Genomic DNA, 55283 nt, shown 5'->3' on the forward strand with positions numbered 1-55283 from the left:
GATGGTTTTTCTGGCTTTGATGGGCGACCGCAAAAGGCTCTACACCGTCATATTGGGCATCACATATGCCTCGCTCGTAACACTCTTCGTGTGGGTGCTGTTCCCGACCGCCGGGCCCGCTGCCCTGCAAGTCCTGAGCCCCGAAGTGGCTCGGATCATACACCCGTCCGGCAATTCCGAACACGCACTTGAGATATACCGGATTGTCCGCGCCGGGGTTACAGATTTGACCGGTCCCGAATATGCCGGCCTGATCGGCTTTCCCTCGTTCCATACCATCATGCTGCTGTTTGGCCTTGCGGCAGTCTGGCCATACCGGCCCATAAACTACGTGTTCGGCGTCATCCAACTCGTAACCCTGCCGTCGATTCTGGTCATCGGCGGGCATCACGTTGCCGACGTATTCGGCGGCGTTGTTGTGGCCGCTCTTGCATGGTGGGCCGCGAGCCGCAGCTACACCGCTCCAAGCCCTTCATGGGTGCGCGCCAGTGCTGACCTGACCGCTGCAATCACCACAAAACAATAATTCGCGCGCCACAAATACGCCCTTTGCATATCTGCCATTTGTTTGACGCATGTTGCGGACAGCATCTGCCATGCGCAAAATGCTTTTTGCGCAAATCAGCAGGGCCAGCGCGAATGCGACAGAAAGGCACTGGTCTTTTTAAATCGATTAGATTAAACAGCCGTTTTTAGAGCGGCCCGACGCGAGACGCATATGACAAGCCACATCATCAAGGTCGATCCATTCGATTTCATCATATTTGGCGGCACGGGCGACCTGTCCGAGCGCAAGCTTCTTCCCGCGCTATATTTCCGGCAATGCGACCAACAGTTTTCCGAGCCCACCCGCATCATCGGTGCATCGCGCTCTCATATGAGCGACGACGAGTTCAAGCAATTTGCGGAAAAGGCCATCCGCGAGCATGTGAAGCCGGAAGACATCAACGAGGATGAATTGCGGAAGTTCATCGCCCGCATTTCATATGTCGCGGTCGATGCCAAGAGTGGCGACGGGTTTGACCGACTCAAGCAGGCGATTGGCGACAGTCAGAGCATCCGCGCGTTTTATCTCGCCGTAGCCCCTGCACTGTTCGGTGAAATTTCGCACAAGCTGAAGCAACACGATCTTGTGACCGCCAACAGCCGCATCGTTGTCGAAAAACCCATCGGGCGAGATCTGATATCGGCCAAAGAACTCAACGACCTGATCGGCGCGGATTTCGGCGAGCACCAGATTTTCCGCATCGATCACTACCTCGGCAAAGAAACGGTGCAGAACCTTATGGCGCTGCGCTTTGCAAATGCGCTCTACGAACCGCTGTGGAACTCCGCGCACATCGACCATGTGCAGATCACCGTCGCCGAAACAGTCGGACTGGAAGATCGCGTCACCTATTACGATACGGCGGGCGCGTTGCGCGACATGGTGCAGAACCACATGCTCCAGCTTCTCTGCCTTGTCGCGATGGAGCCGCCGTCCTCGATGGACGCCAATGCCGTGCGCGATGAAAAGCTAAAAGTGCTGCGCTCGCTCAAGCGCATCAATGGTCAAGAAGCACCAAAGCAGACTGTTCGCGGCCAATACAAGGCGGGCGCTTCGTCGGGCGGCGCGGTGATGGGCTACACGGAAGAGCTCGGAAAGCCGAGCGACACCGAAACCTTCGTCGCCATCAAAGCCGAGATTGCGAATTGGCGTTGGGCGGGCGTGCCGTTCTATCTGCGCACCGGCAAGCGGCTGTCGACGCGCGTTTCGGAAATCTGCATTGAATTCAAGCAGATACCGCATTCAATCTTCGATGAATCGGCTGGCAATGTGTACAATAACCAGCTCATCATCCGCCTGCAGCCGGATGAAGGCGTAAAGCAATTCATCATGATGAAGGACCCCGGTCCGGGCGGTATGCGCCTGCGGCAGATTCCGCTCGACATGACCTTCGCACAAAACTTCACCGGTCGCGCGCCGGATGCTTACGAGCGCCTCATCATGGATGTCATTCGCGGGTCGCAGACCCTGTTCATGCGCCGTGACGAGGTTGAAGCCGCGTGGACATGGGCCGATCCCATCCTCAAGGCCTGGGCGGAAAACCGGCAGGAAGTGCAGGGCTACACCGCTGGCACGTGGGGGCCGTCCGCCTCCATCGCCCTCATCGAGCGCGACGGTCGCACCTGGCACGAGGGCGACTGATGGCATCGCCGAACCTGCACGAGTTTGAGACGCGTGGTGATCTCGCCCGCGCACTCGCGCAGGCAGTCAGCGAGCATCTTGCCGCTGCGATCAAGGCGAGCGGCGGCGCGGTGCTGGCCGTGTCTGGCGGGTCCACGCCGGGCCTGTTTTTTGAAACGCTGTCCAGCGCCGACATTGACTGGTCGAAGGTCACTGTCACGCTGGTTGACGAGCGCCTCGTGCCGGACACCTCGCCGCGCTCCAACGCAGCGCTGGTCAAGTCCAAGCTGCTGGTGAACCGCGCCAGCGCCGCGACCTTCCTGCCACTCTACAAATCCGGCGATCTTGCCTCCGATACCGCGTCCGCCCGGCACCGCTTCAAGGCGCTTGGTCGTTCCATCGATGTCGCCATTCTCGGCATGGGCAATGACGGCCACACCGCCTCATTTTTTCCCGACGCCGACGAGTTGGAAGCCCTGCTCGACCCCGCCGGCGCGCAAACCGTTTCGGGTGTTCATGCGGTGAGCGCCGGTGAGTCGCGCCTGACGCTTACCTTGCCGCCTTTGCTCGATGCCGGCTTCATCGCCCTGCACATCGAAGGCGCGGAGAAAATGACGACGCTTGAGCGCGCGCTTGCGCCCGGCGCGCATCTACCGATCCGCCGCGTTATGGATGCCGCGCGCCAGCCGGTCGAGATTTATTGGGCTCCATAGTGGTTGAAAATTAGGGTCGTTACCCAAAAAGGCAAACGCCATGACTGCCAGACGAGAAATCGAATCCATTACCCAGCGCATCCGCGAGCGCTCCAGGCTCACCCGCGAAATCTATCTGGATCGCGTTGCTGCTGCCGCCGGGCGCACCGCAAATCGCGGTGTGCTTTCCTGTGGAAATCTCGCGCACGGCTTTGCCGTCTGCACGCCGTCGGAAAAGGTCGCGCTTTCGGGCGACAAGGTTCCGAACCTCGGCATCATCACCTCGTATAACGACATGCTCTCGGCGCATCAGCCGTTCGAAACCTACCCCGCGCTCATCAAGGAAGCCGCGAGCGAGGCTGGCGGAATCGCGCAGGTCGCGGGCGGCGTTCCGGCCATGTGCGATGGCGTCACGCAGGGGCAGCCCGGCATGGAGCTTTCGCTGTTCTCCCGTGACGTCATTGCGATGGCCACCGCCATCGGCCTGTCGCACAACATGTTCGACGCCGCCGTCTATCTCGGCGTCTGCGACAAGATCGTGCCCGGCCTGGCGATTGCCGCGCTCACCTTCGGCCATCTGCCTGCGATTTTCATTCCCGCCGGGCCAATGACCTCCGGCCTGCCAAACGATGAAAAGGCCAAGGTCCGCCAGCTTTACGCTGAGGGCAAAGTTGGCCGCGCCGAACTGCTGGAAGCCGAGTCCAAAAGCTATCATGGCCCCGGCACCTGTACCTTTTACGGCACGGCAAATTCCAATCAGATGCTCATGGAAATCATGGGTTTGCACACGCCCGGCGCATCCTTCGTCAACCCGAACACGCCGCTGCGCGACGCGCTGACCCGCGAGGCCGCAAAGCGCGCGCTGGAGATCACGCATCTTGGCAATGCCTACACGCCCGTTGGCCGCATGATCGACGAGCGCTCCATCGTCAACGGCGTCGTTGGCCTGCATGCGACGGGCGGCTCGACCAACCACACCATGCACCTCATTGCCATTGCGGCAGCAGCGGGCATCCGGCTCACCTGGCAGGACATTTCCGACCTGTCCGAAGCCGTGCCGCTTCTAGCGCGCGTCTATCCGAACGGGCTTGCCGATGTGAACCATTTCAACGCGGCTGGCGGCATGGGCTTCCTCATCCGCGAATTGCTGGATTCCGGTCATCTGCACGAAGACGTGCAGACGGTCTGGGGCGAGGGCCTAAGCCCTTACACGGTCGAAGCTCGGCTCGCGCCGGATGGCAGCGTCACGCGTGTTCCTGCGCCGGAAATCAGCGGCGACGCCAAGGTTCTGTCCACTGCGAAGCAGCCCTTCCAAACCACTGGCGGGTTGAAGGTGCTCACCGGCAATCTCGGTCATGCCATCATCAAGACCTCCGCCGTCAAGCCGGAGCGCCGCTACATAGAGGCGCCCGCGCTCGTGCTGGACAGCCAGCAGGCGTTGAACGACGCGTTCAAGGCGGGCGAACTCGACCGCGATTTCGTGGCCGTTATCCGCTTTCAGGGTCCGAAGGCGAACGGCATGCCCGAGTTGCACAAGCTCACGACTGTGCTCGGCATCCTGCAGGATCGCGGATACTCCGTCGCGCTGGTCACCGATGGCCGCATGTCGGGCGCATCCGGCAAGGTTCCCGCCGCGATCCACGTCACGCCGGAAGCGCTGGATGGCGGCCCTATCAGCAGGGTTCGCACCGGCGACATCGTGCGGCTGGATGCGGAGGCTGGCGTACTCGACGTCCTGATTTCGATGGATGAGCTGCGCGCGCGCCCGACGCCTGTCGTCGACCTTTCGGCCAATGATTTTGGCATGGGCCGTGAATTGTTCCTCGGCATGCGCCAGATGGCTGGCCGCGCCGACGAAGGCGCAAGCGTGTTTGCGGGATGAGGGGCAGCGCGGACGTTGAATCATTCGTGCCAAATGCCTCTTCCATTTTAGCAAGTTACGGAATAAGGCTGCGATTGGAATCGGTCTTCGACCAATTCCGGGATGTAACAATCCCTCGTAAAGCGGTCAGTGTCGTGCGAAAACGACGCGTCCTCGGTTTCGCCGGGGAGGCCACGGCCATGTCCAGAGCTTCGGCTTAAAAGCCGTGGCAGCCGTCTTTGCGCGGTTTGTTACCTCCCCGGTCACCAGAGGGGCAATGGGGCAAATATCGCTCCTCGGTGACCACTCAACTCATGGGGAGTGGAAATGGAAACCTACAGTTTCTGGCAGGATTTTTTCGCGACATACCGTTCCTCGCCCGACGCCATCAAAGCCCTGTGGCTCATCGTGCCGCCGACATTCGCGGTCGCCCTTGCGCGGGTGGTGCTGAGCGCTTTTCACGACGCGCCAGAGTCAAATATTACCGTGGAATTTGAAAGCAGGGACCAACCCGTTCAAAGCCGGGAGAACGAAGAAGTTCTGATATTTGCGGGTGGGCGTTTGCTTGACCGTTTTGAGATTCCGCAAAAATCCGATTCGCGGATAACGCGCCCGCGAATGCTTTAGCGGAATGGCTCGGCGCAGAAATTCGGATCAGCGTTTGGCGAGAATGGTGATTTTCGAGAACCGGAGCGGAATGTACTTTTAGTACATGAGCACCGGAAGCGTAGAAAAGCGCCTTTCGCAGCCGACGCTCATTCGAATTTCCGGCAGATCTTGCCGGGATCGTTCTCACCGTTATGCAAATCGTACAGGGTGGCTTCGTCGCCCTTCGTCCACCAGATCAATTCCTGCCCGGCATATTTTGCGCCGCTTGCGGCCAGCACGGCAACCGTCACGACCACGCGATCACCCATCTTCAGCACGGCGAGCGAATTGTCTCCGGCGTTGATGTAGGTCGCAGCGATTTTCTGCCCGCCGCAGTCATAGTTCACCGTTTCACTCGTCGCGTCACCCGGCAAGTCCAGCGAAACACTTGCCGCCTCGGCGGCCGAAACCGCCATAACACCAGCCAACACTGCGATGCGCAAAATCATCATTGGACTTTGACCTCGGAGCGCTCGCCGGCCTTGATCGTAACCGGCTGTTCTTTCTTCGCGCCGTCGCCCTTTGGCGTCACGATCAGCAAATAATCGCCAGCCGGAACGGTGGATTGCATCGCCTCGCCATAGGCATAGGTCACGCCCTGCCGTTCGCCCTGCAAATTCGCCTTGCCTTCAAACAAGCGGATCTCGCTTGCGCCTGGCGCTTCAACCGCCAGAACGCCAGCGTTCAGCACAACGGTTTCTTCCCTGCGCTCGCCAACTTTCATCGATAACGGTTGCTCGACGGTCGCAGCGTCCATTTGCACAACGGCGACATAGTCTCCGGCAGGCAGATCGAAATCAGGATCGGTGCCGTAATCATACGCCACTTGTTCGCGCGTACCGTCGATCTTCTTCGTCGCCTTGAAAATGCGTGTGTAAAGATTGCCGGAGTCGACCTTTTCACCGCCCGCCGCATAGACGGACGAAATAACCGCCGTTCCCACGCCCACCACGATATCCTTGTCGATGACCTGCCCGGCGGCAACCTTGAACGTCTCGCTCACCTCGCCCGCGCCAAGCTTCACCGTTATCTTGGTGTCGCCCGCAGGAACGACGAATTTTCGTTCGCCATAATTCGCCGATGAATCCCCGCCCGGATATTCCGCGATGATCTGCGCATCGCCGTCCGGTTCCGCACCTTCGGAAGGCACAGCGCGAATGTTCAGCCTGCCCGCGTTCAGTACGAAATGCGGGGTCGCCATTTTGCCCGCCTCAACGGTCACTTTCTGCTCCGTGGAAGCCAGATCGACCTTGGCGGTCATGATGTAATCGCCCGGTTCCAGATTGCCCTTCCACGCGCCATATTCGGTGCTGACATAGTCGCCTGCCGTGCCGTCCGGTTTGGCGCGCGCAATGCTGTACGAAAGGTCGGTGGTTTTGAGTTCTTCGCCGCCCTCGTTCAACACGGCGCTCGGCACGATATTGAACTCGACTTTTGCCGGTTCAGGCGCGGGAGGCGGTGCCGGTTGCGGAGCCGGTTCGGGCGCGGGCTTCACCGCTTCCGCCACGGTCGATTTCAGCGCTTCCTCAAGTTGTCGCGCGTCGGACGCCTGCACATATTTGCCGCCGGTGTTTTCGGCCAGGCAAGCCACCTGCTTGCCCTCGTCGGCTGTCAGCCCGAAGCCCACGACATGCGCCGTGAAATCAACGCCTGCTTGCTCCAGCTCCTTGCCCAGCGCGCAGGGGTCTGCCTGACAGGTTTCCAAACCATCGGTAATGAGAATGACTGTCGCCTTCTCCTCGGTGTATTTCAGGTCTTCCGCAGCTTTTTTTACCGCGGCGGAAAGCGGCGTTTTGCCGAGAAATTTCATCTGGTCGGCAGCGGTAGTGATAGCCGCAGCGGTGCCTTTTGCGGGTGGCACGACCAGCTCAATATCTTCGCAGCTTCCCTTTTGCCGATGCCCGTAAGCCATCAGGCCAAGCTCAAGGTCGGCAGGCATGCTTTGCAAAACGGTGCGCAGCGCTTCGCGGGCAATTTCCAGCTTCGGCTTGCCGTCGATCTGCCCCCACATGGAGCCGGAGGCATCGAGCACGATGATAGCGCGGTCTTCGGCGCGCACGCCAATCACGCCCGCCATTATTGCGAAGAATACAAGAAACGCCCGCGCCAATAGCTGCATGATTTGCCCTCGTGGATTCGGTCGCGCGACGCTATCCAAACGAGCCGAATGTTACAATGGCGCGCCGTCGAATTTGCCGGGGTATCGAGATTCTGTCCCGCCATCCCTCAATAAGTCGTGCGGCGTTCTTCGCTCGGTGGTCTGCCGAAATGCTGGCGGTAGCTCTGTGCAAAATAGGAGTGCGAGGCGAACCCCGTCGCAACGGCAATATCCAGAATCGGCATGTTCGTCTGCCGCAGCAATTCGCGGGCGCGCTCCAGTCTCAGGCGCGTGTAATATTTGCCCGGCGTCATGTTCATGTGCCGCAAAAACAGCCGTTCCACCTGCCGCACAGACAGTCCTGCCGACTTCGCCAGTTGCACTGCCGACAGCGGCTCATCCAACGTATCGGCCATGCGCTCGACGATTTTTTTAAGCTTCTCGGATTTGCCCATCAGGTCGCGTTCGGGGCCGCGCCGTTGCCGGTCCGAAGCTGAGCGAATCCGCTCATAGTTGAACTGGTTCGCGACCTCGTTGGCGATGCCCGGTCCCAGATCATCGCGCACCACTGCCAACATCAAGTCGATCGAAGTCGTGCCGCCGGCGCAAGTATATCGCTTGCGGTCGATTTCAAACACGTTGCCGGAGCATTCGATCCCCGGAAATGCCTCCATGAACGACGCGCGATTTTCCCAGTGAATTGTGCAGCGATGGCCGTCCAGTTGCCCTGCTGCGGCCAGCAGATGTGAGCCGACCGAAAGCGCGCCGAGCGCCCCGCCGCGTCGTCCCCACTTCCGCAATCCGGCCAACACCTTGCTCTTGCCGGGAAACTCCAGCGAAAGCCCCGCTGCTACAAACAGAATGTCGGCATTGGGAACATCGGCGATGCTGTAATCCACCTTCACCGGCAAGCCATTCGACGCCATCACCGACTCGCCGTCGGCGGAAACCGTGATCCAGCTATAGAAATTGTGACCCAACTGGCGGTTTGCCGAGCGCAGAATGTCGATTGCGGCGGCCAGCGAGAACATCGGAAATTTTTCGACCATCAGGAAGGCGAATTGCCGATGGCGCACCTGAGCATCCGCTCCGCGTTGGGCCACCTCCGTCAAATTTGTCTGCACTTCCTCTTCCATCCGCCGCCCCGGTTGCTGGAAACCGCACTTGCTAGCCTAGAATCGAGGCCTTTCCAGTCCGGCGGCAAGATAAGCGGAAACGAGTGTATTCGCCATCAGCAAGGCGATTGTCATCGGCCCTACCCCGCCCGGCACCGGCGTGATCGCGCCCGCCACCTTTTCCGCCTCTGCAAAATCCACATCGCCGACCAGACGCGTTTTACCATCCGGGGTCGAAATCCGGTTGATGCCGACATCGATCACTGTAGCGCCGGGCTTCACCCAATCACCTTTCACCATCTCAGGTCGCCCAACCGCCGCGACCAGAATATCGGCCGTGCGGCAAACGGCAGGCAAATCCTTGGTGCGGCTATGCGCAACCGTCACCGTGCAATTGGCGCCCAGCAGCAGGCTCGCCATAGGCTTGCCCACAATGTTGGATCGCCCCACCACAACTGCCGTCAGCCCCGACAAATCCTTGCCGCGCACGCGTTCGATCAGAATCATGGAACCGGCCGGCGTACAGGGTACGAACGCCGTTTCCGTCTCGCCCGTAACCAGCTTGCCGACATTGACGAAATGGAACCCGTCAACGTCCTTCTCCGGCGCGATGGTCTGGATCACCCGACCCGAATCGATATGGCCGGGTAGCGGCAATTGCACCAGAATGCCGTGGATTGATTTGTCCGCGTTAAGGTTCGCGATCAGCGCCAGAAGGTCGGCCTCGCTGGTGTCTGCCGGCAGCGTGTGCTGCACCGACTTGAACCCGCATTCCTTGGCCTTTTTCGACTTGGACGCAACGTAGACCTGGCTCGCCGGGTCTACGCCGACGATAATCACCGCCAGTCCGGGTTGAATGTTCTTGTCCGCGATAAGCTTGGTCGCTCGTTCCTTGACCTGCGCGACCACGTCCTCTGCGATCTGCCTGCCGTCGATTCGTTGAGCCATGCTTGCCTCCGGAACTTGGTGTGTCCGGCGATAATCAACAAACGTCAGCCGCGCAATCCGCGCTTGCGTCGCCTTTTGCCGCAAAAGCGAAAACCAACCAGATTTCAGAAATAATTGCGGTCGCGCCGGATTGCCATTGCCCGAACAAGTTCCCGGCATTCCCGAACCGCCTCAAGACATTCCAGAAGCGCGCCGCGCATCTCGTCCATGCTCTCTTGCATGTCGTATGCCGCTTTCGCCGTCCCACCCGCCAGTGTTCGGCGCGCAATATCCGCTTCCACTGCCATGCGCGCAATTTGCGCCTTGCTCTCCAGCTCTACAGGCCGGTTCGAACCGGGTTGTGCAAAATCCAGCAGCGAACCATGTTTCGCGGTCAAGCTGTCCTGCACAGGCTCATACTCATCGGCATCCGCCAAAATGGCCGACTCATAGTGCAGCTTCGCGCGCGCCCTCGCCTCCTCCAGCGCATGCGCCAGCGAGGGGATAGCCCGCGTCGCCTTTTCTGCTTCGTCCTCGCCTTCCATCATTCCCGCCGACTGCTCTCGAATGTTCCATTAAGGCTAAGACCTGCCTCAGAATAAAGCGTTAAACATCAGTTTTACGGCATATTCTGAAAGTTATACGGGCGTATTTTACCTGAAACTTCATATTTTGCGGGAAAAACACCCCATCGTTTGCGCCAAAAGTGCCGTTGAAACCGCTTTCGTACGACGTATATTTACACATCATGCGAGGAATCGACCCATGAACGCCCCGGCTATGTCGCGCCGAGAACGCCAAAAAGCGGATACCCGCGCCGAACTATTATCGGCTGCTCATGAACTCATTGCCGAGGAAGGTTATGAGGGGCTGACCATCCGAAAACTGGCCGAAAAGGTCGGTTACGCGCCCATGTCCGTCTATTCCTATTTTGCAGATAAAGACGAAATTTTGCTCGCCGTCGCGGAGGATGCTTTCGCTACCCTGGCGCGCCGCGTAGCCAGCCGTCAAACTGATAACCCATTGGAATCTATACGTCGCGGGCTAAATGAGTATGCCGCTTTCGCCATCGAAAACCCCAATGAATACATCACCGTTTTCATGACGCCGAAGGCGCATCAGCATGAAGACGAAACGTTCGACACGCTGAAAAAGAACAACCCGTGCCTGAACCTGCTTTTATCGCAGATCGATGCGGCAGTTTCGCGCGGGCAGATGAAGGGCGATGTTTTCGCCATCGGCACAATGCTCTGGGCCACCATTCATGGCGCGGTGTCGCTCTTGATCACGTTCCCGAAATTTCCCTTCGGCGAACCTGCCGTTTTTGCTGATAGAATGATCGATGCCGGTATGCGCTCCGTGATCGATTGCGAGATCGCACCGCTGGGCGATCCCGGCGAATGCGGGACGAATTTTAAGCTCCAGTCGTCATTCCAAAAAAAATTGTACACGTACATTTTCTAGTTGAAGTGCGGCCAAAATCGATATATGTACATTTTTGTGTACATGTACGGTTTTTGAGATTCATCAAAGGAAACAAAGAGATGAAAACCGCATCCATCGCATTGGCTGCAATTCTGGCACTGTCGAACACCGCTTTCGCTGCTGGAGAAACCAAGCACACGGTCAAGATTGACAAGCCTGTAGCGCAGGAACAATTGGTCGACACCACCACGACCGGCTCGATCAAGAGCGACGCCCAAACCAATTCGGACAGGCCGCGCCTCGGTTTCGACGCCAACCCGTTTTCGTTCGGCAGCTTCCATTGAGCTGCCTCCGCCCTTTCCGTTTGGCCTGACTACCTTTAAAGCAGTGCCAAACGGAGAGTGGATATGACCTTGAAACTGGTGCTTGTCGGCTGCGGAAATATGGGCTTCGCCATGCTTTCGGGCTGGCTGAAATCCGGCAAGCTGAAGTCCTCCGAAGTGTTTGTCGTTGAGCCCAATGATGCGTTGCGCGACCGCGCTGCTGGCTTGAACGTCGCGACTGGAAGCAGTTCGCAAGACCTGCCCGCCGGTGCAACTCCGCAGATAATCGTTATTGCGGTCAAGCCGCAGGTTATACGCCAAGTCCTTGAGAATTATAAGCAATTCGGATCAGGTACGGCGACGTTTGTTTCGATTGCCGCCGGCACGCCGATCAAGACTTTCGAGGCCGTCCTGGGTACCGGTACGCCCGTGCTTCGCTGCATGCCGAATACGCCGGCCGCCATCGGCAAGGGCATGATGGTTGTTTACGCCAATCCGGCTGTCACCTCTGCCGCGCGCGAAACGATCAGCGATCTGCTTTCTGCCAGCGGCGAAGTTGCGGGCATCGACAGCGAGGATTTGATGGACGCCGTGACCGCCGTTTCCGGTTCCGGCCCGGCCTATATTTTCCACTTCATCGAGTGCCTGACCAAAGCCGCCGAAAAGGTCGGCCTGCCTGTTGAAACAGCCAGATTGCTTGCCATGCAGACCGTTTACGGCGCGGCCTGTCTTGCAGCCGAAACGCGAGAAGATCCGGGCGAGCTGCGCCGTCAGGTGACGAGCCCCAACGGCACGACCGCCGCCGCGCTCGACGTGCTGATGGGCGGAGAAAAGCTGGCGAATTTGCTGGCTGACGCTGTCGAAGCCGCGCGTAAACGTTCCGTCGAACTCGGAAGCTGATCCGCTATTTGCCGTGCAGCATTTCGTCCTGTTTACGCCGAAGGGCATAGAGCCGCGTCGTCGTATCGGGCGTTGCGTTTTCCGTGGTCAGCAATTCGCCTTTCGCCACGGGCTTCAGCACCTTGCCGCCTTCCAGCAGGCCGACTGGAATCGCCTTGTTTTGCCGCGCTTCCTTAACCGTCATGGTCCATGAACGGTAACAGGTCTCGCCGATAGCATCTAGGCTTTCACCGGGCTTCAGGTCACGCTTTGCCACAGCGCAAACTTCCGCGACGGGGCGCGGCAGCGGCACCATGTCCGGCTTGCCGTAAAGCACAATTCGCGCTGCCGTCAGCGGAACTTCCAGCGACGTGAGATGGTAGGGCCTGTGAAACGCATAATATGGGCCGTGACCGACATGCAGGTCGTCCATGCGCTCGATGATGCGAGGATGGGTGGCCTCCACTACGACGAAAACACCCGGCGCAACGCCCTTTCCGATCGTGTAATCGACCACGCCTTTGCGTGACAGAACGCCACCGTCCTCCTGCGGAATCAACATCTTAGCCAGTTGATCACGACCGGCGCTTGGCCCATGCATTCCTGCAATGTCCGGCACCAGCCCGGTGGCGTTGGCGATTGCCGCCATCTCGACCATCGTCTTGGAGCCGTCAACGAATTCGACCAGCATGCGCGGGTTCATATTCCTGCGCTCGGCCTCTTCACGATAGTCGTCCGGCACCGCGTCGTGATTAAGCGGGTTGTTCTTCCCCTTGCCTGCCGCCACGATTGTGTAGCCAAGCGCAGTGGCGAATTCGATTAGTTCCATGCAGCTTGAGGGCTCATCGCCTGCGCCGATGGAATAGAGCACGCCGAGCCTGTCCGCCTGCTGCTTCAGATATGGTCCGATGGTGACATCTGCTTCGACGTTCATCATCACGACGTGCTTGCCGTGTTCCATCGCCATCAGGTCGAAATCTGCCGCAACGCCGGGCTTTCCGGTAGCGTCAATAATGACGTCGAGCAGCGGATTCGTAACGAGCAACTCATTGCTGGTGATCGCAAGTTTTCCGGCTTCGATGGCTTGTGTGACAGCGGAAGCGGTCTGCGCTTCGACAGCGCGGTTCTCGTCTCCATAGGCAATGCGAACGGCATTGCGCGCCGTGTGCGGCCTGCGGGTGGACATGGCCGCAAGCTCAACGCCCTTCATCAACATGCATTGGGTAACGAGATCGGTGCCCATTTCACCGGAGCCGATAACACCGATGCGAACCGGCCTGCCCTCATCCGCACGGCGGGCCAAATCGCGAGCAAGACCAGTTAAGGCGATGGGCTGCATGGTTTTCCTTCGCTGTCGGCTGCGGCGCGGTGTTCGCAGAAACCGGAGATGCCGACACCGAAATGGTGCTGCGAGGTGAAAACAAAATCCACCCCAAAGACAACAACTTCAACTTGTTACGGAACGCTTTGCGGACTGCAAAACGACTTGAGTATCCGTTTAGTGCAAGTTTTCGCGCGTTTCAACCAATGTCTATGCAGCTTGCCGTTCATTGCGGGCAACTGCGTTCAGAGGCTTTGCCGGATTACCAACAACAACTGCGCCGGGCTCTACATCTTTCGTGACAACAGCGCCGGCACCGATAACGGCACCCTTTCCGATTGTCAGATATTTTTCCGGCTTGCCGGGGAGAAAGGTGGCGTCGGAACCGACATAAACATCGTCTTCGACTTTTATGCGACCATTCAGCGAAACGCGCGGCGCAAAGGTGACGAAATCGCCAACGATGCAATCATGCGCCACATAAGAATAAATATTGCAATGGAACGCCTTGCCGATCTTTGCATCCGAAGTGACGGTGGACAGGTGCGCGAAAATCGCGGCGCTGCCAAGCTCCACATTTTCACCTATGCGGCTGGTCGGCGCGAATACATTGAAAAACTCGAGCCCGTCTGCCTCGCATTGCTCATGCTTGCGCCTGCGCAGGGCGGGCGGCGCGAAAGCAATGTTGACTTTAAGGCCGGGGATGGTTTTCGCCTCACCATACGAAACCACCCTGTTGCCCTGAACCAGCTTGCCCTGCGCGGATGGATCATCATCGATGAAGATCAATTCGATTTCCTCATCGGTCATTCGCGAATTTATCGAGACGATCAGGTCTGAAGCGATTTCGCGAGCAAAACCGCCAGCGCTATAAAGTGCAAACGTCCTTGTCTTCATCGCGTCCCAGTTCGTCTTGAATAAGCACCGGGCGCTAATATTTCAGATAATTCTAAAATAATCAATCACAGCAAAGCAGCCCTGTTTTTCAGGCGCCGGCTTAAGATCATGTCGGGAAAAGCTGGTGCTGCCAGAGAGGATTGAACTCTCGACCTCTCCCTTACCAAGGGAGTGCTCTACCACTGAGCTACGGCAGCATCGGGCGGCTTTTCCTTGATTTCACATCGTTCGTCAACACGGGAAAAGCCATTCCGCCACATTTTCCTGCACAGCATTATGCACACCTGATCAAAGCCGCACATTCAACAACCCTTGTGGAACGCACAGCCAGGCCGCAAATATGCCATTGTCTGTTGATCTTGACTGACCTTGGGACGAATTGACCTTTGACCGCTGAAAAGAAAAACAACGCGACCAGCGAAGAGCGCCGCAAGGCGAGGCAGGCTGCGGAACTGCGCGCAAACCTTCTCAAGCGGAAGGCACAGGCCAGACAGCGAAAGGCCGACAAGAGTGCGGAAAGCACCGAGAAAAAGACGTGAAAGCTTGATGGCTCGTCTGGAGAGGGCCGTTTCTTGAACCATAGAGCGCAATGAGATAGACGGGCGCTTCGCTATTTACCGGTCGGAACCGGATAGAAAGATTTTTCATGGATCGAATCAAAATCGTCGGAGGGAACGAGCTGCGAGGCCGTATTCCGATCTCCGGCGCGAAGAACGCCGCCCTTCCCCTGATCATCGCATCGCTGCTTACCGACGACACGCTGACGCTGGAGAATGTGCCGCATCTGGCCGATGTCGAGCAGCTTATCCGCATTCTGGGGAATCACGGCGTCGATCATTCAGTGAACGGACGCCGCGAAAAGCAGGGCGAGCTTTACGCCCGCACGATCAATTTTTCGGCGCGAAACATCGTGGACACAACGGCTCCCTATGAGCTTGTATCCAAAATGCGCGCCAGCTTCTGGGTGGTTGGCCCTCTGCTGGCCCGCATGGGCGAAGCACGCGTTTCGCTGCCCGGCGGGTGCGCAATCGGCACGCGCCCGGTGGATCTGTTCATTGACGGATTGCAGGCGCTTGGCGCGGCAATCGATGTTGAGAGCGGCTATGTTATAGCCACCGCGCGCAACCGGCTGCGCGGCAATCGCTATGTGTTCCCGAAGGTTTCAGTCGGCGCGACCCACGTGCTGATGATGGCGGCGACGCTGGCGCGCGGTGAAACCGTGCTGGAAAACGCCGCGCGTGAGCCGGAAGTCGTGAACCTTGCCGATTGCCTGAACGCGATGGGCGCCAAAGTTTCCGGCGCGGGAACTTCGACCATCACGATCGAGGGTGTCGAGTCGCTTTCCGGCGCGCGCCATCGCGTGATTCCAGACCGCATCGAAACCGGCACCTACGCGATGGCGGTGGCCATGACCGGCGGCGACGTGTTGCTTGAAGGTGCGCGGCCCGAATTGCTGCAATCAGCGCTCGATGTGCTTGCCAAGACCGGTGCGGAAATCACGCCTACGAATGAAGGCATACGCGTGAAGCGCAATGGCGCAGGCATCACGCCAGTCGACGTTGTGACTGAACCGTTCCCCGGCTTCCCGACTGATCTTCAGGCGCAGTTCATGGCGCTGATGACGATGGCAAAGGGCAAGTCGCACATTACCGAGACGATCTTCGAAAACCGCTTCATGCACGTTCAGGAACTGGCGCGCCTGGGCGCGCATATTTCGTTGTCCGGTCAAACGGCGGTGATCGATGGCGTTTCAAGGCTGCGTGGCGCACCTGTGATGGCGACTGACCTGCGCGCTTCCGTGTCGCTGGTTATCGCAGGACTTGCCGCAGAGGGCGAAACCATCGTCAACCGCGTCTACCACCTCGACCGTGGCTTTGAACGGCTTGAAGAAAAGCTCTCCAACTGCGGAGCGCAGATCGAGCGGCTCTCCAGCTGAGGAACGCTCAGTGGAGCAGTCGCGCCAGCGCTGCCTTTGATTTGTTTTGGAAGTTCTTGAAGCGGAACCGATTCATGCGCACGATCAATGTCGGCTCTTCCTCGAATTCGAAGATGCAGAACACATCGCCGCTTTCAGGTTCAACAAGGACTTCCAATTCCGTCAGGTCCACGGAGTATTCGCTGATGTTATGTTTGCTCATGTGCCCAAACCCCGCATAGGTATAACATCATATACACTCTTTGTTAACCTAAATCACTTGGAATTTTTTGATTCTCGAAATTTATGATCGGCAAATTGCCGCGCCTTGCGCGCGGATGCGTGCGGGGCATCCCAATGAGCGGCATGGATGTCGTGCAAATAGGGTTGTGCTATGCGGCGAGCCGGTTGCGCCAGTTCGCGCAAGCGCATAACAAAGCCCTGATCTGCGCAGCCGGGAACCGCTGAATGACACCACTGAAACTCATCGCTCTTGATGCCGACGATCTGGATATCGTTTCTGCCCATGTGCAGGACGCGGTTTTGAAGGTCGGCGAAATCCAGTTCGATGCGGCGCATAAACGCCTCATCCTGCCGATGAACCGTTTTGCGTGGGAAGCTGCAAAAGGCGTTGTGCGGCAGCACAATGAGCGCCGCAACGCAGTGCTGCAATTCGACCGCGTGCTGGGTGTGCAATCGGCCGGTATTGAGCGTGACAAGCCGAAGGAGATTCTGTCGCTGCTGGCCATGGGCTTTGCCGCCGACGATGAACCTGCCGGAACGATTGAACTGTTGTTTGCCGGCGGTGGCGCAATCCGGGTGCAGGTTGAGTGCGTCGAAGCTCGGCTTGCAGATTTAGGAGGCGCCTGGGAAGCTTCTTCGCGCCCGGCGCATAAGGTTTGAGATGCCTGTTCGATTAAACCAGACGGATAGCGGCTTTGAGAGCGCATTCGCCGCCTTTCTTGAGACGAAGCGCGAGGCTTCGCCGGAAGTCGATAAGGTCGTGCGCGATATTATCGCCGATGTGCGGGCGCGCGGCGACGCGGCGCTGATCGAACTGACGCAGAAGTTCGACCGCGCCGATCTTGGCGCGATGGGCATTGCCGTTACGCCGGATGAAATAAAAGCCGCCTACGTTCAGGCGGATGCGAAGACCGTCGAGGCGCTGCGTTTTGCACGGGACCGCATCGAGTCTCACCACAAGCGCCAGATGCCGAAGGATGACCGCTACGTCGATGCAATCGGCGTGGAATTGGGCTCCCGCTGGACTGCGGTTCAGTCGGTGGGCCTTTACGTGCCGGGCGGCTTGGCGAGCTATCCGAGTTCGGTTTTGATGAACGCGATTCCGGCCCGCGTCGCTGGCGTCGAGCGCATTGCGATGGTGGTGCCCGCTACGGGTGGAGCGATCAACCCGCTGGTGCTGGTCGCGGCAGATATGGCGGGTGTCACCGAAATTTATCGCGTGGGTGGAGCGCAGGCTGTCGCGGCGCTGGCCCATGGCACTGAAACGATAGAGCCTGTCGCCAAGATTGTCGGACCCGGCAACGCCTATGTGGCGGCCGCCAAGCGGCAGGTGTTCGGCAAGGTCGGCATCGATATGATCGCTGGCCCATCGGAAGTGCTGGTCGTGGCTGACAGCGCAAATGATCCCGACTGGATTGCGGCTGACCTGATCGCGCAGGCCGAACATGGCGGCGGGGCGCAATCGATCCTGATTGCCGATGATGCGGCGTTTGCAGATGCGGTGGCGGCGGCAGTGGATCGGCAGATCGCAGCGCTGCCGCGGCCCGAACATGCCGAGGAAAGCTGGCGCGATTTCGGCGCGATTATTCTGGTGGCGAAGCTGGATGATGCACTGCCGCTGGTGGATCGCATCGCGGCGGAGCATGTCGAACTGGCATTCGACGAAGCGGAGGCGTTTTTCGCTCGTATGCGCAACGCCGGCGCGGTGTTTATCGGTCGACATACGCCGGAGGTCATTGGCGACTATGTCGGCGGCTCGAATCACGTTTTGCCGACAGCGCGATCAGCTCGCTTTTCATCAGGTCTTTCGGTGCTCGATTTCGTCAAGCGCACGTCTATTCTAAAGCTTGGCCCGGAACAGTTGCGCCAGCTTGCGCCGGCTGCAATTGCTCTTGCCAACGCCGAGGGCCTGGATGGGCATGGACGCTCGGTCGCTATCAGGCTGAACATGTAGGCTTCAATGTCGGGGACTGGGCGAACCAATGCAAAGCTCGTAGACGTCGAACTGGACGAGACAATCGGCCGTTCGACGCCCGACGTGGAGCATGAGCGCGCGGTCGCGATTTTCGACCTGATCGAAGAGAACAGCTTCGCCCCGGTGAATGACGATGCCGGACCCTATAAGCTCAGGCTTTCATTGGTAGAATCGCGCTTGGTGTTCGCGATTTCGCGCGAGAATAGCGAGCCGGTTGTAACGCATATTCTGTCGCTGACGCCATTTAGGCGCATCGTCAAAGACTATTACATGATCTGCGAGAGCTATTACGACGCGATCCGCTCATCGACGCCGAGCCAGATCGAAGCTATTGATATGGGGCGGCGCGGCCTGCACAATGAGGGTTCGCAAACGCTGATGGATCGTCTTGCCGGCAAAATCGAGATGGATTTCGACACCGCCCGGCGGCTGTTTACTTTGGTCTGCGTACTGCATTGGCGCGGTTAGGCGCAGTTGTTTCAAATCCAAGGTTCACAAATCGATCTTGATACTATAGGTTCCGCCAGTTTTTCGGCACAGCCGAAGACGCCTCATTCCATGCAAAGGTAGAGAATGCCGAAGGAAGAAGTCCTCGAATTTCCGGGCACGGTTACGGAATTGCTGCCCAACGCGATGTTCCGCGTAAAGCTCGAAAACGAGCACGAGATCATTGCCCACACCGCCGGTCGTATGCGCAAGAACCGCATCCGTGTTCTGACGGGTGACAAGGTTCTGGTGGAAATGACACCCTATGACCTGACCAAGGGCCGCATCACCTATCGTTTCAAATAGATGAGCGCCGAGAAAAAGCTCGTACTCGCTTCCGGCTCGCCGCGCCGTATCGAGCTGTTGCAGCAGGCCGGCATTGAGCCGGATCGTGTGTTTCCGACCGACATCGACGAAACGCCGCTGCGCGCGGAGCATCCGCGCTCGCTTGCGAAGCGGCTTGCGCGCGAAAAGGCCGAAGCTGCCGCCGAGCGCCTGAAGGAAGAGAAGGATTACGAGCCTTCTTTCGTTCTGGCTGCCGATACGGTTGTGGCTGTTGGGCGTCGCATTTTGCCGAAGGCCGAGATTCTCGACGAAGCGGCCAATTGCCTGAAATTGCTGTCGGGCCGAACACATCGCGTCTATTCCGGCATTTGCCTGATTACGCCCGATGGAAAGCTGCGTCAGCGGCTCGTCGAGACGCGCGTGCGGTTCAAACGGCTCTCGCGGCAGGAACTCGATGCCTATCTCGCCTCCGGCGAATGGCGGGGCAAAGCGGGCGCTTACGGCGTGCAGGGGCTGGCGGGGAGTTTCGTCGTAAAGCTCGTCGGTTCATACACGAACGTCGTGGGCCTGCCGCTTTACGAGACGGTTTCGCTGCTGACCGGCGACGGATATCCCGTGCTTTTCTCATGGCTCGCGGTCGGGCAACCGAAGCCGGGACGGAAATGACAGACGACAATTCCAAAGTAACGCCCATCCGCGCGCGCAGGGCCTGCCCGGAATGCGGCAAGCCATCCTCGCGCGAGAACTATCCGTTCTGCTCGTCTCGCTGCAAAGATCTTGATCTGAATCGCTGGCTTTCAGGTTCGTATGTTATCGGATCGAAAGGCGATGCGGATGAAGAAGGAACTGGCGAAAATTGAACGCCGATAGCGCTTGTTGATTCGCCGAAGGCGATTTCCAAAGCCGATTGTGCAAGAAAACCTCGAAATTTCAGCATGATGCATCAATCAGAGAAATTTCGATCATGGGGCGCTGGACAGGCAGAAATCGCATGCTATAACCCACGCGCTCTCCGGGATTTCCCCCGTTTGAGCAAGGCTGTTTCTCACGAAACTGCATCAGGCCCAGATAGCTCAGTTGGTAGAGCAGCGGATTGAAAATCCGCGTGTCCGTGGTTCAAATCCGCGTCTGGGCACCACTCCAAACCAGATAGATACGGCATGATAAGCAGCAAGCCGCTTTCCGAGTTCAGCGAGGACAAGCGCAGCAAGGTGCGCGTTGTGCTGACCGACATTGACGATACGCTGACCCAGGATGGCCGCCTGCCTGCGTCGGCTTATTCCGCGCTGGAAGCGTTGCAGCGTGCGGGGCTTGTCGTTGCGCCGATCACGGGACGGCCCGCGGGCTGGTGCGATTTGATCGCGCGGCAATGGCCGGTCAACGGCGTGGTGGGCGAGAACGGCGCATTCTATTTTCGTTACGACGACAGGCAAAAGCGAATGCTGCGCTATTACGCGAAATCTGATGAAGAGCGCGCAGCGGACAAGCAAAGACTGGAAGCGATCCGCGAGCGCGTTTTGCGCGAGGTTCCGGGCGCTGCCGTGGCTGCCGACCAAGCCTACCGCGAGGCTGATCTGGCGATTGATTTTTGCGAAGACGTACCCGCCCTGCCCCGCAGTGCGGTCGAGCGGATTGTCGAGATTTTTCAAGACGCGGGGGCCACAGCCAAAATCTCATCAATCCATGTGAATGGCTGGTTTGGTGGGTATGACAAGCTCAGCACCACGCGCGTGTTTCTCAAGGATTGCTTTGACATCGATATCGACGAGCAAAACGAGGAAATCGTGTTTGTCGGTGACAGCCCAAACGATCAGCCCATGTTCGGTTTTTTTAAAAACAGCGTCGGCGTGGCAAATGTGCTCGATTTCGCCGATTCGCTGACATCGCCGCCAGGTTTTGTTGCCAAGGGCAAGGGTGCGGCCGGGTTTGTGGAACTCGCCAATCTCCTGATTTCTGCACGCAACGGTTGCGCCAAAACTGGGCGAATCAAGGCTTAATTGATGCTTCGCCTTGCCGCTGCCATCTTCTGCCTGCTTGTGGCGGGCGTTGGGACAACGGGTGCTGCGCAAAAATTGCAGTGCAGGTGGAGCCAATCTGGCTTGAATGCGTTGCGAGGGTTGTAGGGGCATCCGTGCAATAGTGCGCTCGAAGGGTCATTTCTGGAGGTGTTATCAATGAAGAAGCTCATTATCGGCCTTGCGCTGCTTGTTCCGCTGGCGGCCTGCACAAACGCCGAAAAAGGCGCGGTAATCGGTGGCGTCGGTGGCGCTGCGCTGGGTACTGCCGCTGGCGGCAGCGACACCCGCAACGCCCTGATCGGCGGTGCAGTTGGTGCGGTTGCCGGCGCGCTGGTCGGCAAGGCAATGGATAATAACGGCAACCCGCGTGAAGGCATTTGCCGCTATCGCGATGAGTACGGCCGTATCTATGAAGCGCGTTGCCCGAGCAATTATTACTGATCACGGGATCGGATTAGACAAAGGCCCGGCGATGCGCCGGGCCTTTTGTTGTTTGCAGGCGGATGAAGGGTGACAAAATCATAAAAACCAAGTCAGCGGCTATCTACGGAAACCGGTGCTGGCTTCGATAAGCTTCTGCGTGTAGGGCTGTCGGGCTTTTCGCGCCGATAACTCAGTCGAAAGCAGTTGCTCCACCTCCTCACCGTGCTGCATGACCATCAGGCGGTCGCACATATGCGCGACGACCGCGAGATCGTGGCTGACAAGCAGGAAGGTGAGCTTGCGCGCCTTGCGCACCGTTTCCAGCAGGTTCAGCACTTCCGCCTGCACCGATGCATCCAGCGCCGAGGTCGGTTCGTCAAGCAGCAAAATTGAAGGTTCAACGATAAGCGCACGCGCAATCGCAACACGCTGGCGCTGGCCGCCGGAAAGCTGATGCGGATAGCGGAAGCGGAAGCCAGTGCCGAGGCCGACCTCTTCCAGTGCCCGCACAATGCGCCGCTCCTGATCGTCAATGCCGTGGATTGCAAGCGGCTCCTGCAACAGGCGGTCGACTGTCTGCCGGGGGTGCAGCGAACCATATGGATCCTGAAACACCATCTGTACGGAACGATAAAACGCCTTGTCGCGGCGCTTCGATAAGCTTTGGCCATCGATATTGATTGTGCCGGATGCGACTGGAGCCAAGCCCGCGATGGCGCGCAGAATTGTCGATTTGCCCGAACCAGACTCACCAACAAGACCGAAGGCTTCGCCCGGCTGGACCGCCAGGCTAACGCCTTTCAACGCGTGAAAATCGTCATAGACCACTTCGACGCGGTCAAGCTCCAGCGCGTTGGTCAAAGCGCCCACTCCGGCTTTCGGTCGAGCGTTGGAAGCGGATGACGGTCTGCAGCGCCGAGGCGCGGCATGCAATCAAGCAGGCCCCGTGTATAGGGGTGCTGCGCCTGATTGAGCTCGGATGCCTTGAGCTGCTCCACGATACGCCCCGCATACATGACGATGACGCGATCGCAGAAGGAGGACACCAGACGCAGATCGTGGGAGATGAATATCAACCCCATGCCGCGCTCGGTTACGAGCTGATCGAGAATGCGCAGTACGTCAAGCTGGACGGTGACGTCGAGCGCCGAGGTTGGCTCGTCTGCAATCAAAAGCTGCGGATTGGCGATGAGCATCATGGCTATCATGGCGCGCTGGCCCATGCCGCCCGAAACCTCGTGCGGATAAAGATCGTAAACACGGGCGGGGTCGCGAATCTGAACGCTTTCCAGCATCGCCAAGGCGCGTTTGCTCGCTTCGCTCTTGCCGATCTTTTCGTGTGCCTGAATGGATTCGACGATCTGCCTGCCGATGGTCATGACCGGGTCGAGCGAATATTTGGGGTCTTGCAGGATCATGGCGATGCGGTCGCCACGCAAATCGCGGCGCGCGCGGGCCGATATATTCGTCAGGTCGATGCCATCGAAATCCAGCTTGCGCGCGGTGACCTCTGCGTGAGGCGGCGTCAGGCCCATGATCGCGCGACCAGTCTGCGATTTGCCCGAACCAGATTCGCCGACAATGCCTAACCTTTCGCGGCCAAGCTCAAAGGACACGCCGCGCACGGCATCGACTGTGCCGGTGCGGGTGTGAAAGGCAACGCGGAGATCTTCGACCGTGAGCAGAGCGCTCATTGCCCGGCCCCCCGCGGATCAAGCGCATCGCGCAGGCCATCGCCGAGCAGATTGAAGCCGAGGCTGACGATGAGGATCGCCATGCCGGGCATGGCAGCCACCCACCATTGGTCGAGAATGAAGCGGCGGCCGGATGCAATCATCGCACCCCATTCCGGCAAGGGTGGTTGTGCGCCGAGCCCGAGGAAGCCAAGCCCCGCGGCGGTGAGGATGATGCCAGCCATGTCGAGCGTGACGCGCACGATGAGCGACGAAATGCAGAGCGGCATGATGTGGCGCACGACGATGCGCGCGGGCGAAGCGCCCATCAAGCGCACTGCGGCGATGTAATCCGAATTGCGAACCGTGAGCGTTTCGGCGCGCGCGATACGGGCATAGGGCGGCCATGACGTTATGGCGATGGCGATGACGGCGTTTTCGATTCCCGGCCCCAATGCGGCAACAAAGGCGAGCGCCAGAATGAGCTTGGGGAAGGCGAGGAAGATGTCCGTTATACGGCTGAGAACGGTGTCGATCCAGCCGCCCGCATAGCCCGCAACCGTGCCGACCAGCAAGCCGATGGGTGCAGCGAGAATCGCAACCAGCACGACGACATAGAGTGTGAGCCGCGAGCCGTAGATAATGCGTGAGAGGATGTCCCGGCCCTGGTCGTCGGTGCCCATCCAATGTTCCCAACCGGGTGGCTTCAACCCCTGCCGCAGATCACCCGCAACAGGCGAATAAGGCGCAAGGACGGGGGCAAATGCAGCTACCAGCAACAGCATGATTATGATCGCAAGGCCGATCAGCGCGAGCCGGTTTGCGGCGAAGCGCTGCCAGCTCATATAGGCGCGGCCAAGACGTGCTTGCAGCCGGGATTGCGGCCGCTCGCTCAGCAGCCATTCGCGCCGGGACATAGCCACATCGCTCATGTGCGCGTCCTCGGATCGAGGACACGATAGAGCAGATCCGACAGGAGGTTGAGAGCGATGAACAGCGCGCCAATGACGATGGTGCCACCGAGCACGGCGTTCATGTCTGCGTTCTGCAGCGAGTTGTAGAGATAGGAGCCGATGCCCGGCCACGCGAAAACGGTTTCTGTCAAAACGGAGCCTTCAAGCAGCGTCGCGTAAGAGAGTGCAATGACCGTGACAAGCGGGACGGCGGCGTTGCGCAACGCATGGCCCCAGATGACGCGTGTTTCGGAAAGGCCCTTGGCGCGGGCGGCAACGATATATTCCTGCGACAACTCGTTCAACATGAAGGATCGAGTCATGCGGCTTATGTAGGCCATTGAAAAATAACCAAGAAGAGCGCCCGGCAAAATGATGTGGCGGAACACATCGCGAAAAACATCCCAATCGCCCTGAAGGATCGCATCGACAAGGAAAAGGCCGGTGATCGGCGTGAAACTGTATTCGTATGCCACGCCGATTCGACCCGGTCCTTCGACCCAGCCGAGACGTGCATAGAAGACGAGGAGTCCCATCAGACCAAGCCAGAAGATGGGCACGGAATATCCGACAAGCCCAATGACCCGGACGATCTGGTCGATGAGGCTGTCGCGCTTCACGGCAGCAAGCACGCCAAGCGGAATGCCGAGCAGCAGGCCAATGATAGTGCCAACGGTGGCAAGCTCGAGGGTGGCAGGCAGCACGCGGCGAATGTCGTCCATGACCGGATAAGTGGACAGGACGGAATTGCCGAAATCGCCTTTGAGCGCCTTGGTGAGATAGAGGAGATATTGATCCCAAAGCGGCAGGTCGAAGCCATATTGCTTGCGCGCGGCAGCGACTACGCTTGCGGGCGCGCGGTCGCCGACAATCGCCAGAACGGGATCAATCGGTATGACGCGCCCGATGAAGAACGTCACGGTGATCAGGCCCAGAAAGGTGATCGCCGCGACGACAAGAAAACTCAGAATCGACCACGCCAGAGATGAGGCGCCGGAGCGGCGCCTCCCTCTCGTGGACACACGATCAGCGGTGTTCGCCAATGGCGGAACCCCCGCGCCTTACTTCGAGACCGGCGCGACGAAGTTGGTGTCGAATGTCGGCCCGAGCTTGAAGCCCTGAACGTTTTTGCGCAGGCCGGCGATTTCCGTTTCCTGCCACAGGAAAATAAACGGACCGGTGTCGCGAACCTTCTGCTGAATGTCCGCATACATGCTCGAGCGCTTGTCGGCGTCACGTTCGGTGAGCGCGTCCTTCGTTTCCTGCTGGAGATCGGCCGGGACATCCCACGCATTTCGCCATGCCAGCGTCTTGTTCATGGAATCGTCGGCATTGTTGGGATTGGTCGCGAAGGTTTCCGCGTTTGAATTCGGATCCCAATAATCGACGCCCCATTGCAGGATCGCCATATCGTGCTGACGCGCGCGGTATTTTGTCAGGATGGTTTTGAAATCGCCGGGGATGATTTCAATCTTGATGCCAGCCTGCGCGGCAGTAGCCTGAATAGACTCCGCGACGCCAGCGACGGGTTGCTGACTGCGCACGTCCATCGTGACCGAGAAGCCATCCGGCAGGCCAGCCTTCGCCAGCAATTCCTTAGCCTTGGCGACATCCAGCTTGTAAGGATTGTCGTCGCGCGCACCGAGAATGCCTTTCGGCAGGAAATTCTGGTGGATTTCGCCGATGCCCTTCAGAAGAGTATCCTGAAGCGCGTCGTAATCGACGAGGTATTTGAACGCCTCACGAACTTCCGGCTTGGCCAGCTTTTCGTTTTTTTGGTTGAGGCTGAAGTAATAGACCGTGCTCTTGGGCGCTGCAGTGACGGCCAGATCAGCATTCTTGCTGACGGCATCAAAGTCGCCCGGCTGGAGGTTGCGCGCAACGTCGACATCGCCCTTTTCCAGCATCAGGCGCTGTGTCGCGCTTTCCTTGACGTGACGGTAGACCACGCGGGCCAGCTTGGCCTTTTCGCCATAGTAATTGTCGTTGCGCTCGATGACGACTGCCTCGTTGGCCTTCCACTCGCGGGTCTTGAAGGGGCCAGAACCTGCATAGTTGGTTTTCAGCCAGCCATTGCCGAAGTCGTTGTCGAATTTGTATTCGTCGCTGGGGGTGACTGCCGCGACATGTTCCTTGACCAGCTTCGAATCGACCACCGCGCCGACGGTAGCTGTGAGGCAGTTCAGCACGAAGGTTGGCGCGTAAGCCTTGTCTACCATGAATACGAAGGTGCCAGCGTCAGCGGCCTTGGCCTTTTCCGCGACATTGTCCGACGTGAGGCCGAATTGCTGGATGATAAAGGCCGGGCTCTTGTTGAGCTTTACGGCGCGCTCGAACGACCAGGCAACATCTTCTGCGGTGATAGGGTTGCCGGATGCGAATTTGATGTCCGGCTTCAGCTTGAACGTATAGGTCAGGCCGTCATCCGAGACGGTCCAGCTATCCGCGATGCCGCCGATAACCTTGGTCGTGTCGTTGGCGTCGAGGCGCACCAGCATGTCGTAGGTGTTGCCGGTGATTTCGCCGGTGGAAAGTTCGAACGCCTCAGCAGGATCGAGCGAAATCATATCGTCGATGGCCCATGCCTGCACAAGCGTATCGGGCGGCGTGTCCGCGAGCGCTACAGGCGCTGCTGCAAGGAGAGCTGAAAGCAGTGTGCCAGCCAACAGTACACGTGAACGCGTTTGAATTCGCATCATCATCACTTTGTTCCCTTCTGTAATCGTTGAGTTTTTTTAGTCAGGCCGACGCGCTTTCTCTCCATGCAGAGCGCAAAACGCGGAACCAGTTATCGCGGCAAATCTTCGTCAACTCTCGGCCAGAGTATCCGGCGTTCTGCAGAGCTTCAACGAGGAATTGAAGACCGGCAGCATCGCCAATTTGTGCGGGAACAGATGCACCGTCAAAATCCGAGCCGATTGCCACACAATCGATGCCCATACGCTCGACCATGTAGTCAACGTGACGGATCATATCTTCCAACGGTGTATTGACGTTATCGCTGGCATCCGAGCGCAGCATCGTTACTGCAAAGTTCAGGCCAACGAGGCCCTTGCTCTCCTTGATTGCATCAAGCTGTTTATCGGTGAGGTTGCGGGCAACGGGCGTCAGCGCATGAACATTCGAATGGCTGGCAATCAAAGGCTGGTCGGTGGTGCGCGCCACATCCCAAAAGCCTTTCTCCGTGATGTGCGAAAGGTCGATGAGAATGCCCAGACGATTGCAGGCGCGGACGAGCTCGAATCCAGCGTCAGTCAAGCCGGGTCCGGTGTCGGGGCTCATAGGATAGGCGAAGGGAACGCCGTGGCCGAAAATATTGTTGCGGCTCCAGACAGGCCCGAGCGAGCGCAGGCCAGCGGCATGAAACACCTCCAGCGCGGCAAGATCGCGGTCGATTGCTTCGCAACCTTCCATATGCATGACGGCTGCGAAAACGCCCTGCTCCATCGCATGTTCGATGTCATCGATGGTGCGGCAAAGCCGCCATGCACCCGCCTCGTCCAGCCGGACGGCAATCGCGGCTTTCTGGAGCGCAATGTCCAGCGAGGGCTGACGCTCAAGCGGAGCGGAAAGCGGCGTGCTGTAGTGGCCGTTCTTATCGGGTTTATCGAGCATCAGATGCCCGGCTGGAATGTAGATTGCGCAAAGGCCGCCAATCAGGCCGCCTGCTTTTGACCTCGGGCCATCGATGTGACCCTTCTTGGTTCCCTCGGCAAATTCCTTGACCGGGTCCTGCCCGGATTGCGCATTTAGCCAGAGACGCAGCAGAACATCATTATGGCCGTCGAAAACAGCTTCCATCATTTTCCTCGTATCAAGCGGTGATGATGTTCAGCACTCGTTAGCCAGATCAAGTACCCGCTGCACTGCACCAACAGATTGAATCATGTGGGATTATAAAACCATGAAGCGTGGACCCGCAGCGCCCGTTGTGACAAACAAGCGCTAGCATAAGGAATCACCGATGAATCAGAACAGGCTTTATTAGCTGCTGGGCGCACTGATCGTCGCGGTCATCGTGATGGGCTTTTATATCTGGCGCGAAGAATCCAAGCCCGACGGCGTCGAGCTTCGTATCGATCAAAACGGCGTTTCCGTTCAGCAAAACTGATCAGGAGCGGCGAACCATCATCGCCGCCAGCAGACCCAGCACCACCAAGCCTACAGCAGCAGCAGCAGCGGGATTTTCACGCGCATGCTGCTCAAACCTGCGCGCCGATTTGCGCAGCGGCGGCAGCGCTTCGACTACGCGATCCGCGATCTCTTCATAGAGATGGGAAACCCCATCGCTGGCGTCCTCATAGGCCGCAGCGCCGCGCTTTGCCGCAACTTTGCGGAGGCTTTTTACCTCCTTGCGGAGCGCAGCTAGTTGCTCTTCGAGATTTTCGACGATGTCATCTCTGGACGACGAGAAATACCGTGCCATTTTTGCCCTCAGTTTGTTCAGGTTGTTAAGCAGAACGAGCAGGGGCGAAGATGGTTCCGGCTATCGCGCGGAGTTGCGGCGAGACAGAGATGACTCCCAAGCCAGCGCATCGCCTACGATCAAATCGAGATTATCGCGCGCCGGCTTCCAGCCGAGTTCGGCGCGCGCCATATCCGAGTTCGCGACGATTGCGGCCGGATCACCGGGACGGCGCTCCGCAGTGCGGACATCGAAATCCCCACCATGCACACGTCGCACGCTGTCGATGACTTCAAGCACGGAATAGCCGTGGCCATAACCACAATTGGCGGTGAGATTGCCGCCGCCCTCTCTCAATCGTTGCAAGGCAAGGCGGTGTGCGGCAACCAGATCGGAAACGTGAATATAATCGCGAACGCAGGTTCCATCCGGCGTCGCGTAATCCGAGCCAAAAACCTGCATATGGTTGCGCTTGCCCAGAGCGGTTTCGCTGGCGACCTTGATGAGATGCGTTGCGCCGGGGGTCGATTGCCCGGTGCGGCCACGTGGATCCGCACCCGCCACGTTGAAATAGCGCAGCACTGTGTAGGTAATCGGATGCGCGGCGGCGGTGTCTGCCAGCATCCATTCCGTCATGAGCTTGGAGCGGCCATAAGGCGATTCCGGATGCAGCACGGCGTTCTCGCTAACAGGCTCCGAGCCCTGCCCGCCATAGACAGCCGCGGTGGACGAAAAAATGAAATGCTTCACACCCTGCTTCACCGCCGCCTCAAGGAGATTGCGGGTTTTGGCAGTGTTGTTGGCGTAATAGCCAAGCGGGTCGGAAACCGATTCCGGCACCACGATGGAGCCGGCGAAATGGATAATCGCCTCGACCTTATGCTCGGCCAGCACCTGCTCCATCAGGGGCATATCGCCGATGTCGCCGACGATCAGCTTCGCTTCGGGCGCAACTGCCCATTCAAAGCCAGTCGAGAGCCGGTCAACGACGACGACCTCTTCGCCAGCGTCGAGCAACTCCCACACCATGTGACTTCCGATATAACCGGCCCCGCCGGTAACTAGCACTGACATGCGACTTCCTGCTTTCAGCAAAATTCGGGAGATAGAGAGAACTAGCCGGATTATCGTGCAATGCGCAACTGCACATATAGCCTGTGATTAACGCCAATTTAGCGGCCATTGACTTGCATCAAGGACAGGCGTGGCATTTTGCCCGCCTTAGGCACAATAGACGTATCGGGTCACGGACTTTATGTTCCTGCTCGCAAATTTGGAGTGCCTCAATGAACTATCAACGGTTTTTCGAGGAAGCGATTGATCAGCTCCATGCGGAGCGGCGCTATCGCATTTTCGCAGACCTTGAACGCATCGCTGGCGAATTTCCTCGCGCGATCTGGCGCAATAACGGCGATGCCAAAGAAATCACTGTCTGGTGTTCAAACGACTATCTCGGGATGGGCCAACACCCCGACGTTATAGCTGCGTTTCAGCACACGGCTGGACGCATGGGCTCCGGCGCAGGCGGCACCCGCAATATTTCCGGCACGAACCACCCGCTGGTGGAATTGGAATTCGAGCTTGCCGATCTCCACAGAAAAGATTCGGCGCTGGTGTTCACTTCGGGCTTCGTGTCGAACGAAGCGGCGATTTCAACCATTGCGCGCCTGCTGCCGAACTGCCTGATCCTTTCCGACGAGCTGAACCATTCTTCGATGATCGAAGGTGTGCGTCGCTCGGGTGCGGAGAAGAAGGTGTTCCGGCACAATGATGTGGCGCATCTGGAAAGCCTGTTGCAGGCCGCAGGTCGCGAACGCGCCAAGCTGATCGTGTTCGAGAGCGTTTACTCGATGGATGGCGACATCGCGCCAATCGCAGCGATTGCCGATCTGGCGGAGAAGTACAACGCCATGACCTATATCGATGAGGTGCATGCGGTCGGCATGTATGGCGAGCGCGGCGGCGGCATTACCGAGCGCGAAGGACTTGCGCACCGGATCGACGTGATCGAGGGCACGCTGGCAAAAGCGTTCGGAACACTCGGCGGTTATATCACGGGGCCGCAAGCTGTGGTGGACGCAGTGCGCTCCTATGCGCCAGGCTTCATTTTCACGACCGCGCTGCCGCCCGCGATCGCGGCCGCGGCCGCGACCTCCATTCGCCACCTGAAGAACTCACAGAGCGAGCGCGACGCGCAGCAGCGTCAAGCCGCCCAGACCAAGCGGATTCTGGCGGGCGCTGGCTTGCCGGTTATGCCATCGGAAACGCATATCGTGCCAATTCTGGTAGGCGATCCCGAACTTTGCAAAATGGCCAGCGACAGGCTGCTCGGCAAGCACGGCATCTATATTCAGCCGATCAACTATCCGACCGTGCCGCGCGGCACGGAACGCCTGCGCGTGACGCCGACCCCATTCCATAGCGATGAGCTTATCAATGTGTTGAAGGCTGCATTGGCGGAAACGTGGGACGCGCTCGGCATTCCCTATGCGTCTTCGGACAAGCCAGCCGTGGCGAAATCAGACCGCGTCATTCCGCTGGTCGTACCCGCCGCCGGTGGGTGAGAGCGGGTTCGCAAGCCCCCTCATCCGCCTGCCGACGCCTTCTCCCTCAAGGGGAGAAGGGTGGTCCGCGAAGCTGATGGAAAGCCCCGGAATGGCCTTTTCAAATGACGAACGCCCGGAGCCATCGCGGCGGTCTGATGAGGCTTACGAGAGCGCGCACGCCGAAAAAACGCGCGGAGCTTAAATGGTGCGCATCCAGCCGTGCGTATCAGCAACCGTTCCGCGCTGGATGCCAACCAGCTTGGAGCGCAACTCGCTGGTCACTTCACCGTCGCCGCTATTGCCGATTGCGAATGTGCCTTCCGGATATTTGACCGTGCCGATACCGGCAATGACAGCGGCGGTGCCGCAGGCGAACGCTTCGCGCAGCTTGCCGCTCGCAGCATCCTCTTTCCACTGATCAAAGGAATACGGCGTCTCGCTGACCGTGTAGCCGGATTCGCGTGCAAGCTTCATGATTGATGCGCGGGTGATGCCGGGCAGGATCGTGCCGAGCGGCGGCGTGATGATCGTCTTGTCGTCCATGACGAAGAAGATGTTCATGCCGCCAAGTTCATCGACCCATTTGCGCTCGACGGCGTCGAGAAACACCACCTGATCGCAGCCGTTTTTGAAAGCCTCGGCGGTCGCAACAAGGCTGGACGCATAGTTGCCGCCGCACTTGGCTGCGCCGGTGCCGCCGGGGGCCGCGCGCGTATATTCCTGAGAAATCCAGACGGAGACGGTCTTGTAACCGCCCTTGAAATAAGCACCGACAGTCGAGCCGATGACGCAGAAAATATACTCGTTGGCCGGGCGCACGCCCAGGAACGACTCGCTGGCGAACATGAACGGCCGCAGATAGAAGCTGCCATCGCCTCCCGGCACCCATGACTCGTCGGTGTGGACAAGAGCTTCGACCGCTTCGATGAACATGTCTTCCGGGATTTCCGGCATCGCCATGCGCTCTGCCGATTCATTGAAACGGCGCGCGTTTTCTTCCGGGCGGAACAGCGCCAGAGAGCCATCGGCCATGCGATAAGCCTTCATGCCCTCGAAGATTTCCTGAGCATAATGCAGCACTGAACTGGCCGGATCGATCTGGAACGGCTCGCGCGCACGGATCTGCGCATCGTGCCATCCCTTGTCCGTGCTCCACTTGATCGTCACCATGTGATCGCTGAATACCTTGCCAAATCCCGGATTTGCCATCAGCGCGGCGCGCTCCTCCGCCGTTTTCGGCGACGGGTGCTCGATCTTGGTGAAGTTGTACTTGCTCATGATATGACCTCTCGACGGCCCGCCTCTCAGGCGCGAGCCGAAAAAACAACAAAGGGCGGCACGGTGTTGGAGCAAGTGCTAATGCAATGCAAGCGCGCATTTGCGCTTTTCAATGTCACAGCCCTGAAATCCACCCCGCAATTCTCTTGGACGCCTCCTCAACGTCTTCAAGACGGCGGTTAAAGCACATGCGAAAGAACGCTTCTCCGCCCTCACCGAAGGCGGTGCCCGGCGCGAGGCCGACATTCGCCTGATCGATTATATCAAACGCAGCCTTGGCGGAATCGCTGACGCCTTCCACACCAAAGAAAAGATAGAACGCCCCTGCTGGCGCAACGAGCCGTGCGCGGCCTGTGCCGCCGATGATGGCGGTCGCGATGTCGCGCGCCTTTCGTGCGCGCTCAACCTGCGAGGCGACATAGGCATCGCCCTCGTCCAGCGCGGCCACGCCGCCGCGCTGCATGAAGGTCGCCACGCCCGATGTCGAATATTGAATAAGGTTTTCAAAAACCAGTTGGAGCGCGGGATGAACCTTGACCCAGCCAATGCGCCAGCCCGTCATGGACCAGTTTTTGGAAAAGGTATTCACGAAGATGACCGGATCATCCTCGTCCATGACGTCGGAAAAGGATGCAGCACGCCCGCCATCGAAATGAAACAGCGTGTACGTCTCGTCAGCAATGATCCAGAGATTGTGCTTGCGCGCAATTTCCAGAATGACGCGGAGCGTTTCGGCATCGGCAGTCCAGCCGGTTGGATTGGACGGCGTGTTGATGAAAAGCGCCTTGGTGCGCGGTGTGATCGCGCTCTCAATGCGATGCGGATCGAGTGTCCAGCCATTGTCATTGAAGTCGAGCCTGACGGGAACAGCTTTCGCGCCGGCAATCTCCACGGCTGACGGGAAGTTCGGCCAAGCGGGAGCCAGATAGACGATTTCGTCGCCCGCGCCCGCCGTTGCCTGAACTGCCAACAGAATGGCGTGCATGCCGCCGCCGGTGACGAGAAATTCCGTGAAATCGAAATTTCGTCCGAACTGCCGGGTGTGATAGCGCGCAAGCGCCTCGCGCAGTTCAGGAATGCCGCGCTGTCGTGTGTAGAATGTCTCGCCCTTTGCGAGAGACTCCATTGCCGGGCGCGTGATGAAGTCCGGCGTGGGTGCATCGCCCTCGCCTGCCCAAAGCGGGATAAGGCCCTCGCGGCCCCAGCCATGCGTCATCACGGCAACAATGCCGCTTAAGGGCGCTTGCCGTGCTTCCGGTCGCAGGGCGTCGAGGAGATCCATTCCCAAACCCGTTAGGTAAGAAATACTGCCCTATTTATACCTAGCTTTAGAAAAGAAAAAGTCCCCGGCAGCAACCACCGGGGACCATTTTTTGATCCAGAGGCTTATTTCGCTCTGCTTGGGGTCGACAGAAGGTCGCGGATTTCGGTCAGCAGCTTGACGTCTTCCGGTGCTTCTGCCGGAGCTGGCGCCGGCTTTTGCTTTTCCAGTCTGCGGCGGACGTTGTTCACGCCCTTGACCATCATGAACACGATCCATGCGAGGATCAGGAAGTTCAGCAAGACGGTTGCGAAGTTGCCGTAAGCGATGACCGGCCCCTGATCGCGGGCGGCGGCAAGCGATGTAGCCGTGACATTCGAAGACAGCGGCAGGAAGTAGTTGGAGAAGTCTCGCTGACCAGCCAGACCGACAATCGGCATGATGAGATCGTTGACGACAGAATCCACAATTTTGCTGAATGCCGCGCCGATGATGACACCGACGGCGAGATCCATCACGTTGCCACGTGAAATAAACTCTTGAAATTCCTTTAGCATTTCTACCCTCCGGTTGGTAACAGGGCGCCGCCACAACGACCGCCGCGCGGGCAACATACCAAAATAGTGAAGCTGCAAAACCCAGAAAAGGAGGGGCTGGCGAGATTGATCAAATGCGTTGTATCGAGGTGACGGCGGCAAGATGGACAATCCAGCCATGCTATGCTTGCCTCGATTGGCTTGGTTTCGGGAGGATGTGCCAGCTTGCTCGGTCTGCTCGTCGTATTGACGGCTGTCGTTTATGTGACGCTGCTGTTTGCGGTGGCGAGCTTTGGCGACCGCCGCGCCGCGCGCGAAGGGCCAGGCTCACCCAGGCCATATATCTATGCGTTGAGCCTCGCGATCTACTGCACCTCGTGGACGTTTTTCGGTTCGGTGGGGCTGGCCTCCGAGCGGAATCTTGAATTCCTCGCCATCTATATCGGGCCGATTGTCGTTTTCCTGTTTGGTTTTCCCTTGCTCAACCGGATCGCACGGCTGGCGAAGGGTGAAAAGATTACTTCAATCGCTGATTTTCTCGGTGCGCGATACGGCAAGAGCTTTTCAGTGGCAGCAATCGCCACTCTCATCGCGACGATTGGCGCGGTGCCCTACATTGCGTTGCAGCTCAAGGCGATTTCCGGGTCTGTCAGCCTGATGGTGGAATACTATACCGGCTCGCCGCCTTCGTTCGATCCGTTCGTGAGCGATATTTCGCTGATCGTCGCCATCTTGCTCGCGATGTTCGCGATACTGTTTGGCACGCGGCATGCGGACGCCACTGAGCATCAGGACGGACTTGTGCTGGCCGTCGCGGTGGAATCCATCGTCAAGCTGGTGGCGTTTCTGGCGGTCGGGCTGTTTACGGTGTTCTTCCTTTTTGGCTCACCCGCCGGATTGATGCAGCATATCGGTCAGTCGAATGCCGCGTCGAATGCGCTGGAATATCGAACGTCGCTTGGAACATGGCTGGTGGTGACTGCGCTGAGCGGTTTCGCGATCATTCTGCTGCCGCGCCAGTTCTACGTGATGATCGTGGAGAACCGCAGCACATCGGAACTCAAAACCGCCACCTGGCTGTTTCCGCTCTACCTCGTTGCAATAAATCTGTTCGTGCTGCCGATTGCGCTCGCAGGGCTGGCGACAGTGGGTGACAGAACGAGCGGCGACCTATACGTGCTCTCGCTGACGCTTCTGCAAGGTCACGATGCGCTGGCGATGATCGCGTTTATCGGCGGCCTTTCGGCGGCGACGGCGATGGTGATCGTCGAGAGCGTGGCGCTGTCGATCATGATCTCAAACGACCTCGTTATTCCCATCTTCCTGCGGCGTTTGCTGACGTCCAGTCCGCGCGAAAACGAGGACTGGTCGGCGGTGATCCTCAACATTCGCCGGGCCGCGATTTTCATCATCCTGTTTGCGGCTTTCCTTTATTATCGCGAAAGCACAGGCAATTCCCGGCTTTCTGCAATCGGCCTGATGTCGTTCGCAGCAATCGCCCAATTCGCACCGGCCTTTGTGGGCGGCCTGATCTGGCGCGGCGCGAACAGTCGAGGCGCAATATTGGGCATGGCAGCCGGGATACTCGTGTGGGGCTACACGCTGCTGTTGCCAACGCTTGCAGCGCCCGATGCGACAATCGTATTGAACGGGCCATTGGGCATTGAAGCGCTGAAGCCGCAGGCGCTTTTCGGTACGGTCGCGGAACCGCTTAACCACGGCGTGCTGTGGAGCCTTTCCGTCAATCTGACGCTGTATATTCTAGGCTCGCTGTCGCGTGCTGCACGACCGCTGGAGCGCATACAGTCCTCCATATTCGTGCGCCGCGATACTGCACCGACGCCGAGCCTGCGGCGGTTTCGCACCCGCGTGACCGTAGACCAGTTGAAGGACACGATTGGCCGCTATCTGGGCGTTGAACGAACGGAGCGCTCCTTCCAGAGCTTCCAGAGTGCCTATGGTCGCGTGCTGGCAGGCAATGAGCCCGCGGGCACGGAGGTCATTCGGTTTTCCGAACAGTTGCTTGCAAGCGCAGTTGGTTCGTCATCGTCCCGGCTGATCCTGTCACTGCTGCTCAAACGTAATGATGCGAGCGCGCGTGATGCGTTTCGGCTGCTGGACGACGCGACCGAGGCGTTGCAGCAAAATCGCGATCTGCTGCAAATCGCGCTCGACCAGATGGAACAGGGCATAACGGTATTCGACAGCGACCTGCGACTGACATGCTGGAACCGCCAATATCGCGCGCTGTTCAATCTGCCGGACGAGCTCGGACAGGTCGGCGTTTCGTTGGACCTGATCCTGCGTTCGCTCGTGGAGCGGGGTGAAATCACCCCCGCCAAGCGAGCGGATGCGTTGAAGCGCATCGCAGCCTCCGAGGGCGCGTGGCAGATGGAATTGGCGCGCTCTGAACGCATTATCGAAGTGCGCTCCAACCCCATGCCGGATGGCGGCGTGGTGGCGACCTATGCGGATATTTCCGCCCGCGTTGCCGCCGATCTGGCCCTGAAACGCGCCAATGAATCGCTCGAGTTGCGTGTGCGCGACCGCACGTCGGAGCTGCTGCGGGTCAATGAAGAGCTTGAGCAAGCGCAGATGCTTGCCGACGAAGCAAACCAAGGCAAGACGCGGTTTCTCGCGGCGGCTGGCCACGACATTTTGCAACCGCTCAACGCCGCACGGCTCTATTGCGCCTCGCTGATAGAAAAGACCAACGAGAGCAAGATCTCCGAAGCAGCGAACAATATCGAATCCTCACTGGAATCGGTGGAGACGATCCTGGGCGCTGTGCTGGATATTTCCCGGCTGGATGCGGGCGCGATGACGACCTCTCACACTGTATTCGAGCTTGGCGGACTGCTGCGGCAGATCAGTACGGATTTCCAGCCTCTTGCCGTGGAAAAGGGATTGAAGCTGACGCTCATGCCTTCCTCGCTGCGGGTGAACAGCGACCGCAATCTGTTGCGCAGGCTGGTGCAAAACCTCGTTTCAAACGCGATAAAATATACGCGGTCAGGACAGATACTTGTGGGCGTGCGCAGGCGCGGCGAACTGGCGGAAATCCAGATATTCGACACGGGCATCGGCATAGACAGCATGAAACTGCCGACCATCTTCAGCGAGTTCACGCGGCTGGAAGAAGGCAAGCGCGAAGCGCCGGGGCTGGGCCTCGGGCTTTCCATCGTGGATCGCATTGCGCGCGTCCTGCAAGTGGAGCTGCGGATTCATTCGGACAAGGGCAAGGGCACCCGCTTCTCTGTGCTGATTCCAGTGACCGAACAGGCAGCGCCGGTGCAAACCGTAACGCCGATTTCCGCACATAGCAGCGGGCGCACGCTGGCCGGACTGCATGTGTTGTGCATCGATAATGACAGCCGGATATTGGACAGCATGCGCACGCTGCTGGAAGGCTGGGGATGTGTCGTACGGACCGCTTCGGACAGCGCCGAAGCGCTCGATGGAGAGGCGCCGCACATCGTGCTGGCAGACTACCATCTCGACGCGGAGACTGGGCTCGAAGCCATCGGCGCTTTGCGAAACGCCTGGGGCGATGTGCCAGCCGTTCTCGTGACTGCCGATCGTTCAAATGAATTGCGGCAGGCTGCGGAAGCTATCAATGTGCCGGTAATAAACAAGCCGGTGAAGCCTGCTGTGCTGCGCACGATGATGACACGGCTGCGCCGCAGCGCTGAAGCGGCAGAGTGATTATTGCAGCTGCGTTTCCAGTCCAATCTTCGAAAGCATGATGACGGCCTGTGTGCGGCTGTCCACGCCAAGCTTCTGCAGGATGGCAGACACATGCGCCTTTATGGTGGCTTCAGAGACACCAAGCTCGTAAGCGACCTGCTTGTTCAGCAAACCCTCTGCCAGCATTCCAAGGACTCGCGTCTGCTGCGGCGTAAGCGATTGAATGCGGCGGATGATCCCCGAAATTTCAGGATCGTGTTCGACACCGAGGTCGATTTCTGAGGGCGATGCGACGCCGCCCTTTAGAACGGTAACCACGGCTTGCCTTATCTGTTCCATCGATGCGGATTTGGGAATGAAACCCGACGCGCCAAGCTCAAGCGCGCGGCGTATCGTCGGCACATCATCATGCGCGGAAACCACAACGGTCGGCACATCGGGATTGATACCGCGCAGGGAAATAAGCGCGGAAAGGCCGCTCGCGCCGGGCATCGTCAGATCGAGCAAGATCAGGTCGATATCATCAGTGGTGACGGCGAGGTTTTTTACACCCTCAAAATCGCCAGCCTCAAGCACCGTGGAAATGTTCTCAATGCCAGCAAGCGCCTGTTTCAGCGCGCCACGGAATAACGGATGATCGTCCGCGATTACAATTTTAAAACCCGAAGGCAAGCGGTTCCTCTCCCCGATTCTCTTGCCGGGTGGCCTATAAATTCAGGTTAAGCGCCAAAGCGCCAGCTAATCAAGGAGAAACGGCTGAGATAAACGCTGTTAAAGGCCGGGACCTAGGTCTTATTCGGGGAAACATCACCGGTTTCGCCATTGCCGCGCAAATCCTGATCGAATTCTTTTACGATGTCGAGGAAGCCACGAAAGAAGCGCTGCATATAGGACATGGTGCGGTCGAACTCTTCTTCGGATGGCAGCGCCTTGCTCGATTGACCTCCCTCCAGCGCAGTTACCCTATTTTCAAGGGCATCCACCTGTTCACGCAGACGGTCGACCTCGTCCTCAAACGCATCTCGATCATCTGCCGCCATGCGGCACACCATTTGGCCGGATTGATCGACGCAGGTTGAAATCTGGCCGGTCTGCTTGTCGAGCCGCACAAATGTGTCGCCTCTCGATTCAAGCTGGTAGCGATCCGCATCTTGTGCCGCGGCGGCGGTCGCCAGGCCGCAAATGAAAAGAGATGCCAGAACTAAGCGCATATGGTTTGCCTCCGGACCTGCTGAAATTGTGCCTGCACTTTATGCTGAAATTGCGATGCCCAGTTGTCGGCGGTCGCGCTTTGCGCCTATAGGGCCAGTATGAACGCCACCATATATAAGATCGTTCCGCAATCACTTTGGCGCGAGGCCGAAGCAAGCGGATATTTTGCAGGCAGCCCGGTCGATCTGGCAGACGGCTATATCCATTTTTCAACGCGTGAGCAGGCGGCGGAAACGGCTGCGAAACATTTCGTCGGCCAGTCTGATCTTCTGCTGGCAGCGATTGACACTGCGGCGCTGGCGGGGCGGCTCAAATATGAACCTTCGCGGGGCGGCGCGCTGTTTCCGCACCTTTATGAAAAGCTCGACCTGCGGGCGGTGAAATGGGTTCAGCCGCTGCCGCTTGGGCCGGATGGGCGGCACATATTTCCGCCGCTGGAGGACTGAGCTTGCTGCTGGACCGGTTAGGCAAATCGCTTCTGTTTTCATTCGACCCGGAAACGGCTCACGGCCTTTCGCTGCGCGCGCTGAAATGCGGATTGCCGCCCATTGCGGGTGCGCCCCGCGACAAGCGCCTGCAGGTGGAAATAGCTGGACTGGTGTTTCCGAATCCGCTCGGCATGGCGGCAGGTTACGACAAGAACGCCGAAGTGCCGGATGCGCTGCTGCGGCTCGGTTTTGGATTTGCGGAAGTTGGCACGATCACGCCGCTTGCGCAGCCGGGCAATCCGAAACCGCGCATTTTCCGGCTGGAAGCAGATGGCGCTGTGATCAATCGTCTTGGCTTCAACAATGAAGGTCATGGCGCTGCGGAAAAGCGGCTGAAAGCGCGCGCGGGCCGCGCCGGGATCGTTGGCGTGAATATCGGCGCGAACAAGGACAGCGCGGATCGCGCGGCGGACTACGAGCTTGGCGTGAAGCGGTTCGTCGGCCTTGCCAGCTATCTGACGGCCAATATTTCTTCGCCGAACACGCCGGGCCTGCGCAACATGCAGTCGCGCGAGCATCTGTCCGATTTGCTGACGCGAGTGATGACAACTCGCGATGCGCATAGGCCCCAGGGCCGACATGTTCCGGTATTTCTCAAGATCGCGCCTGATCTTGGCGAGGCAGAGCTGGACGATATTGCCGCCGAACTGCTGGACAAGCGCGTCGATGGATTGATCGTTTCCAACACGACGATTGCGCGACCGCCGCTCAAAACGCCGGGCGTGGCGGGCGAAGCCGGTGGGCTTTCGGGCGTGCCGCTGTTTGCACGCTCAACGGCGGTGCTGGCCCGAATGCGGCAGCGGCTTGGCGAGCATTTTCCTATCATTGGCGTGGGTGGCGTGGATTCAGCCGAGACTGCGCTTGAGAAAATTCGAGCCGGAGCCGATCTCGTGCAGCTTTACACCGGGCTGATTTATGGGGGCCCGACGCTGCCGGCGCGCATCGTTTCAGGCATGCTCGCAGAAGTGCAGCAAACCGGGGCGGCAAACATTCGCGAGTTGCGCGACAGCCGCTTAGCACATTGGCTCGATCAGCCGCTCGACGGGTGAATGGAAGGCAGGCGCGCGCGCAAGATCCTCAGCAGTGTGAAGCCGCGAAACAGCAGGAATACGTGAAGTGCTGCCCACAGGCCGCTATTGCCGAACCGCGACGGCAGCAGCCACAAGCAGACCAAAAATGCGGCGAGCGAAAGCAGCATCATGTTGCGCATATCGCGCGACCATGTTGCCCCGATGAAAACGCCGTCCATCTGAAACGCGAGCACGCCGCTTATTGCGGTGAGCGCAGCCCATGGCAGATAGCGTATCGCTTCTGATTGCACGTCGCGCGCGGTGGTCATTGCTTCGATCACCGGCTTGCCGAACAACAGGAAAAAAGCCGCGCAGAGAATGGCAAGCGCGAACCCCCATATGGCGGTGAGCCGAATGGCTTGCAGGAGTGGCTTTCTGGCGCGCGCGCCGATTGCCCTGCCCGCAAGCTGTTCGGCGGCGGTTGCGAAGCCATCCAGAAAGAAGCTGGAAATCATGAAAAGGTGCATCAGAACGGCATTTGCCGCTAGCGTGACCGTGCCGAGCGACGCGCCCTCGCGCGCAAAAAGCGCAAAGGCGGTGAGAAGGCAGAAGGAGCGCACCATGATGTCGCCGTTCAACGCAAGCATGGCGCGCACGGCGACGAGGTCGCGCAGCTTTTGCCAATTGATCGGCGGCATGAGCCGGAAACGAACAGACAAAACGGCGAGGCCAGTGAACATCGCGACAAGTTCCGCCGTGAAAGTGCCCCATGCGACACCGGCAACGCCCCAACCCAGATGAAGGCCGAGAAAAATCGACAAGGCGATGTTGACGCAGTTCAACACAAGCTGGAGCGTAAGGCCCAGAAAGCCCTCGCCGCGCCCAAGCACATAGCCGAGAATTGCGTAATTCATGAGCGCGAAGGGGGCGGAAAGGCAGCGGATTCGCACATATTGATCGAGCGCGACATTGACCGCCGGTTCTGCGCCCATAAAGCGCTGACCGATCAGCGAGATGAACGGGGAAAGTGCTGCGATTACGATACCGATGAACGCTGCGAGCAACGCCGCCCGCACGAAGACAAGCCGTTGTTCGAGTTCATCGCCGCGACCGAATGCCTGCGCGATAAGACCCGTCGTTGCGGAGCGCAGCGAGTTGAACGTGGAGAACACAACATCGAAAACGATTGCGCCTGCGGCCAACCCACCGATCAGCGCGGCGCTGCCCAACTGGCCTACAACTGCCGTATCCACCAGGCCGATGAACGGCGTGGTTACATAGGCAAGCGTCATCGGCACCGCGATGGCAAGCACCGTGCGGTTCGTAACCTCAAATGGCCGAGTTGAGTCTTGCAGTTGCCACCCCTTGATGCTCCGTTGCAATTATCCCAGCTTCCGAGCGATTCCAATTGATAAGCCGACATGCCGCTGCATATCGTGACACACCCTGACTATGATGCGGGCTTTCCCGCAACGCATCGCTTCCCTATGGGAAAATATACAGCGCTGATGCAGGCGCTTGAAGAGCGCGCCCTGCTCGCGACGAGCTACGTTCACCGTCCAGCACCCGCGCCTGCCAATTGGCTCGCACTCGCGCATGACCGGACGTATGTCGATCAGGTGATTGCGTGCGCCGTGCCGAAGCCTATCGAACGGGAAATTGGCTTTCCAATTGTGGAGCGCACGTCGCGCCGCGCACTGCTGGCGTGCGGCGGCACTATTCTCGCCGCGCGGCTGGCGCTGGAACATGGCATTGCCTGCAATACTGCAGGCGGCAGCCACCACGCACGACGGATGCAGGGCGCCGGTTTTTGCACGCTAAACGATGTCGCGGTCGCGTCTCGCCTCCTGCTTTCCGAAGGGTTGGCGGGGAACATCTTGATCGTCGACCTGGACGTGCATCAGGGTGACGGCACGGCGGAGATTTTGACCCATGAGCCGCGCGCGTTTACGTTTTCAATGCACGGCGCGCGAAACTATCCGGTGCGCAAGGTTGCGTCCGACCTGGACGTGGCGCTACCGGATGGGACTGGCGATGACGCTTATCTTGGCGAGTTGGCACAAACGCTCGCGACTTTGCCGGATCGCGATTGGGATATCGTTTTCTACAATGCAGGCGTTGATCCGCACGCGGTCGATCAACTCGGAAGGCTTTCGCTTTCAAGCGATGGACTACGGCGGCGCGACGAAATGGTTGTTCGCCATTTCAAAGAGCGAGCGATACCGCTGTGCGGCGTGATTGGCGGCGGCTATTCGCAGGATATTGCCGAGCTGGCCGCGCGCCACGCGATACTCTTTGATGTCGCGGCGCGCTTCGCCTAGGTCCTTACGCTAGCGCCGCAAATTCAGGATGCGGATGATGATGAACGCGGGAATGACAATCGCTGCGCCGAGCAGAATGTAGGCAAATATTCGGTCGAAAGCGCGGAAGCCCATGTTCCACAGGTTCATGAAAAAGCGCTCGATGCCGTACAGAACATCCATCGGCGACCAGCCGAAGGCGCTCATGACCATGCCAACGATCAGCGAAACCACCAGCAGTTTCAGCAGAACACGCAGCGGGCTGTCGCCCAAAAACCGGTCGAGCAAAGGCGTTCTCCTACATTCATTGGCCGGAATCAGCGTTCGGCCCTGCTATCAGATACGTTTCCCACGCCGATCGTTCAAGAATAAGGAATTGCTATTGAAGCCGGTGCGGGCTCTGTGATAGCGAAATTCCCGCGCGGGTGTATCTCAATGGTAGAGAAGCAGCTTCCCAAGCTGATGACGAGGGTTCGATTCCCTTCACCCGCTCCAACAATTTTGGAACTAATGCGCCGCTGGCCGGTTCTCGCCTTCTCGACCGTTTGTCGAATGCACGGAAGGAGGCTTTCATGTTCCGTCTCGTCGCCACTGCCCTGCTTGGCTATGTGGCTATGCGCATCGTTCGCGAAATAACCGATACCGTTCCCGAAGATTTTGGCTCGCACTTGCCGCAGCAGCATCGCCGCGCGCGGCCAAAAGCCAGCGCGGCGGCTGCGAAAAAGCGGCCAGCCCGGCGCAAGCAAGCCACCAAGGGCGCGCCGGCAGGTGCAGCGGGTGCGGCTTAAAGCACTGAAACGATAGCTTTTGCCAGCTCTTCCAGCCTGTCGTCCGGCAGGCCGGCGACGTTTATGCGGCTGTCATCCACCATGTAGATTCCGTGTTCGGCGCGCAGGCGATGGACTTGTTCCACCGTAAGACCAAGGCGCGAGAACATGCCGCGATGGCGCGCCACAAAGTCGAACCGGTCCGAATTCGATTGTCTGCGCAGAGCTTCCGCCAGACCTTCACGCAGCTTGATCATGCGGGAGCGGACGGCTTCCAGTTCGGCCTTCCAGTCCGCGCGCAGTTCAGGGTCGGTGAGAACCAGCCGAACCGAAGCGGCGCCGTGATCTGGCGGCATGGAATACATGGCGCGGGCAACGGCCAGCAATTGGGTGAACGCGACATTGGCTTCCGCCTCGTCGCGGCACATCAGGATCGCTGCGCCGACGCGGTCGCGATAGACTGAAAAGTTTTTCGAGCAGCTTGCCGCCACGGCCATTTCAGGAACCACCCGCGCCAGAATGCGCACACCTGCGGCATCCGGTTCGAGGCCATCGCCAAAGCCCTGATAGGCAAGGTCTATGAACGGGAAAAGTTGCTTTTCAACCATCAGCGCGGCGACTTTTTCCCACTGATCGGTCGTCAGGTTCGCGCCTGTCGGGTTGTGGCAGCAGCCGTGCAGAACAACAATGTCGCCCGCCTTCGCCTGACGGAGCGCGGCCACCATTTCGTCAAAGCGCACTGTGCCGGTGGCCGCGTCGAAATAGGGATAGGTTCGCGTCTTGAGGCCAGCGGACTCGATGATTGGAATGTGGTTCGGCCAGGTTGGGTCTGAAAGCCAGACGTCAGCGTGTGGACGCGCCCTGTTCAGCACCTCCGCAATGACGCGCAGCGAACCCGAACCACCGGGGGCCTGCGCCGCGCGAAGGCGCGTCGTGTCGGCATTGTCACCAAAGACCAGTTCAATCATCGCGGCGTTGAACGCAAGATCGCCAGCCATGCCGAGATAAGTCTTGGTGGTCTGTTCGCTGTAGAGGCGCTTTTCCGCTTCGCGAACTGCGCGCATGATCGGCGTTCGGCCTTCGTTGTCCTTATAGACCCCGACGCCAAGATCGAGTTTGTTGGGCCGCGGATCCTCACGGTACATGCCGATGAGGGCGATGATCTTGTCTGGCGCAGCAGGCTTCAGCGTTTCGAACATTTCTTTACTCGCGGAAAGATTTTGCGCCGCCTCTTAACCGACGCAAGGGAAAATTGACAGGGCTAAACGCGCCCGGCGCTTAAGCCCTGAAATGTTTGGAGAGTTTCAAGCCCTGCGCCTGGTAGTTTGAGCCGAGATCGGTGCCGTAAAGCGCCTTGGGCCGTGACAGCATATGTTCGTAAACAAGTCGCCCGACAATCTGGCCATGCTCAAGGATGAACGGCACTTCATGGCTGCGCACCTCCAGCACAGCGCGACTGCCGGTGCCGCCCGCTGACGAATTGCCGAAACCGGGATCGAAGAAGCCAGCGTAATGAACGCGGAATTCTCCCACCAGTGGATCGAACGGCGTCATTTCGGCAGCATAAAGCGGCGGCACATGCACCGCCTCGCGCGATACGAGAATGTAAAATTCATCCGGATCGAGAATGAGTTCGCCAGGCCCCCCATGCCGATGGATCGGCTCCCAGAAATCCAGCACAGATTGCGCACCACGCTTGTCTACATCAATCAGGCCGGTGTGGTGCTTGCCACGATAGCCGATGAGGCCGTCGCGGTCGCCTTCGAGGTCGATAGACAGCGCGATGCCACCGCCCGAGATGCTCGGCTTTTCGGCGGCGACCAGCGTGTCGCTATCGTGCAGGCCGTGCAGTTCGGTTTCGTTCAGCAGCGAATTGCCTTTACGGAAACGCACCTGCGAGAGCCGTGACCCGGTGCGCGCGATGATCGGGAAGGTGCGCGGGCTGACTTCCATATAGAGCGGGCCATCATAACCGGCGGCGATCTTGTCGAACTCCCGGCCACGGTCTGTCATGACGCGCGTGAAAATATCGAGACGCCCGGTGGAGCTTTTCGGATTGGCCGAAGCTGAAATATCTGCGGGCAGCTTTAGCCGCTCAAGCAACGGCACAATGTAAACGCAGCCGGTTTCGAGAACCGCGCCGTTCGTCAGGTCGATTTCATGCAGCTTCAGCCGATCAAGCTTCGCGGCAACAGTGCTTTCCGGCCCCGGCAAAAAGCTGGCGCGCACGCGGTAAGCCTTTTCGCCCAGGCGCAGATCGAGGCTTGCGGGCTGTATCTGGTCAGAATCGAGCGCGCGCGCCGCAATCAACGCGCCACTGGAAAACAATTCCGCTATATCGCGGTCGGGAAGTATGCCTGTCTGCCGCAAGGACCAATAACCAGATTGTACTGGCTCGACGTTTAACGCCGCTTTCGATTGACGCAAGCCAAGCCGAGGTCTAAAGGAGCTTTATCCCGTGGTGATTTGGCCGGTCGGCTTGCAGCCACGTTAAACAAGTCGCTAAAGGGCCGTGGACGGAACCCGGCTTTGCGACTTTCGCGAGCCGGTTTTTTTATGTCTGGAACTAAAGAAAATGTCGAAAACGCGCAATTTTAGACCCGCCACTAATCTCGTACATGGCGGCACCATGCGCTCCGGTTTCGGCGAAACCTCTGAGGCGATCTATCTTACGCAAGGTTTCGTGTACGACAGCGCGGAGGGCGCGGAAGCCCGCTTCAAAGGCGAGGAACCCGGCTTCATTTATTCGCGCTATGCGAACCCGACGGTCGATATGTTCGAGCGGCGCATGTGCTTACTGGAAGGCGCAGAAGAAGCACGCGCAATGTCTTCCGGCATGGCCGCAGTCTCAAATGCGCTGTTGTGCGGAGTGAAAGCGGGCGACCATGTGCTTGCAGCGAAAGCGCTGTTCGGTTCCTGCCGGTATATCATCGAAACACTCATGCCGCGCTACGGGATTGAATCGACGCTGGTGGATGGCTCGAAGGTGGAAAACTGGGCAAACGCGGTGCGCCCCAACACCAAGCTCATGTTTCTTGAAAGCCCGACAAATCCAACGCTGGAAGTTGTCGATATTCGCGCTGTCGCCGACATCGCCAATTCGATCGGCGCAACGTTGGTGGTGGACAATGTTTTCGCAACGCCACTGCAACAGAAGCCCTTGGAGCTCGGCGCGCATGTCGTCGTCTATTCCGCGACAAAGCATATTGATGGTCAAGGTCGCTGTCTTGGCGGCGTGGTGTTGTCGAACAAAAAGTGGATCGACGAGAACTTGCACGAGTATTTCCGGCACACGGGGCCGTCGCTTTCGCCATTCAATGCATGGACATTGTTGAAGGGGTTGGAGACGCTGCCGCTGCGCGTGAAGCAGGCGACCGAATCCGCTGGACGCATTGCAGATTTTCTTGCCGACCACCCCAAGGTGGCGCGAGTGGTTTATCCGGGGCGCGCCGACCATCCACAGGCCGATATTATCAAGCGGCAGATGAGCGGTGGATCAACCTTGATCTGTTTCGACGTGAAGGGTGGTAAGAAATCGGCCTATGCATTTGAAAACGGACTCGAAATCATTCGAATTTCCAACAATCTCGGCGATACGAAGAGCCTGATCACGCACCCCGCAACGACCACTCACAAAAACGTGCCCGAAGAGGCGCGCGCGGAACTCGGCATCGATGCCGGAACGCTACGTCTGTCGGTTGGTCTGGAAGACACGGACGATCTCTTGGAGGAAATCGAAAGCGCGCTGGCCAAGGTTTGAGGAAAGCACCCCTCATCCGCCTGCCGGCACCCGGATGAGGGGTAACTACAACGCGTGGCGCTTGACGACAGTGAGCGGTGCGACCGTGCGCCATGCAATCGCAATCGCATGGCGCACAACATCCGCATCGGCGCGGTCGAGATGAACCAGCGTCCAGCCCTTCAAGCCCCATGATCCTTTGATCGGACTGAATGCTGTGGACGACGTTTCGATCAGCAACTTTTGATCCGCCGGTGTGAGCTTGATGACGGCTCGAGAATCCGCAGCACGGAGCGTGGCGAATATCTTGTTCCTGATCCGAAAATCAGTGACATCGAAATGGCTGGACTGTTCTGCCTCCGGCATGGACAGCGCAATTTCGCAATATGCCTGCGGTGTCATGAGCGTCTCCGGCTTTGCCGAAACCACGGCATGGGATACTATGCCGTGGATATGTACAAGGCTACCACACGCAATATCGAAGTCGAGGTCGAACCCTTCTATATGGAGGAGCGCTCAGACCCCACGCAGAACCGCTATGTATGGGGCTATCGCGTGACCATCGACAACCAGTCCGAAGAATTCGTGCAATTGCTTTCGCGCTATTGGCAGATCACGGATGCAATGGGCCGTGTGGAAGAAGTGCGCGGCGCGGGCGTGGTGGGCGACCAGCCAAGGCTTAGCCCCGGCGACAGCTATCAATACACATCCGGCTGTCCGCTCGCGACACCGTCGGGAATAATGGTGGGTACCTACACGATGCGAAGCCGGACAGGCGAGTTGTTCGAAGTGGCGATACCCGCCTTTTCGCTCGACCTGCCCGGTACGATGCGCACCGTAAATTAGGACTTGGCGAAGTCTTTGGGATCGAAGACGTAGCTCTTGGAGCAGAACTCGCAATCGACCTTGATGTGTCCATCCTCGGTAGAATGCGCGATCTCCTCGGCCGAGAAGCCACGAAGAACGCCCTCGATCTTCTCGCGCGAGCAACTGCATTCATCAGCAACGCCGACGCCCTCGAACACGCGCACGCCGTGCTCGTGGAACAATCTGAACAGCAGCCGCTCCGGCCCAACGGTCGGGTCGACAAGCTCCGCAGGCTCAATGGTCGCAAGAAGCATCAGGACTTCTTCCCACGCATCGTCGTGTGGGCCTTCGATATCCGTGCGCGGATCGCCATCGCCACCCGGAATGTCGGACGTGCGGAGACGCTCCGGCGCTTCCGGCAGAAACTGCGCAATAATGCCACCAGCGCGCCAGTGTTCGCCACCGCCCTCACCGCGCCGCATCTGCTTGGCGACGGAGAGCTTGATGTCGGTCGGGATCTGCTCGGACTGCCGGAAATAGACCTTCGCGGCTTCTTCCAAACTGATTCCGTCAAGCGCGACAATGCCTTGATAACGCTGCGTATATTGACCCTGGTCAATGGTCAGCGCGAGGACGCCCTGCCCCAGCAATTGTTCCGGCGCGGTTTCGCCTTTTTCGATCGAAGCAGCCAGACGGTCAGCATCGAAACGAGCATAGGCGCGCAGCGATCCAGGCGTCGTGAAATCGGCCACGAGCATGTCGACCGGACCATCGGTTCTGGTCTGGAGGATGAACTTGCCGGTGAACTTCAGCGAGGTGCCGAGCAGCACCGTGATGACGCAGGCCTGCGCCAGCAGGCGCGCGACCGGCTCCGGATAGTCATGGCGGCCAAGCAGATCGTCGAGCAGCGGGCCAAGTTGTACCGCGCGACCGCGCACATCAAGCGGGCCGACCTCGAAGGGCACAACATGGTCGTCCCCAGCAAAGCCGAAATCACCGAGTTTTGGTTTCGATTCAGTCACGATAGCCGTTCCAAGCATGGCACATCCTTCCACGCATAACAGCACGGGCTGTCCGGTCAATGCTCCGGAAAGCCCGCACCGTTGCGCAATTTTTCAGCGAGATGTGGCGCAGATAGTAAGGGGGTATCCCGGATTCAAGCGTTGAGGCACCAAGCGAGCACGGCCTTCTGGGCGTGCAGCCGGTTTTCTGCTTCGTCAAACACGACCGATTGCGGGCCGTCGATGACCTCATCCGTGACTTCCTCGCCGCGATGGGCAGGAAGGCAGTGCATGAAAATCGCGTCGGGCTTGGCCTTCGACATGAGTTCCTTGTTGACCTGATAGGGCAGGAAAACATTGTGGCCGCGCGCGCGATGCTCCTGACCCATCGAGACCCAGCAATCCGTCACGACGCAATCCGCGCCAGCAACGGCTTCGTCGGGGGTGTTCTTAATAAACACGCTGCCGCCATTCGCCTTCGACCACGCGACGTACTTTTCCATCGGCTCGGAGCCATCCGGCGTTGCGATGTTCAGATTGAAATCGAAACGCGCCGAAGCCTCCAGCAGCGAATGGACGATGTTATTGCCGTCGCCGGTCCACGCGATCGTCCTGCCCTGAACGGGGCCGCGATGCTCCTCAAAGGTGAGAATGTCGGCCATGACCTGACAGGGGTGCGTGTCATCCGTGAGGCCGTTGATAACGGGCACGGTCGCGGCATCGGTCAGTTCCAGCAACCGGTCATGGCTGGTGGTTCGAATCATGATTGCATCGACGTAACGCGACAGGACGCGCGCAGTATCCGCAATCGTCTCGCTCTTGCCGAGCTGCATCTCCGAGCTGGTCAGCATGATCGTTTCACCGCCGAGCTGGCGCATGCCGACATCGAAGGAAACGCGCGTGCGGGTGGACGGCTTTTCAAAGATCATTGCCAGCACGCGGCCATCAAGAGGACGGCTGCGACGGCCAGCTTTCAAATCGGCTTTGCGCGCAGCGGCATCATTGAGAATGCCGCGCAACGTGTCGGACGAAATAGCTGAAAGATCTGTGAAATGCTTTGGTATTGACATGCTGATCAACCTGCCTTCGATAGGCTATTCGCGGCGGCGCGGATGCGCTCCACAGCCTGGCGGATTTCTTCATCCGATATTGTGAGCGGCGGAAGCAGACGCACGACATTGTCGCCCGCGCCAACGCTCAACGTTTTCTCGTCGCGCAGCGCCTGAACGAACTTTGTGTTCGGCACCTTGCACTTGAGACCAAGCATGAGGCCGGTGCCGCGAATTTCTTCGATCACGTTCGGGTATTCGTCCGCGACAGCGGCCAATCCCTGTTTGAACAGCAACGCTTTGCGAGCAACCTCGTCAAGGAAATTGCCTTCCAGCACAACATCGAGAACGGCATTGCCGACCGCCATCGCAAGCGGATTGCCGCCGAAGGTCGTGCCATGCACACCAGCAGTCATGCCCGATGCCGCTTCGGCCGTGGCAAGGCAAGCGCCAACCGGGAAGCCGCCGCCGATGCCCTTGGCAATGGCCATGATGTCCGGCGTCACATTTGCGAGCTCATGCGCGAAAAGCTTACCGGTGCGACCGATACCGCACTGGACTTCGTCAAATATAAGCAGGAGGCCGTGCTTGTGGCACAATTCACGCACGCGCTTGAGCGAACTTGGCGGGAAAGAGCGCACACCGCCCTCCCCCTGCACCGGCTCAAGCAGGATGGCCGCTGTCTCCGGCCCGATCAGCTTTTCGGCGGCGTCGATATCGTCAAACGCAACCTGATCGAAGCCATCGACCTTGGGGCCGAAGCCTTCCAGATACTTGGCTTGACCGCCAGCAGCGATGGTGGCCAGTGTACGACCGTGGAACGCACCTTCAAAGGTGATGATGCGATAGCGCTCCGGATGGCCCTTTACATATTGGTAGCGGCGCGCGGTCTTGATCGCGCATTCCAGCGCTTCCGCGCCGGAATTGGTGAAGAACACCTTATCTGCGAAGCTCGCCTCAACCAGCCGCTCGCCAAGACGCTCCTGCCCCGGAATGTGATACAGGTTGGAGACATGCCACAGCTTGCCGGCCTGCTCGACCAACGCCGCAACGAGGTGCGGATGGCTGTGACCCAGCGAATTGACGGCAATTCCGCCCGCAAGATCGAGATATCGCTGGCCATCTTCTGCGATTAACCAACAGCCTTCGCCGCGGTCGAAAGCGAGTGGTGCACGGGCGAAGGTCTCGTAAAGCGGATTCGTCGTCATTATTTATCTGCCGGAAGTAGGTGTTGCCGGAACCAAAAAGGCCGCCCAAACGGCGGCCAGAGCACCGATATTGGTTTTTTTGGCCGCCAAGTCAACGAAAAGCTCAATTTGAGTTTCAAGCAGTCTGAAAGTGAAAAACGCCCCAAGTTGGGGAAAACCGCAAAAAGCGAATCGCATCGGCCCCATGACTCTTGTCACGGAGTCAGGCGATGGGGTAATTGGACACAAGAAAACTAGATTTCGTGCGGCGGATCTAATTCAGGTCATAGATGTGGTGGCCCCACTCGGCTCTGGCTGAGCGTGATTGGATTCCAGCAGGCGAATTCTGCAGGAGCATGCAAATGGAATGGACTGACGAGCGCGTAGAATTGTTGCGTAAGTATTGGTCGGAAGGTTTGAGCGCGAGCCGCATTGCAGCACAGCTGGGCGGCGTGAGCAGAAATGCCGTGATCGGCAAGGTGCATCGCCTGAAACTTTCCAGCCGTGGCCGCACGACGACCGCGACGACACGCCAGAAAAAGGCGCCTAGCACCGTGACCAAGACGGTGGTGAAGGCGACGGTGCAGCGCGTCGTGACCACCAGCATTGGCGCGACGGCCCTACAGGCGCAATTCGATGCCGAGCCTGTCGTGCATCGCCAGCTTCGCCCGGCGGAAAATGTCGTGGTGCCAATTTCGCGCCGCCTTTCGCTGGTGGACCTGACGGAACGCACTTGCAAATGGCCGAACGGCGATCCGCTGACCGAGGAGTTCAGCTTCTGCGGAAATCAGTCGGGCGAAAGCGGACCATATTGCGCCTACCACGCCAGGGTGGCTTTCCAGCCCGCTTCGGAACGTCGGCGCCTTCGCTAAGGTCTAGCTTTTGAGTTTTTCGGACGACAGGGTGTGGCTCCTGTCGTCTTTCGGGCGCTCCACCGGCATCTGCTGCCCGGTGACGATGTAATAAACGGTTTCTGCAATATTGGTGGCGTGATCGCCAATGCGCTCAATGTTCTTGGCGCAGAACAGCAGATGCGTGCAGGGCGCAATATTGCGCGGGTCTTCCATCATATAGGTCAGCAACTCGCGGAACAGCGAGGTGTACATCGCGTCGATCTGGTCATCACGATCACGCATTGCGGAAAGCCGCTCGACCGAACGGGAAGCGTAAGCGTCCAGCACTTCTTTGAGTTGTACAAGCGCAAGTTCAGATAGTGCGAGAATGCCGCGCGACAAGCGAACAGGTTGAGACGCACTGCCAATTGCCAGCACACGCTTGGCAACATTCTTGCCGAGGTCGCCAACGCGCTCCAGATCGGCGGCAATGCGGATAGCGCCGATGATCTCGCGAAGGTCCGACGCCATGGGCTGACGCTTGCCTATGATGACAATCGACTTCTCGTCTATGTCGCGCTGGGCTTCGTCCAGAATGCGGTCGTCTTCAGTAACTTTGCGGGCGAGAACGGCGTCGTTTGCAACCAGAGCGGCGACCGCCTGATCGACCATGCGTTCGGCATGCCCGCCCATCGTGGCAAGCTTGTTTGCCAGATAATGCAGATCACCATCAAACGCACTGACGATATGAATCGAATTCATTTTTCCACCCCGCGCGGAATTCTTGATGCTCCACGAGCAGTTAATTTAGCCGGTATGCATGACAGAAAAAAGAATGTCACTGAGCACGGGTCAACTCTTGTCCTGGTGAGGCAAGTGGACTGTGAACGTTGTGCCTTCTCCGATTTTCGAGCGGATGGATAGCCTGCCTCCGTGACGGGTCAAAATGTGCTTGACGATTGCAAGTCCGAGGCCGGTTCCCTTCTGTGCCGGAACGCCGTCCTGCTCCACACGATAGAAGCGCTCCGTGACGCGCGGAATGTGCTCGTCAGCGATGCCCGGACCAAAGTCCGTGATTGATATTTGAACCTCGTCCGACGCGAGTTCTATGCTGACGATCACGCGCCCGCCGGACTGGCCATATTTGCAGGCGTTTTCGATCAGGTTTTCGAATACTTGCGTAAGCTCGTCAGCATCGCCCGCGACGATGATGCGGCCTGCGCCGAACCGCCGCTCGATGATTATCGAGACTTCCGTAGCCATCGGTGTGAGCGTATCGACAACGCGGTCAAGCAGAGCCTTGAGGTCCACGGTTCGCGCGGGGTCGATGCGCGATTTCATTTCCAACCGCGATAAAGACAGCAAATCATCGATCAGCCGCGCCATGCGCGCGGTCTGCGCCTGCATGATGTCGAGAAATTGGGCCTGTGCTTTGGGATCGTTACGGGCCGGGCCGCGCAGCGTTTCGATGAAACCGGAAATGGACGCAAGCGGCGTACGCAATTCATGGCTGGCATTGGCGATGAAATCCGCGCGCATGCGGTCGATGCGGCGTGTTTCGCTTTGGTCCTTGAACACGACAGCGAACAGCGACGTGCCCGCGCCGACCGGGGCGGCAAACACCTTGTAAGCGCGCTCGATGGGCAGGCGCTCGGCAAATTCGCAATATGCAGTTTGACCAGACGCAAGCACGCCTTCCACAAGTTCGCGTATTTCCGGCGCGCGAAACCGCAGGAAGAGCGACCTGCCAAGCGTGAACGTACCAAACGCCTGTGTCGCGCTGGAATTGGCGAATGTTACATTTGCCAGCGGATCGATAAGCAGAACGGGATCATCCAGAGCTGCAGCAAGATCGACGGCGGAATAGCCTGCGCTTTCGCCTGTCGGACCTGATGCCGCCCCCGCGTTCTGGCTTTTTCCTGATCTTAAGCCCAACAAGCCCAGTGCCTGCTCCAGAAACGTCTCTGACCTATCGCTAACCACTATGTCCTGCATCTGTTGCATCCGGTGCGACACCGGCCTTACACATATCGCCAACCAATATCATGCTCAGCGAACCGCAACAGGATGATGTCATGAAAAAGGCGAAGAAAGCAGAAGCCGCGGCAAGCACACAAACGGTCGAGGCCGGTGCGATTCGCATAAAAGTCGCGGGCGAAGAACGCACGTTCGACATCAACAACCCCGACCTACCGGGCTGGATCAAGAAAAAGGCGCTGACCTCCGGCGGCTTTCCTTATCACGACAAGATGGACAAGGACGCATATGAGACGCAGCTTGAAACGCTGCAAATGGAACTCGTGAAAATGCAGGTGTGGCTTCAAAAGACCGGCAACAGGGTGCTGGTTGTTTTTGAAGGCCGCGATGCCGCCGGAAAGGGCGGAACAATCGACGCGGTGCGCCAGTACATGAACCCTCGCCAGGCGCGCGATGTCGCTTTGACCAAGCCGACTGAAACCGAGCGCGGCCAGTGGTATTATCAGCGCTATGTCGCGCAATTCCCAACCGCGGGCGAGTTGGTCACCTTTGACCGCTCCTGGTACAACAGGGCTGGCGTAGAGCCTGTCATGGGCTTCTGCACGGTTGAGCAACATCGAAAGTTTCTGGCTGAAACGCCGCATTTCGAAAAGCTGATTACCAGTGACCGAACGCTCTTTTTCAAGTTCTGGCTAAACATTGGTCAGGAAATGCAACTGAAGCGTTTCCACGACCGCAGGCATAGCCCACTAACCGTCTGGAAATTCTCGCCGATGGACGTAGCCGGCATGACCAAGTGGGAAGAATATACCGAAGCCCTTTACCTGATGCTCGACACGACCGATACGAATGATGCGCCGTGGATCGTCGTGCATT

The 55283-nt window shown here is 58.7% G+C and carries 59 protein-coding genes, 3 tRNA genes and 1 riboswitch (2 of these 63 cut by a window edge); of the genes, 30 read left to right on the top strand and 32 right to left on the bottom strand.

What is annotated here, in order from left to right:
- The 5 genes from DY251_RS12935 to DY251_RS12955 form a co-directional block, all read left to right on the top strand.
- Positions 1-526, top strand: the 3' portion of a protein-coding gene (locus DY251_RS12935; RefSeq protein WP_158553255.1) for a phosphatase PAP2 family protein. It extends 422 nt beyond the left edge of the window; the window shows 526 of its 948 coding nt (coding positions 423-948); its start codon lies off the left edge, out of view; its stop codon occupies positions 524-526.
- Between the two features lie 192 nt (positions 527-718).
- Positions 719-2188, top strand: coding sequence for a glucose-6-phosphate dehydrogenase (gene zwf, locus DY251_RS12940; RefSeq protein WP_116624327.1), 1470 nt, complete (start codon positions 719-721; stop codon positions 2186-2188).
- On the top strand, positions 2188-2880 hold the full coding sequence (gene pgl / locus DY251_RS12945; protein WP_116624328.1) for a 6-phosphogluconolactonase: 693 nt from the start codon (positions 2188-2190) through the stop codon (positions 2878-2880). Before zwf ends, pgl begins: the two co-directional genes overlap by 1 nt.
- Positions 2881-2920: 40 nt before the next feature.
- Entirely contained in the window at positions 2921-4741 is a 1821-nt protein-coding gene (edd, locus tag DY251_RS12950) for a phosphogluconate dehydratase (protein WP_116624329.1), read from the top strand.
- 306 nt (positions 4742-5047) lie between these two features.
- Positions 5048-5347, top strand: a complete 300-nt coding sequence (locus tag DY251_RS12955) for a hypothetical protein (RefSeq protein ID WP_137113772.1) — start codon at positions 5048-5050, stop codon at positions 5345-5347.
- A gap of 128 nt (positions 5348-5475) precedes the next feature.
- Here DY251_RS12955 and DY251_RS12960 read toward each other — a convergent pair whose 3' ends face one another.
- The 5 genes from DY251_RS12960 to DY251_RS12980 form a co-directional block, all read right to left on the bottom strand.
- On the bottom strand, positions 5476-5820 hold the full coding sequence (locus DY251_RS12960) for an MliC family protein (RefSeq protein ID WP_245415952.1): 345 nt from the start codon (positions 5818-5820) through the stop codon (positions 5476-5478).
- A complete protein-coding gene (locus DY251_RS12965) occupies positions 5817-7487 on the bottom strand; it encodes a vWA domain-containing protein (RefSeq protein WP_116624331.1) in 1671 nt (556 codons plus the stop codon). Before DY251_RS12965 ends, DY251_RS12960 begins: the two co-directional genes overlap by 4 nt.
- 107 nt (positions 7488-7594) lie before the next feature.
- On the bottom strand, positions 7595-8515 hold the full coding sequence (locus DY251_RS12970) for a GlxA family transcriptional regulator (RefSeq protein WP_245415959.1): 921 nt from the start codon (positions 8513-8515) through the stop codon (positions 7595-7597).
- Between the two features lie 123 nt (positions 8516-8638).
- Positions 8639-9529 carry a bifunctional methylenetetrahydrofolate dehydrogenase/methenyltetrahydrofolate cyclohydrolase FolD gene (folD, locus tag DY251_RS12975; protein ID WP_116624439.1) on the bottom strand — a complete coding sequence of 297 codons (891 nt, stop codon included), beginning with the start codon at positions 9527-9529 and terminating at the stop codon, positions 8639-8641.
- 104 nt (positions 9530-9633) lie between these two features.
- On the bottom strand, positions 9634-10056 hold the full coding sequence (locus tag DY251_RS12980; protein ID WP_116624333.1) for a hypothetical protein: 423 nt from the start codon (positions 10054-10056) through the stop codon (positions 9634-9636).
- 124 nt (positions 10057-10180) lie between these two features.
- Between DY251_RS12980 and DY251_RS12985 the strand changes: the two genes are divergently transcribed.
- From DY251_RS12985 to proC, 3 genes are all read left to right on the top strand, one after another.
- On the top strand, positions 10181-10972 hold the full coding sequence (locus DY251_RS12985) for a TetR/AcrR family transcriptional regulator (RefSeq protein WP_245415953.1): 792 nt from the start codon (positions 10181-10183) through the stop codon (positions 10970-10972).
- A gap of 80 nt (positions 10973-11052) precedes the next feature.
- The gene (locus DY251_RS12990) at positions 11053-11277 is read left to right on the top strand and encodes a hypothetical protein (RefSeq protein ID WP_137113769.1); all 225 of its coding nucleotides are present in this window, start codon (positions 11053-11055) and stop codon (positions 11275-11277) included.
- 63 nt (positions 11278-11340) lie between these two features.
- The gene (proC, locus tag DY251_RS12995) at positions 11341-12156 is read left to right on the top strand and encodes a pyrroline-5-carboxylate reductase (RefSeq protein ID WP_116624336.1); all 816 of its coding nucleotides are present in this window, start codon (positions 11341-11343) and stop codon (positions 12154-12156) included.
- A 4-nt stretch (positions 12157-12160) separates the two neighbouring features.
- Here proC and DY251_RS13000 read toward each other — a convergent pair whose 3' ends face one another.
- From DY251_RS13000 to DY251_RS13010, 3 genes are all read right to left on the bottom strand, one after another.
- Complete coding sequence (locus DY251_RS13000) at positions 12161-13474, bottom strand: NAD(P)H-dependent oxidoreductase (RefSeq protein WP_116624337.1); 1314 nt, start codon at positions 13472-13474, stop codon at positions 12161-12163.
- Between the two features lie 192 nt (positions 13475-13666).
- Positions 13667-14353: an LbetaH domain-containing protein gene (locus tag DY251_RS13005; RefSeq protein WP_116624338.1), complete on the bottom strand. Its 687-nt coding sequence runs from the start codon at positions 14351-14353 to the stop codon at positions 13667-13669.
- Between the two features lie 122 nt (positions 14354-14475).
- Positions 14476-14550: transfer RNA gene (locus DY251_RS13010), tRNA-Thr, on the bottom strand.
- 189 nt (positions 14551-14739) lie between these two features.
- Here DY251_RS13010 and DY251_RS21645 point away from each other — a divergent pair.
- Together DY251_RS21645 and murA are read left to right on the top strand one after the other, a co-directional pair.
- Positions 14740-14892 carry a hypothetical protein gene (locus DY251_RS21645; protein ID WP_170971385.1) on the top strand — a complete coding sequence of 51 codons (153 nt, stop codon included), beginning with the start codon at positions 14740-14742 and terminating at the stop codon, positions 14890-14892.
- Positions 14893-14999: 107 nt separating this feature from the next.
- Positions 15000-16289, top strand: coding sequence for a UDP-N-acetylglucosamine 1-carboxyvinyltransferase (murA, locus tag DY251_RS13015; protein WP_116624339.1), 1290 nt, complete (start codon positions 15000-15002; stop codon positions 16287-16289).
- A gap of 7 nt (positions 16290-16296) precedes the next feature.
- Here the strand turns inward: murA and DY251_RS13020 are convergent, their stop codons facing one another.
- Positions 16297-16491: a hypothetical protein gene (locus tag DY251_RS13020; RefSeq protein ID WP_116624340.1), complete on the bottom strand. Its 195-nt coding sequence runs from the start codon at positions 16489-16491 to the stop codon at positions 16297-16299.
- A 245-nt stretch (positions 16492-16736) separates the two neighbouring features.
- On the opposite strand from DY251_RS13020, the gene DY251_RS13025 reads away from it, so the two are divergent.
- The 9 genes from DY251_RS13025 to DY251_RS13065 all read left to right on the top strand — a co-directional run bounded on the left by DY251_RS13025 (position 16737) and on the right by DY251_RS13065 (position 21716).
- Positions 16737-17171: a DUF2948 family protein gene (locus tag DY251_RS13025; protein ID WP_116624341.1), complete on the top strand. Its 435-nt coding sequence runs from the start codon at positions 16737-16739 to the stop codon at positions 17169-17171.
- Between the two features lies 1 nt (position 17172).
- Positions 17173-18465 carry a histidinol dehydrogenase gene (hisD, locus tag DY251_RS13030; protein ID WP_116624342.1) on the top strand — a complete coding sequence of 431 codons (1293 nt, stop codon included), beginning with the start codon at positions 17173-17175 and terminating at the stop codon, positions 18463-18465.
- 6 nt (positions 18466-18471) lie between these two features.
- A complete protein-coding gene (locus tag DY251_RS13035; RefSeq protein WP_116624343.1) occupies positions 18472-18954 on the top strand; it encodes a UPF0262 family protein in 483 nt (160 codons plus the stop codon).
- A gap of 105 nt (positions 18955-19059) precedes the next feature.
- On the top strand, positions 19060-19278 hold the full coding sequence (gene infA, locus DY251_RS13040; RefSeq protein ID WP_019172992.1) for a translation initiation factor IF-1: 219 nt from the start codon (positions 19060-19062) through the stop codon (positions 19276-19278).
- Entirely contained in the window at positions 19279-19923 is a 645-nt protein-coding gene (locus DY251_RS13045) for a Maf-like protein (protein ID WP_116624344.1), read from the top strand. It begins immediately after the preceding gene.
- The gene (gene yacG, locus DY251_RS13050; RefSeq protein WP_116624440.1) at positions 19920-20117 is read left to right on the top strand and encodes a DNA gyrase inhibitor YacG; all 198 of its coding nucleotides are present in this window, start codon (positions 19920-19922) and stop codon (positions 20115-20117) included. Before DY251_RS13045 ends, yacG begins: the two co-directional genes overlap by 4 nt.
- 202 nt (positions 20118-20319) lie before the next feature.
- A tRNA-Phe gene (locus DY251_RS13055) sits at positions 20320-20395 on the top strand.
- A gap of 22 nt (positions 20396-20417) precedes the next feature.
- Entirely contained in the window at positions 20418-21254 is an 837-nt protein-coding gene (locus DY251_RS13060) for an HAD-IIB family hydrolase (protein ID WP_116624345.1), read from the top strand.
- A gap of 177 nt (positions 21255-21431) precedes the next feature.
- The gene (locus tag DY251_RS13065) at positions 21432-21716 is read left to right on the top strand and encodes a glycine zipper domain-containing protein (protein WP_116624346.1); all 285 of its coding nucleotides are present in this window, start codon (positions 21432-21434) and stop codon (positions 21714-21716) included.
- Between the two features lie 99 nt (positions 21717-21815).
- Here the strand turns inward: DY251_RS13065 and DY251_RS13070 are convergent, their stop codons facing one another.
- The 8 genes from DY251_RS13070 to galE form a co-directional block, all read right to left on the bottom strand.
- Positions 21816-22559 carry an ABC transporter ATP-binding protein gene (locus DY251_RS13070; protein WP_116624441.1) on the bottom strand — a complete coding sequence of 248 codons (744 nt, stop codon included), beginning with the start codon at positions 22557-22559 and terminating at the stop codon, positions 21816-21818.
- Positions 22556-23392: an ABC transporter ATP-binding protein gene (locus DY251_RS13075; protein ID WP_116624347.1), complete on the bottom strand. Its 837-nt coding sequence runs from the start codon at positions 23390-23392 to the stop codon at positions 22556-22558. Before DY251_RS13075 ends, DY251_RS13070 begins: the two co-directional genes overlap by 4 nt.
- A complete protein-coding gene (nikC, locus tag DY251_RS13080; RefSeq protein WP_116624348.1) occupies positions 23389-24303 on the bottom strand; it encodes a nickel transporter permease in 915 nt (304 codons plus the stop codon). Before nikC ends, DY251_RS13075 begins: the two co-directional genes overlap by 4 nt.
- Entirely contained in the window at positions 24300-25346 is a 1047-nt protein-coding gene (locus DY251_RS13085; protein WP_425373299.1) for an ABC transporter permease, read from the bottom strand. The genes nikC and DY251_RS13085 overlap by 4 nt, the downstream gene beginning before the upstream one ends.
- Before the next feature lie 39 nt (positions 25347-25385).
- Positions 25386-27023: an ABC transporter substrate-binding protein gene (locus DY251_RS13090; RefSeq protein ID WP_425373300.1), complete on the bottom strand. Its 1638-nt coding sequence runs from the start codon at positions 27021-27023 to the stop codon at positions 25386-25388.
- 40 nt (positions 27024-27063) lie between these two features.
- Positions 27064-28125 (bottom strand): dipeptidase, encoded by a 1062-nt coding sequence (locus tag DY251_RS13095; RefSeq protein WP_116624351.1) that lies wholly within the window; start codon positions 28123-28125, stop codon positions 27064-27066.
- Positions 28126-28435: 310 nt separating this feature from the next.
- Entirely contained in the window at positions 28436-28750 is a 315-nt protein-coding gene (locus DY251_RS13100; RefSeq protein ID WP_116624352.1) for a hypothetical protein, read from the bottom strand.
- Positions 28751-28810: 60 nt separating this feature from the next.
- Entirely contained in the window at positions 28811-29803 is a 993-nt protein-coding gene (galE, locus tag DY251_RS13105) for a UDP-glucose 4-epimerase GalE (RefSeq protein WP_116624353.1), read from the bottom strand.
- Positions 29804-30015: 212 nt separating this feature from the next.
- Between galE and hemA the strand changes: the two genes are divergently transcribed.
- Positions 30016-31293, top strand: a complete 1278-nt coding sequence (gene hemA, locus DY251_RS13110) for a 5-aminolevulinate synthase (RefSeq protein WP_116624354.1) — start codon at positions 30016-30018, stop codon at positions 31291-31293.
- Positions 31294-31473: 180 nt separating this feature from the next.
- On the opposite strand, the gene DY251_RS13115 is transcribed toward hemA, so the two are convergent.
- The 3 genes from DY251_RS13115 to mscL form a co-directional block, all read right to left on the bottom strand.
- Complete coding sequence (locus DY251_RS13115; protein ID WP_116624355.1) at positions 31474-32553, bottom strand: branched-chain amino acid aminotransferase; 1080 nt, start codon at positions 32551-32553, stop codon at positions 31474-31476.
- 115 nt (positions 32554-32668) lie between these two features.
- Positions 32669-33835 (bottom strand): pyridoxal phosphate-dependent aminotransferase, encoded by a 1167-nt coding sequence (locus DY251_RS13120; RefSeq protein ID WP_116624356.1) that lies wholly within the window; start codon positions 33833-33835, stop codon positions 32669-32671.
- Positions 33836-33939: 104 nt separating this feature from the next.
- A complete protein-coding gene (gene mscL / locus DY251_RS13125) occupies positions 33940-34371 on the bottom strand; it encodes a large conductance mechanosensitive channel protein MscL (RefSeq protein ID WP_116624357.1) in 432 nt (143 codons plus the stop codon).
- Positions 34372-34575: 204 nt separating this feature from the next.
- Between mscL and DY251_RS13130 the strand changes: the two genes are divergently transcribed.
- Complete coding sequence (locus tag DY251_RS13130) at positions 34576-38055, top strand: hybrid sensor histidine kinase/response regulator (protein ID WP_116624442.1); 3480 nt, start codon at positions 34576-34578, stop codon at positions 38053-38055.
- On the opposite strand, the gene DY251_RS13135 is transcribed toward DY251_RS13130, so the two are convergent.
- Together DY251_RS13135 and DY251_RS13140 are read right to left on the bottom strand one after the other, a co-directional pair.
- Positions 38056-38709, bottom strand: coding sequence for a response regulator transcription factor (locus tag DY251_RS13135; RefSeq protein WP_116624358.1), 654 nt, complete (start codon positions 38707-38709; stop codon positions 38056-38058). It abuts the gene before it with no gap.
- Positions 38710-38822: 113 nt separating this feature from the next.
- The gene (locus tag DY251_RS13140) at positions 38823-39248 is read right to left on the bottom strand and encodes a hypothetical protein (RefSeq protein WP_116624359.1); all 426 of its coding nucleotides are present in this window, start codon (positions 39246-39248) and stop codon (positions 38823-38825) included.
- A 99-nt stretch (positions 39249-39347) separates the two neighbouring features.
- Between DY251_RS13140 and DY251_RS13145 the strand changes: the two genes are divergently transcribed.
- Positions 39348-39695 (top strand): DUF952 domain-containing protein, encoded by a 348-nt coding sequence (locus DY251_RS13145; RefSeq protein WP_116624360.1) that lies wholly within the window; start codon positions 39348-39350, stop codon positions 39693-39695.
- Entirely contained in the window at positions 39632-40786 is a 1155-nt protein-coding gene (locus DY251_RS13150; protein ID WP_116624361.1) for a quinone-dependent dihydroorotate dehydrogenase, read from the top strand. Before DY251_RS13145 ends, DY251_RS13150 begins: the two co-directional genes overlap by 64 nt.
- On the opposite strand, the gene DY251_RS13155 is transcribed toward DY251_RS13150, so the two are convergent.
- Positions 40768-42039 carry an MATE family efflux transporter gene (locus DY251_RS13155; RefSeq protein WP_116624443.1) on the bottom strand — a complete coding sequence of 424 codons (1272 nt, stop codon included), beginning with the start codon at positions 42037-42039 and terminating at the stop codon, positions 40768-40770. The genes DY251_RS13150 and DY251_RS13155 overlap by 19 nt on opposite strands.
- Before the next feature lie 129 nt (positions 42040-42168).
- Between DY251_RS13155 and DY251_RS13160 the strand changes: the two genes are divergently transcribed.
- A complete protein-coding gene (locus DY251_RS13160) occupies positions 42169-43068 on the top strand; it encodes a histone deacetylase family protein (RefSeq protein ID WP_116624362.1) in 900 nt (299 codons plus the stop codon).
- Between the two features lie 9 nt (positions 43069-43077).
- On the opposite strand, the gene DY251_RS13165 is transcribed toward DY251_RS13160, so the two are convergent.
- Positions 43078-43335: a DUF6460 domain-containing protein gene (locus tag DY251_RS13165; RefSeq protein ID WP_116624363.1), complete on the bottom strand. Its 258-nt coding sequence runs from the start codon at positions 43333-43335 to the stop codon at positions 43078-43080.
- A gap of 133 nt (positions 43336-43468) precedes the next feature.
- Between DY251_RS13165 and DY251_RS13170 the strand changes: the two genes are divergently transcribed.
- Both DY251_RS13170 and DY251_RS13175 read left to right on the top strand, forming a co-directional pair.
- Positions 43469-43542 (top strand) — tRNA-Gly (locus DY251_RS13170).
- Between the two features lie 77 nt (positions 43543-43619).
- A complete protein-coding gene (locus DY251_RS13175) occupies positions 43620-43835 on the top strand; it encodes a hypothetical protein (RefSeq protein ID WP_116624364.1) in 216 nt (71 codons plus the stop codon).
- Here DY251_RS13175 and DY251_RS13180 read toward each other — a convergent pair.
- Positions 43832-45013 carry an amino acid aminotransferase gene (locus DY251_RS13180; RefSeq protein ID WP_116624365.1) on the bottom strand — a complete coding sequence of 394 codons (1182 nt, stop codon included), beginning with the start codon at positions 45011-45013 and terminating at the stop codon, positions 43832-43834. The genes DY251_RS13175 and DY251_RS13180 overlap by 4 nt on opposite strands.
- Positions 45014-45092: 79 nt before the next feature.
- A complete protein-coding gene (locus DY251_RS13185) occupies positions 45093-46184 on the bottom strand; it encodes a 2'-deoxycytidine 5'-triphosphate deaminase (RefSeq protein ID WP_116624366.1) in 1092 nt (363 codons plus the stop codon).
- A 78-nt stretch (positions 46185-46262) separates the two neighbouring features.
- Positions 46263-46340: riboswitch (SAM riboswitch) on the top strand.
- A gap of 49 nt (positions 46341-46389) precedes the next feature.
- Between DY251_RS13185 and DY251_RS13190 the strand changes: the two genes are divergently transcribed.
- The gene (locus DY251_RS13190; RefSeq protein ID WP_116624367.1) at positions 46390-47574 is read left to right on the top strand and encodes an O-succinylhomoserine sulfhydrylase; all 1185 of its coding nucleotides are present in this window, start codon (positions 46390-46392) and stop codon (positions 47572-47574) included.
- A gap of 45 nt (positions 47575-47619) precedes the next feature.
- Here the strand turns inward: DY251_RS13190 and DY251_RS13195 are convergent, their stop codons facing one another.
- Positions 47620-47955, bottom strand: coding sequence for an MmcQ/YjbR family DNA-binding protein (locus DY251_RS13195; protein WP_137113768.1), 336 nt, complete (start codon positions 47953-47955; stop codon positions 47620-47622).
- Between the two features lie 51 nt (positions 47956-48006).
- Here DY251_RS13195 and apaG point away from each other — a divergent pair, with 51 nt between their 5' ends.
- Positions 48007-48399: a Co2+/Mg2+ efflux protein ApaG gene (gene apaG, locus DY251_RS13200; RefSeq protein WP_116624444.1), complete on the top strand. Its 393-nt coding sequence runs from the start codon at positions 48007-48009 to the stop codon at positions 48397-48399.
- On the opposite strand, the gene DY251_RS13205 is transcribed toward apaG, so the two are convergent.
- The 3 genes from DY251_RS13205 to DY251_RS13215 form a co-directional block, all read right to left on the bottom strand.
- Positions 48396-49400 carry an Hsp33 family molecular chaperone gene (locus DY251_RS13205; RefSeq protein WP_116624369.1) on the bottom strand — a complete coding sequence of 335 codons (1005 nt, stop codon included), beginning with the start codon at positions 49398-49400 and terminating at the stop codon, positions 48396-48398. The genes apaG and DY251_RS13205 overlap by 4 nt on opposite strands.
- A 116-nt stretch (positions 49401-49516) precedes the next feature.
- On the bottom strand, positions 49517-50431 hold the full coding sequence (argF, locus tag DY251_RS13210) for an ornithine carbamoyltransferase (protein ID WP_116624370.1): 915 nt from the start codon (positions 50429-50431) through the stop codon (positions 49517-49519).
- 5 nt (positions 50432-50436) lie between these two features.
- Positions 50437-51618 carry an aspartate aminotransferase family protein gene (locus DY251_RS13215; RefSeq protein WP_116624371.1) on the bottom strand — a complete coding sequence of 394 codons (1182 nt, stop codon included), beginning with the start codon at positions 51616-51618 and terminating at the stop codon, positions 50437-50439.
- 341 nt (positions 51619-51959) lie between these two features.
- Between DY251_RS13215 and DY251_RS13225 the strand changes: the two genes are divergently transcribed.
- Positions 51960-52469: a GcrA family cell cycle regulator gene (locus tag DY251_RS13225; RefSeq protein WP_116624373.1), complete on the top strand. Its 510-nt coding sequence runs from the start codon at positions 51960-51962 to the stop codon at positions 52467-52469.
- 3 nt (positions 52470-52472) lie between these two features.
- Here the strand turns inward: DY251_RS13225 and phoU are convergent, their stop codons facing one another.
- Both phoU and DY251_RS13235 read right to left on the bottom strand, forming a co-directional pair.
- On the bottom strand, positions 52473-53192 hold the full coding sequence (gene phoU, locus DY251_RS13230; protein WP_116624374.1) for a phosphate signaling complex protein PhoU: 720 nt from the start codon (positions 53190-53192) through the stop codon (positions 52473-52475).
- Between the two features lie 90 nt (positions 53193-53282).
- Positions 53283-54425 carry an ATP-binding protein gene (locus DY251_RS13235; RefSeq protein WP_245415954.1) on the bottom strand — a complete coding sequence of 381 codons (1143 nt, stop codon included), beginning with the start codon at positions 54423-54425 and terminating at the stop codon, positions 53283-53285.
- A gap of 80 nt (positions 54426-54505) precedes the next feature.
- Between DY251_RS13235 and ppk2 the strand changes: the two genes are divergently transcribed.
- Positions 54506-55283, top strand: the 5' portion of a protein-coding gene (ppk2, locus tag DY251_RS13240; protein ID WP_116624445.1) for a polyphosphate kinase 2. It continues 140 nt past the right edge of the window; only the first 778 of its 918 coding nucleotides appear in the window; its start codon is at positions 54506-54508; the stop codon falls past the right edge of the window.

The sequence above is a fragment of the Mesorhizobium denitrificans genome (assembly GCF_003403035.1).
Taxonomy (GTDB): Bacteria; Pseudomonadota; Alphaproteobacteria; order Rhizobiales; family Rhizobiaceae; genus Mesorhizobium_G; species Mesorhizobium_G denitrificans.

Excerpts from the sequence above, each read along its gene's own strand:
- zwf (WP_116624327.1), top strand. The coding sequence starts at position 719 with ATGACAAGCCACATCATCAAGGTCGATCCATTCGATTTCATCATATTT.
- pgl (WP_116624328.1), top strand. The coding sequence starts at position 2,188 with ATGGCATCGCCGAACCTGCACGAGTTTGAGACGCGTGGTGATCTCGCC.
- edd (WP_116624329.1), top strand. The coding sequence starts at position 2,921 with ATGACTGCCAGACGAGAAATCGAATCCATTACCCAGCGCATCCGCGAG.
- DY251_RS12955 (WP_137113772.1), top strand. The coding sequence starts at position 5,048 with ATGGAAACCTACAGTTTCTGGCAGGATTTTTTCGCGACATACCGTTCC.
- DY251_RS12960 (WP_245415952.1), bottom strand. The coding sequence starts at position 5,820 with ATGATGATTTTGCGCATCGCAGTGTTGGCTGGTGTTATGGCGGTTTCG.
- DY251_RS12965 (WP_116624331.1), bottom strand. The coding sequence starts at position 7,487 with ATGCAGCTATTGGCGCGGGCGTTTCTTGTATTCTTCGCAATAATGGCG.
- DY251_RS12970 (WP_245415959.1), bottom strand. The coding sequence starts at position 8,515 with ATGGTCGAAAAATTTCCGATGTTCTCGCTGGCCGCCGCAATCGACATT.
- folD (WP_116624439.1), bottom strand. The coding sequence starts at position 9,529 with ATGGCTCAACGAATCGACGGCAGGCAGATCGCAGAGGACGTGGTCGCG.
- DY251_RS12980 (WP_116624333.1), bottom strand. The coding sequence starts at position 10,056 with ATGATGGAAGGCGAGGACGAAGCAGAAAAGGCGACGCGGGCTATCCCC.
- DY251_RS12990 (WP_137113769.1), top strand. The coding sequence starts at position 11,053 with ATGAAAACCGCATCCATCGCATTGGCTGCAATTCTGGCACTGTCGAAC.
- proC (WP_116624336.1), top strand. The coding sequence starts at position 11,341 with ATGACCTTGAAACTGGTGCTTGTCGGCTGCGGAAATATGGGCTTCGCC.
- DY251_RS13000 (WP_116624337.1), bottom strand. The coding sequence starts at position 13,474 with ATGCAGCCCATCGCCTTAACTGGTCTTGCTCGCGATTTGGCCCGCCGT.
- DY251_RS13005 (WP_116624338.1), bottom strand. The coding sequence starts at position 14,353 with ATGAAGACAAGGACGTTTGCACTTTATAGCGCTGGCGGTTTTGCTCGC.
- murA (WP_116624339.1), top strand. The coding sequence starts at position 15,000 with ATGGATCGAATCAAAATCGTCGGAGGGAACGAGCTGCGAGGCCGTATT.
- DY251_RS13020 (WP_116624340.1), bottom strand. The coding sequence starts at position 16,491 with ATGAGCAAACATAACATCAGCGAATACTCCGTGGACCTGACGGAATTG.
- DY251_RS13025 (WP_116624341.1), top strand. The coding sequence starts at position 16,737 with ATGACACCACTGAAACTCATCGCTCTTGATGCCGACGATCTGGATATC.
- hisD (WP_116624342.1), top strand. The coding sequence starts at position 17,173 with ATGCCTGTTCGATTAAACCAGACGGATAGCGGCTTTGAGAGCGCATTC.
- DY251_RS13035 (WP_116624343.1), top strand. The coding sequence starts at position 18,472 with ATGTCGGGGACTGGGCGAACCAATGCAAAGCTCGTAGACGTCGAACTG.
- infA (WP_019172992.1), top strand. The coding sequence starts at position 19,060 with ATGCCGAAGGAAGAAGTCCTCGAATTTCCGGGCACGGTTACGGAATTG.
- DY251_RS13045 (WP_116624344.1), top strand. The coding sequence starts at position 19,279 with ATGAGCGCCGAGAAAAAGCTCGTACTCGCTTCCGGCTCGCCGCGCCGT.
- yacG (WP_116624440.1), top strand. The coding sequence starts at position 19,920 with ATGACAGACGACAATTCCAAAGTAACGCCCATCCGCGCGCGCAGGGCC.
- DY251_RS13060 (WP_116624345.1), top strand. The coding sequence starts at position 20,418 with ATGATAAGCAGCAAGCCGCTTTCCGAGTTCAGCGAGGACAAGCGCAGC.
- DY251_RS13065 (WP_116624346.1), top strand. The coding sequence starts at position 21,432 with ATGAAGAAGCTCATTATCGGCCTTGCGCTGCTTGTTCCGCTGGCGGCC.
- DY251_RS13075 (WP_116624347.1), bottom strand. The coding sequence starts at position 23,392 with ATGAGCGCTCTGCTCACGGTCGAAGATCTCCGCGTTGCCTTTCACACC.
- nikC (WP_116624348.1), bottom strand. The coding sequence starts at position 24,303 with ATGAGCGATGTGGCTATGTCCCGGCGCGAATGGCTGCTGAGCGAGCGG.
- DY251_RS13090 (WP_425373300.1), bottom strand. The coding sequence starts at position 27,023 with ATGATGCGAATTCAAACGCGTTCACGTGTACTGTTGGCTGGCACACTG.
- DY251_RS13095 (WP_116624351.1), bottom strand. The coding sequence starts at position 28,125 with ATGGAAGCTGTTTTCGACGGCCATAATGATGTTCTGCTGCGTCTCTGG.
- DY251_RS13100 (WP_116624352.1), bottom strand. The coding sequence starts at position 28,750 with ATGGCACGGTATTTCTCGTCGTCCAGAGATGACATCGTCGAAAATCTC.
- galE (WP_116624353.1), bottom strand. The coding sequence starts at position 29,803 with ATGTCAGTGCTAGTTACCGGCGGGGCCGGTTATATCGGAAGTCACATG.
- hemA (WP_116624354.1), top strand. The coding sequence starts at position 30,016 with ATGAACTATCAACGGTTTTTCGAGGAAGCGATTGATCAGCTCCATGCG.
- DY251_RS13115 (WP_116624355.1), bottom strand. The coding sequence starts at position 32,553 with ATGAGCAAGTACAACTTCACCAAGATCGAGCACCCGTCGCCGAAAACG.
- DY251_RS13120 (WP_116624356.1), bottom strand. The coding sequence starts at position 33,835 with ATGGATCTCCTCGACGCCCTGCGACCGGAAGCACGGCAAGCGCCCTTA.
- mscL (WP_116624357.1), bottom strand. The coding sequence starts at position 34,371 with ATGCTAAAGGAATTTCAAGAGTTTATTTCACGTGGCAACGTGATGGAT.
- DY251_RS13140 (WP_116624359.1), bottom strand. The coding sequence starts at position 39,248 with ATGCGCTTAGTTCTGGCATCTCTTTTCATTTGCGGCCTGGCGACCGCC.
- DY251_RS13145 (WP_116624360.1), top strand. The coding sequence starts at position 39,348 with ATGAACGCCACCATATATAAGATCGTTCCGCAATCACTTTGGCGCGAG.
- DY251_RS13150 (WP_116624361.1), top strand. The coding sequence starts at position 39,632 with ATGGGTTCAGCCGCTGCCGCTTGGGCCGGATGGGCGGCACATATTTCC.
- DY251_RS13155 (WP_116624443.1), bottom strand. The coding sequence starts at position 42,039 with ATGACGCTTGCCTATGTAACCACGCCGTTCATCGGCCTGGTGGATACG.
- DY251_RS13160 (WP_116624362.1), top strand. The coding sequence starts at position 42,169 with ATGCCGCTGCATATCGTGACACACCCTGACTATGATGCGGGCTTTCCC.
- DY251_RS13175 (WP_116624364.1), top strand. The coding sequence starts at position 43,620 with ATGTTCCGTCTCGTCGCCACTGCCCTGCTTGGCTATGTGGCTATGCGC.
- DY251_RS13180 (WP_116624365.1), bottom strand. The coding sequence starts at position 45,013 with ATGTTCGAAACGCTGAAGCCTGCTGCGCCAGACAAGATCATCGCCCTC.
- DY251_RS13190 (WP_116624367.1), top strand. The coding sequence starts at position 46,390 with ATGTCGAAAACGCGCAATTTTAGACCCGCCACTAATCTCGTACATGGC.
- DY251_RS13195 (WP_137113768.1), bottom strand. The coding sequence starts at position 47,955 with ATGACACCGCAGGCATATTGCGAAATTGCGCTGTCCATGCCGGAGGCA.
- apaG (WP_116624444.1), top strand. The coding sequence starts at position 48,007 with ATGTACAAGGCTACCACACGCAATATCGAAGTCGAGGTCGAACCCTTC.
- DY251_RS13205 (WP_116624369.1), bottom strand. The coding sequence starts at position 49,400 with ATGCTTGGAACGGCTATCGTGACTGAATCGAAACCAAAACTCGGTGAT.
- argF (WP_116624370.1), bottom strand. The coding sequence starts at position 50,431 with ATGTCAATACCAAAGCATTTCACAGATCTTTCAGCTATTTCGTCCGAC.
- DY251_RS13215 (WP_116624371.1), bottom strand. The coding sequence starts at position 51,618 with ATGACGACGAATCCGCTTTACGAGACCTTCGCCCGTGCACCACTCGCT.
- DY251_RS13225 (WP_116624373.1), top strand. The coding sequence starts at position 51,960 with ATGGAATGGACTGACGAGCGCGTAGAATTGTTGCGTAAGTATTGGTCG.
- phoU (WP_116624374.1), bottom strand. The coding sequence starts at position 53,192 with ATGAATTCGATTCATATCGTCAGTGCGTTTGATGGTGATCTGCATTAT.
- DY251_RS13235 (WP_245415954.1), bottom strand. The coding sequence starts at position 54,425 with ATGCAGGACATAGTGGTTAGCGATAGGTCAGAGACGTTTCTGGAGCAG.